This window comes from Clostridium sp. FP2 (genome assembly GCF_011065955.2).
GTDB lineage: Bacteria > Bacillota > Clostridia > Clostridiales > Clostridiaceae > Clostridium_AD > Clostridium_AD tagluense.
In genome coordinates, this window is sequence record NZ_JAAMNI020000001.1 from 173,015 (window position 1) to 230,685 (window position 57,671).

The following is a 57,671-nucleotide window of genomic DNA, read 5'->3' on the forward strand; positions in this document are numbered from 1 at the left end:
GAATGACTATTAAAGATATTGCTCCTTGGGAGTTATTACAAAAGAAAATGACATGGGAACAACTAAAATTTATACATAATAAAAGAGTTTTGGATTTTGGAAGTGGAAATGGTATGACAGCTAACCATTTTGCTATAGATAATGAGGTTATAGCAATTGAGCCAGATGTAAAGATGTTACAAGAAAGATTCATAGAAAATGATTATACACAAATAAAAGGAGACATGAAGGAACTTAAGAATTTTGAAGATGAATCATTTGATGTGATATTGTGTCATAATGTTTTTGAATATGCAGATGAAAGAGAAGAAATTATTAAAGAATTTTCAAGGATACTAAAAAGTAAGGGCTATCTTTCTGTTTTAAAGCATAATAAGGCTGGAAGAGTTATGCAGATGGTAGTGTTATTGAATAATTTTGAACATGCCAATGGATTATTAGAAGGTGAGAATGGACATGCACAACAGTTTGGTACTATTAATTACTATAAAGATACAGAAATATTAGAATGGTCAGATAAATTTAAAATAGAAAGAATTTTGGGTATGAGGACGTTTTGGGATTTACAGCAAAATCAGGAAATCCAAAAGGATAAGACATGGCAAGAGCAAATGTTGGGAATTGAATTGAGGGTAAGTGAAGTGGAAGAGTATAAAGCCATAGCACACTTTCATCATATAATTTTACAAAAAAAGTAATGGAAATTATGAGCAAAATCTTTAGTAAAGATTTTCCTTAAATAGTTCATAAATTGCAAAAATACGATATAAGTTGGGGGGAGATATTATGGCTGAACTGCGTTATCCGATTATAGAAGATAGTGAATCCTTCTTTAGAATACTTACAGAGGGGAAATTTGAATTTTATTATGCAACAATTCCTGAAAGTATAGAGTCAGAGAAAGAATGGATTAAGAGACGTGAATATAAAAGGGCAAATAATTTAGAATATAACTATTCAATAATATATAACAATAATGTAGTAGGTGGTTGCGAGATAAGAATATTTAAGGATAACCCACATATTGGGGAGTTAGGTTATTTTATAGATAGAAATTTTTCTAATAAAGGGATTGCTTCGGAGGTCGTGAAAAAGTTAGAGAAAATTGCATTTGATGAACTTGGATTAATGAGACTTGAAATTCATATGGACCCGCAAAATAGGGCAAGTGAAAAAGTTGCTATAAAAAATAACTTTGAAAAAGAAGGGTTATTAAAAAAGGCTATTAAGTTTCAAGATAGCTATTATGATAATCTGATGTATGCAAAAATTAAGTAAAATTTTAAGAGAGATTTTTAATAAGCAAAAATAAACTATTTAATTGAGAGGTAAAAACTATGATAGAAAAATTAGTAGATATAGGCACGAAAAAGTTAGAAGTTAGTATTCATGGTAATGGAATGCCCATAGTTGTTATTGAGACTGGAATGGGGTGTTCATGGTATGATTGGTGCGAAGTTATTTCTGAAATTAGTAAAAGAACAACGGTTTTAACATATAATAGGTCAGGATATGGGGAAAGTACACTTGGAAAAGAAGAACGCTCTACTAAGCAAATTGCTGAAGAGTTGAATAAATTACTTGAACTGGAAGGTATAATTTCTCCAATAATTTTGGTTGGACACTCATTTGGAGGGTTGTGTGTGCAACACTTTGCGAATTTATTTCCAGAAAAAGTTTTGGGTATGGTTTTAATTGATTCAAATTCTGTAGATGAATATAAAATGGACGAGCTTAGATATAAACTTGCAAGTTTTGAAAAGACATTCCCAAAAGATAAAATAATAGAGAATTGGAAAGAATTATCGCTAAAGAGCAAAGTACAACTAAAGAAACTGATTTTTCCGAAACTTTTGCCAGAACAGATGGCATTTACAGAAGATATACAGAAATGTATTTTAGAGTTTCAAATTAATCCAAATATGTACTCAGTTATGGCTTCAGAACTTTTATTAATGTCACAGAGCGGACATGAAATAAAAAATTGTTTTAAGCAATTAGATGTTCCACTAAAAGTATTGGGGAGAGATAAAATGTTAGGAGTTAAGTGGAATATTGATATGGGAATCCCAGAAAATGAGGCTATTGAGTTTGAAACCTTATGGCATAGTTTAGTGAAAGAAGAAGCAAAAAACTCTAAAAATGGAGCGTTTTTGGAGGTCAAAGATTCTAAGCATTCAATTTATCGTACTAATCCAAAAATTGTTATTAAATCAATAATCAATGTTATGGAGGAAATTGAATGAAAGTTCACAATTAGGTAGCGAATACCTTCAATTACTTCACATTCTTATTTTAAAACCTACTAAATCAATTGTGAGTTAATGGGCAATTGCAATTTATGGTTAATGAATTAATGTTTAAACATATTTGGGGGAATAATTAAATGTTATACAAAGAAGATATAATTAAAATACTTAAAGCTATAGACTTGCCTTTAAGTGAATATTGGATAACCTCTGGTGCAGGATTAGTAATTCATGGAGTTAAAGAAAGTACAAACGATATTGATTTAGGGTGTACAACTAATCTAATTGAACATTTTTTAAAAAAAGGTTGTAAGTATAGAATAGTGGAAGATAATTCAAGAATTATGGAGATAACAGATACTATAGAAATTCTTGAAAATTGGTTTGTTGATAAAATAGAGTTCATTGATGGATTACCCATAGGTAGTTTAGAAAGCATTAAAAAACAAAAGGCAGAATTAGGAAGAAAAAAGGATATTAGTGATATTAGAATTATAGATGAATATATAAAAAACAGAAAGTAGTATATATTATCTTATCTTATATCGTGGACAATCTAATACTAAAGGTGTATTAGTTAGAATAAAATTAGTTTTTTCAATTTATAATGGAGGAGGGGTTTCTTTTGGAAAGAAGATTAAGTCTTTTATTTGGTATAATTGGAGGGTTATTTCTTGTGTTTTTAAAAAATCTATCTATGGAACTTGGGACTATTATGGGATATGTTACGGACTTTTTGTTTACTATATTAGCACTTATAGGTATTATATTTATTATTTATTTTAGTTTCCTATTAATTATTGATACTTTGAAAACAATACATAAGAAATAAAGATAGATTGAAGGATATGCAAGTTATACTTTTTTTAATTTACTTAACAATTAGATATATTTGCGTATTCTTGCAAAGCAACTGGCAGTTGCCACATTTGTCATCACTGATTGGTAGAAGTGGTGGTATTTTTTATGTATCATTAAAATAGAGGTGATAGAAATGAAATTCCAAGATAAATTGCAAATATTAAGAAAAGAAAATGGAATGTCTCAGGAAAAGTTAGCAGAAAAAATCGGAATATCAAGACAAGCTGTTGCAAAGTGGGAAGTAGGTCATTCATATCCTGACTTTGATAAAATAATCATTCTGAGTGATTTATTTAGAATAAGTATTGATAAACTTATTAAGGATTATGACGATGAAAATTGCTCATATGAATTTACAAAACAATTGGATTATATAAATGAAAAAGAAATAGATTTCTTGTGTCGTGCTAAAAAATCTACTTATGCTGGTAAAGGAGCAGAAATTATTTCTTCCAGGCCAAATTCACATGATTTACAATATGAAGAAAATAATTTGAAGTATATTGACACCTACGTAGGCGGAGAAAAATTTATTGGAGAAGAGGCGGTGTGGCTGGATAATATCCCGTTTTGGGCAATGAATTATATCGGACGTATTATTGCTGAGGGCTTTTCAGGAGATTTTCTTAAAGAATGTTTATTATTAGTACCAGAAGAGTATCCATATAGGGGGCCATTGGTATACCAAAAGGGTGATTATAAGTACCATTGCATAGTAAATGGGGAATTTGAGTGGGTTAGTGGATATGAAGAAATATTCTATAATGATGTTAAAGTGTATGAATGTATTTTCCATGGTGGTAGTATTAAATAATATCAAATTATGAATATGGCAATGCTTTTGTAAGTCGTAAGGTAGAAGAGCTTAGGCTCTTCTTTGTATATTAGATTCAATAACATTTGATTTTACAAAATACTATAATCTATTTTAACAATTTCTGACATTACTTCTAAAATCAATTTAGTTCGTATTTTTCTATAATACTCAAAGACCTCTTCTTGACCGTTAAGCTGTTTTGTATCCGTTCTAAACAATGTATATTATAATTAACCCTTTCAGCTACCATCTCTATAGCGATTTTAACTAATTCTTATTTTGTATTATAAACGTTTCCATTATTGCCATAGTAATTTTCATATTCAAAATAATAACCACATTTAAATTATAAAAATATAACCCCTCAGCTTAGTTATTTAGATAAACAAGTAAGCAAGGGGTTATATCATTTACACTTGGCATAGTTTGTATGTTTTGAGAAATTGGAGTTCCTTTTGAACATACATTTATTCACACACACTCATAATGGAAAAGGTTTTGTACAGGGAGGCAGTCTGGTTTACTTTAAGTTTTATATATTTATTATACCATGCAATATATGAACTTTAATCAAGACAATAGTCACAAACACATTGATATGAACATTATTGGCAATAAAGAGATTTCTATGCTTTTGAAGGTACGAAAAATTAGAATTTGAAATAGCTGTAGGTATTATAATAATTTTACTTTATATAAGATGATAAGTCTGTTTACTATGAACAACTGCAACATAATTAGATGTAGAGTAAATAATTATCATATATCGAATTAATATATATATTAGAAATAAGTATTAATATTCCTTTTTTACATTATTAATGGTATAATTTGTTGATATTAAAATTGTTTGCCCAGGTCGGAGGTTCGAGTCCTTCACTCCCTATAATTTCAGCCATAAGTATTTGTGCTATTAAGCAACTTGGAGAAGCTACAATTAAAGTTACCGTTGGAAATTTAATTGGAACTATCAAGGAAAAATGCGGAAGGATGTGGTGTGTTATAAATATAATATTTTTAACTATAGCTCTATGTGGTATTTGCGGGGGAGTTAGCTCAGAGGTAGAGCATGTGATAAAGTTAAATCAGCATAGAGCCGAAATCAAAAGTTCAGTACCGTTATGGTGCTTTTTTAATTCAAATAAATATAATTGAATATATATTTGTGACTAAAAAATATTCAAATAGAAATTTAGAATTAGTATATTGTGTTTTTTCACATAGATATAGTATGAGGGGGATTAGAAATGGGGTTTATATACAAAACAGAAGAGTTTGAAAAATTATTTAATAAACAGCCAGTCATTGTAATGGACACAAATGTCCTTTTAGGGTTATATAGTTTTACACCAGAAACTATAAAAGATATTATTGGTTCATTCAGTAAGTGTATTAACTTATTTTGGCTACCCAATCAAGTATATTTAGAGTATAGAAGGCATTATGAACACATACGTAAACGTGAAATTAACCGTTTTCAATATTTGAAGGAGGAAATTTGTAATGAATTATCTGATACAATCGGAAAAGTATCAGTAAAATATGGTGCTTATAATAAATATAAGTTACCTGAGGTTGATGATAGTAGAATTAGACTTATAGAGAACATCAAAAATGTAATGAAAATTGCAAAGCAGGATTTAGAAAAACTTCAATCTGAGAATAGTGAACATGTATCATGTATAAGTGAACAGGAGGATATTGTACATAAATTTGTAACTAATATCAAGAAAAATAGTTCTACAGCTGGTTTTTCAATGTTAGAGCTAATGAATATTTATGAAGAAGGTGAAAAGAGGTATAAATATAAAATGCCACCTGGATTTACTGATATTAATAAACCAGATAAGGGAGAAGATTACTCTGATTTTGTAATGAGAAAATATGGAGATTTAATTATTTGGAAGGAAATACTTAGAAAAATCAAAGACGCAGACGTAAATCTTATATTTGTTGAAAATGAAGTTAAAGAGGACTGGTGGACTTTTAGTAAGAGTAGACCCAAGAGAATACCTTTAATGTTAGAAGAAGAATTTAATAAGGAAACAGGCTCTAATTCAGATTTTTATATGGTAACAGTTGATGAATTGATAAGTCATTTTGCAAATCATTTAAATATACAGCCGAACTCTATTTTAGAGGTGAACAAAAGGATGGAGTTTATAAGGGGGATGGAGGCTTACTTAACATCAAATCAATTTGATATAGTACAAAAGTATATTGGAGATAATTCGATTGAACAAATTACAGAAAATATTAATGATATTTTGATAGGTGAAGCAGTAGGAGTTGGAAGTATTTCAGAGGTGGAGGACATTGAAATCTTGGAAATCAAGGTAATAAAAAGTTCGTTTGATTATGACCAAAGTGAATGTAAAATAGTCTTTAATACTGAAATAATTGTGGAAAATAGCGTTGATGTAATTGTATCTTATGGAAGAGACGATAATATATCAAGTAATATTTCCACCACGGTTAATGTAGAAGCCTCTCTATATTTAAGTATTGATAATGAAAAGGAGCCTAAAAACGCTATAGAGTATGAAACAGTGAAGTTTCTTAATCTCAAAGTTAAGGATATTGAATGTAAGGAATACGATGGTTACTCTCATTTTACAGATGAAGATGATTACGATAAGAGGTCACTTTTTAAAAATACTTGCCCTGAGTGTGGAGAAGAATTTACTATTAATAATGATGGGGGAAATGGATTTTGCAGTGAATGTGCTTCGGAACATTAAAAGCAAATATAAAGCCTTTATAACAATATACTTAGTATACAATACTGGAATTAGTGTGTTTAAAGCTGGTGTATAATCTTGAATACAAATATAAAGTTGATAAAAAGGATGTGATATTATGACTATGGGACAAATTATGAAAATGCTTGAACGTACTTCTTCTCTCAATTTTTATTCAGTAACACTTAAAATGTTGAGAGACAATAACAATAATTCTGTGGATTTGCCAGAAAGTTACGAAGTGATAGAGAAGGTTAAAAGTATATGTGATAAAATTTCAATAACAAAAAAGAATTCAATATCTTCAAAACAAGCCTATTTACTTCTTGAATTTGTTGCTAACAATCTATCAGTTTATGGTGATACATCTAATGAAAAAAATGTAAAAAGCTTATATAATAGTTTATTATAAATACATTTATAATTGAATAGAAGTATTTTAGTAAAGGTATTTATAAAATATTACATAATGCTGGTATAAAAGTTGAATAGTGAGTAAGTATCGCAATTAAATTTAGAAGATAATATTAGGAACAAATTATTTATTAAAATAGTTTGTTCTTATTTTTTTATTCATTGATACTATTTGCAAATAAAATCTCTTAATAAACATATAAATATATAATGCGTTGATTATCTGCAACGGCCATATTACTGGATTTTTATTGTATATAGTTGCTATTAAATATATAATTTATATATGAAAATAAAAAATATTTGATAAGTGAGGTAATGCAGATAATCCTAATAGTATCTGCATTATTTATTAGATTTTTTGAATTTTACACAATGATAGAGAGGAAAGTAAGGAATTAGCAATAAAGCCAGTTGTTAAAATAGAGATTCTGAGAAAAGTATCGAACTTTACACAATGACATTTATGAGGCTATTATGTAAAATTGGTTCTTTTCAAGCAAAGTAAATAAGAGTCATTTAAGAATACTGTGATTAAGCATAGAAATTTTAGTTAATACGATTGGAGGTTGAATTTATGAACATGACGTACCCTTTGAAAGATAAAAAACAAATAGATATGGTAAAACTTTATTTGAAGAGTAAATCAATTCGTAATTTACTTTTATTTACAATTGGAATTTCCTCAGCCCTCAGAATTTCTGATATACTTTCGTTAAAAACTATACAGCTTTATGATTATGATAGTAAGAAGGCTAAGGATTTTATTGATGTAAAAGAAAAGAAAACAGGAAAAAGTAAGAGATTCGCTACTTCTCCAAATTTACAAAAATGTATTAAGGATTTTATAAAAGAGTATAAACCAGAACAAAATGAATATGTGTTTAGTAGTAGAAAAGGAACAAATAAACCAATTACAAGACAAAGAGCTGTTCAGGTTCTTACAGAGGCTCTGGATATGTGTGGGCTATCTTATATAAATTTTGGAAGTCATGGAATGCGAAAAACATTTGCCTACCATTGTTGGAAAAGCGGGACCGATATAACATATCTCATGAGGATTTTAAACCATTCCTCTCAAAAAGAGGTATTACGTTATATTTCAGTGGAACAAGAAGAGTTGGATGATATATATGTTAACCTAAATTTATAATGATTAGTAATAAAGAATTAAATAAGAAGAAAACACTATGGTAATCCACTTTTAAAAAAAAGAGGATTTTGACTATAGTGTTTTTTTATTTCTATATTTACCTTAGTAAAGGAGATTATTAATATGAGCAAAGAAATTGAGATAAGCAAGAAATACAAGAAACATATAAAAGAAGAAAGGGGATTAGGCGAAGGGAGAGATTATGTACCTTGGACTAAAATACATGAATTTTCTTCTAAGGGTAGAGCTACAAGAATCATGGGATTAACTACAAAGCGAATTCACCATTTTAATTCTGATAATCAACTTAGAGCGTTTCTAATATTTGAAGCAAGTGATTGTGTTATAGACATTCGTGAAACTTACCCACTTTTGGATTTAATGGAGGTTATAGATGACAAAGAGGATTTATCTTTAGATAAATTTAGAGACAAAGCTGGTGAACAGTTTGTAATAACTACTAATTTCTTATTAACAATAAAAGAAACAGATGGAATAATAAAATATATAGCAAGAGCTGTAAAGAATTGCACTGAGTTAAGTAAGAAGATAACTATAGAAAAACTTGAAATAGAGCGGAGATATTGGTTGGCGAAAAACGTAGATTTTAAAATCATAACTGACAAAGAGTTAAATCGTAATCTTTGCAAAAACCTTCAATGGATTAGAGAAACTATTTTAGATGGTCCAGAGTTAATGCCAAATAGAGAAGAACTTTCAGTTCAGATGTATTTTTACATGTTTAATAACAGAAACATTATTATAAAAGACTTATTTAAGGATTTTGAAGGAAGAAATGAACTTGATAGAGGAACTGCACTATACTTGTTCAGGTATTTGCTTGGTATAAAAAGAATTGCTGTAGATATGACAAAGATAATTGATTTTAATTGTAAAATTGAAGATTCAATAAAATTTTTAGAGGAGGTATAAAGTATGAATATATATGAAAATATGCTAATTAAGTATAATGAATTCACAGTTTCCAGGGTCTTATATGTGGATAGTGTGGATGAATTTTTAGTAGCTGTGGATATTAAAGAAGACAAATGGCCATATATGTGTTCTTTAGCGAAGATAATAGAAGATTTGAAGGAGAAAAGGTCAGAGGTAATAGAAGATACGTTTATTCGGTTAGTTAATGAAGATAATATAAGTACAGCAGAAAAAGAAAAAAGAGAATCTTCTTGGCAGGTAGTTAAGTTTGTATTATCAAAGGCGGAAGGTGTAGAGATTTACATTAGTAAATATAGAACACCTATTATAAAGGAAGCTACCAAATTGTTTGGGCTAAGCTATAATACAATAAAAAGTTATATGATTAAATATTGGCGTTACGGAAAAATTAAAAATGGGTTATTAGCAAGTTATAATAATTCGGGGGCTAAAGGAAAACAAAGGATGGCTGGTGCTATTAAAAGAGGACGACCTGCACTTGGGGGGAGCATGGGTATAAATATCAATGAGGATATTAAAAAGATGTTTATAAAAGGGTTAAATAAATATTATTATACTAATAAACAAAATAATTTAAAGACGGTTTATGAGTTAATAATAAGGGAAAATTTTGTACAAGAATATATTAAGGAAAAAGGAGAAAAAATACCAATATTAAAAAGCAGTTCAGAAATTCCGAAGTATGGACAATTCTACTACTGGTTTAATAAAATGAATAGTACAAAGAAAGAGATAACAAAGAGGTTTGGGGAAAGAATATATAATCAGCAATACAGAACTATTATAGGGAGTTCAACGCAAGAGGCAGAATTAGGACCTGGAGTCTTATGGCAAATAGATAGCACAATTTTTGATATGTATATTGTTTCTTCTTTAAATAGAAATAAAATCTTACTGAGACCAGTTCTTTTTTTATGCATAGATGTGTACTCGAGACTCATAGTTGGTGTTCACGTAACATTGGAATCATTTAACTCATATAGTGGAGCAATGTTAGCACTTATTAATGCAATGACAAGTAAAGTTGAATATTGCAAGAAACATGGAATTGAAGTAACAGATGAAGAGTTTCCGTACTGTACACCGCAAACTATTTTGACGGACCGAGGGGAATTGGTTAATAGCCAAATTGAAACAGCAATTCAAAACCTCGGTATTTCAATACAGCAGAGTCCCGCCTATAGGGCCGATTACAAGGGTATTATTGAACAAAGCTTCCGTTTGATGAATTTAAAGGTGAAGCCATTTACAGATGGGGTAGTGGTTAATGGTAAGAGCAAAATAGATAGGGGTGAGGGAGATTATCGCTTAAAGGCGAATCTTACATTAGAAGAACTAACAAAAGTTATTTTAAAATCCATAATATTTCACAATAACGCACATGTACTTTCAGAGGAGGTATCAAGGGAAATGTTATTTGAAGAAAGCATTGAAAAAGTTCCATTGAAAATATGGAATTATGGAGTGGAAAATAAAAAGGGACTTCTTCGCAAACTACCTGCTGATGTTATTAAGGTAAATTTGCTCCCCTCTGAGAAGGCTAAAGTAACTTCACGTGGAGTTTTATTTAGAAAATTGCTATACGCTTCGGATTATACATTAAAAGAGGGATGGTTTTCAAATGCAAGGATAAAAGGAACTTGGAGTGTACAAATATCTTATAATCCACTGGATTTAAGCACTATAAACTTTATTGAAGACGATGGAAAGACATTTCATACCCTTAGTTTGGTTGAGCATTTACAAAAGTACAGTAATAAAAGTGAATACGAACTTGAAGAATATTTTAATCAGGAAAAAGAACTAAATGAGAAAGCTAAAGAAAAGGAACTTTCAAATAAAATAAAGCTTTTTAATGAGATTGAAACTATTGTTGAGAATGCAAGGCGTGAAGCGGGAGATAATAAAGATAATACGTTATCTAATAGAAAAAGATTAAGTGGAATAAAAGATAATAATAGATCAGAAAAAGAATTATACAGAGAAAAATTAGTATTTACTAAAAGTGAAAGTAGTGTGGAAATAGTTGAGGAAGCTAATAAGAATATAGAGCATAAAGATATGGAACATGAAGATAATGATTTAGAAATCTTTGGGAATGTGCAAGAAGAATATTGGGATGATATTTATGAATAAGATATTTCTACCTAATGGGATTGAAGCTGTTGAAGCAGAGTACACTACATCTCCTATAGAAGAGTATAATAACAATCCCTTCATACAAAGCTTACCTCCACTAATAAATAAGGAGAGCATTGTCAGAAAACTAATATTAAATCAGCCCTTTAATATTGAAGATAGAAAACTTGATGGTTCAATAAGGGTGCATATGATAAAACGAATTTACAAAGTATTTCAGCCTCTACCTATTCATGTAAAAATATGGAATATGATTGATTCAATAATTAGACAGGGATATATCTCAAGGAACCCCTTCGATAAGGAGTATAAACAAATTATTAATGAAAATGGAAGTAAAATAAATAGAGGAGCATTTAATTTGAACAATAGTACGAGCTTTACAACTACGGCAAGTTGTGGATTACTTGCAGGATATAGTGGAATGGGAAAAACGACTACTGTTAATCGTTGTTTAAGATATATACCTCAAATAATTTGCCATAATTATTATAATAATACTCACTTTAATCAAACACAGCTTACATGGTTAAGACTTGAAGCTCCGACAAGTCTAAAATCTTTAGCACTCCAATTTTTTATGAAGATTGATTCTATATTAGGTACGGATAATCTAAAGCGGTATATATCAAAAAATTTATCTACTGACGCATTACTTTCTTTGATGGGGACTGTATCATGCAATATAGGATTGGGATTGATTATTATTGATGAATTTCAAAATTTGAATCGTAATGGAGTATCACAAATAATGAACTTTTTAGTTAGTTTAATCAATAGCTGTGGTGTGTCTTTATTATTTATTGGTACACCCGCTTGTTACGATATTTTTTCTAACGAGCTAAGGATAGCGAGAAGAATAACGGGCAATGGGGAGGTTATTTGGAATAATATGAATAACGACCAAGAATTTAAATTGCTATTAAAAGCTATTTGGAGGTATCAGTGGGTAAGAAAACCAGTGGAATTAACAGAAGAAATGATTGAGTTATTCTATGATTGCACTCAAGGTGTATTGGATTTGGTAGTGAAGCTTTTTGTTAATTCAATGAAAAGAGCGATTGAGACAGGAGCAGAACAAATAACAAAGGAAATAGTTATTAAGGTATGTGAAGAGGAATTTAAGTTTACTCAACCAATGATTCAGGCTATTAAATCGGGCAACGTATATAAAATGCAACAATACGAGGATATTAGAAGAATTGAAAATGTAAGTGGAATAGTTGATAATGCAAAGAAGAACTTAAAAGTAAATAAACAAGTGAATACTATTGCTAATATTATAGAGAAAGAAAATAATATAATTAAAAAGAGAACAAAAATTCAGGATTTAGATGAGGAAGATTTAAGAAGGGTGATAAGGAAAGGGTTTTCAGAAGGGAAAAGTGAATATGAAACTCTTAGAGAAAGTGGGTATATTGATAATATGGATTTTTTCAAAGTTGGTGAAGAGTTTTGATGAATTGCTTTCCAGTGTTATATAAAGACGAGTTATTCTACAGTATAGCGGCCAGATACAAAAGAATGTGTGGGATATTTAGTAAAAGAGCATTGTATAGAGATTTTTGTAATACCGAAGAAAGGCAGTTATTTATGTATTTGCCTTTACATATTAAAGCGTTAATATGTAATTTGCCATATGGTACAAGGATAACTGAAAGTTATATTATTAATAATCATACAATGTATCCATATGTAACAGCTTTTTTACCTGATGATAGGACAAAAATAATATATAATGAAATGTTAACAGGTTCAAGGAAGAACTTGCTTACTTATGTGTGTGCAAATTCTACTAACTCGAGGTTTGATAAACATTTAAAATATTGTAAACAATGTTATAACGAAGACTTAGATAAATTAGGAGAAAGCTACTGGCGAAGGATACATCAAGTACCTGGGGTATTATTTTGTGAAAAACATAAGAGTAAACTTGTTGAAAGTTATATACCAACGAATAATAATGTTAACGACTATTTCTGTGCCGATGATGTTATAGGGAGTAATTTAATTAACTTAAATGATGATAGAAGTTTATTCGATTTTTATGACCTTAATACTAAATACATTAAAGCTGTAGAATATCTATTGAATAATAAGGTGCAAAGAAAAGAGAATAGCTTTATTATAGATTTTTGCATTAATAAGTTAAGGGATAAAAAGTTAGCTTCTCGTAGTGGAGTTATATATATGAAGGATTTTCTAAAGGAATTTAAAGAATTTTATCCTGTAAATTACTTATGTAGTATGAGGAGCAATTATGATAATGATGATAAAAATAATTGGTTAAGGTTATTTATAAGAAAAGATAAAAAGAGCAAAAGTGTACTCAGACATATACTATTAATGCAGTTTTTAGATGTTGATATAAAAGATGTATTTGAAACTAAGGCTATTGAGCATACGAAAGCTGTAGTGGTAATGAATACACCAAGGTTAGATATTGAAGAAAGAAAAGAGCAATGGTTAAAGATAATAAAAGAGAATCCAGGAGCAACAAGGAGACAATTAAAAGATATAGGCAAGGGGATATATACATATATCTATAAATATCAAAAGGAATGGTATCATAAAGTTACTCCAATTTATGAAAATAGAAAACCAAAAGGAGAGATTGTAGATTGGAGAGAACGAGATAAGAAATGTTTGAAGATTGTAAGAAGAGCTGTTGGAGAGTTATTAAGTAAGTCAGGTAAACCTATTAGGTTAACTGAAAATAAAATTAGACAGGAGTGCGGTATAACCAGTTATTTTAAAAGTGAAAAACTTATAAAAACTCACGAGTATATAGATTCTGTGGTGGAGGATATTGAGACTTATAGAAGAAGGAAGATAGAATGGGCTATTGAAGAGATGAACGAGAAGGGAATTGGAATAAGTATTTATAAGGTTCGTCAGTATGCAGGATTTGGCGAGGTTAAGGATGAAGGGGTTAGGAAGATGGTTGGGGAAATGATTGAAGAATAATTTTTTTAGTCCTGAGGTAATAGCTATTATCTTAGGGCTTTTTTATTATATATAATACTGCTGTAAAATATAATATTTAATGGTATTATTAGTATGACAAATTTTAGTATTGAAGGGAGAGTTATGTGAAAATTAATAAACTATTTATTAAAGATTCGGCAATTCAGAGTAAGTCAAGTGATGATTTTTCGTATGAAGACTATGTAAATAACCTGAAAATGATTATTGAACATAATGAAGCACCATTTAATATTGCTATTATTGGAAAGTGGGGTGTAGGAAAAAGTTCAATAATTAATATGTTAAAAGAAGCGTTAGGTGGTAAACCAGAATTTAAAATTCAAGAGATTAATGCCTGGAAGTATGAAAATACTTCACTTAAAAAGGCTTTTTTAAAGGAGTTATATATAAATCTTAATGGTAAAGAGGATAAAGTTAAATATTTTAAAGAGCTTTTTCATACAAATATTGACTTGAAAGATAAGGAAGAAACAACATGGGAATTCATAAAAAAAAATACAATGAGAACTTTTGTATTTTTAGGATATTTTTTAATAGCAAGTACAACCTTATATATAATGTTGATGTTTTTTGATTTATTTAGTCTGTGGATTTCTTCCAATAATAATTTCAGTAAAACATGGAGCAAGTACATAGATGTTAAAAGTAAAATAAATGTATACGAAACAATCAAGTCATTTAAAGATAAAATTTTTATGCCTCTATTATTGATAGGTATAGGGGAAATCTCTAAATTAATAAGTGCATACAAATCAAAAAAAATAGTGAAATATGAAATTACTCCTCCTATTGAAAGTACAGATGAATATGAAGATAAGTTTAATGAAACATTAGATAAGTATAAGTTAAGTAACTCTAAATTTAAGAAATTAGTTATTGTTATAGATGATTTAGATAGGCTTAGTGCTAAAAAAATAGTTGACGCACTTGACGCTATCAAAGCTTTTGTAGAAAGAAGAGAATGTATTTTCATTGTGCCATTTGATGATACCATATTAAGAAAGGCTATAAATTCTAAAAAACTAAATGATACTAATTCATTTGATGGTGATTCATATTTAGATAAATTATTTCAATTTAAAATTATATTGCCACCATTAATTGATATGGATATGCAGGAATATGCCTATAAGCTTTGTAAAAATGAAATACCTGGAATATTCAATGAGTGTCCAAGCTTCAAAGTTATATTAGAGGAAGTTTTAATTCATCCATATGTTAATACGCCAAGACAAATAAAAAAGATAATAAATACTTTTGTAAGTAATATACTAATTGTTAAAAGTAGAGAAAATAAAAAATTAGAGGAGGGGCTTGTTACAGGTAAGACTGGATTAAAAGTATTAGCTAAAATATCGGTATTACAGACGGACTTTCCAGAGTTCTATAATCTATTATTGCAGGATAGAGGCTTAATGCAAAAATTCATGGATGAGTATTATTCTAACAAAGGTAAGATTGAATGTGATGAATTAGAAACTTACGGTATATATAATAAAGAATCTTTTAAAGCATTAGCAAGTTTTCTTATGAAAACGGAATATATAAATGCAGATAATTTATCCCCATTTATTTATTTAGGGCAGGATTCATTAGGATTAAGTGCAGGTGATGAAAAACAAAGGTCAATAAGAAAAGATTTATTAAGTGGTAATGAGGTGGGTATAATTGCTTACTCAAATAATAGTAAGCTATCTTTAGTAGATAGTAGTATTGTTATTCAGGGTATAAAAGAATCAAAGAGTATTGAGTTTCAACAGGCTTTAAAGGTGGCGTTGCAATTAGCAAAATATATATTAGAGGAAGTAAGTGTGGAGTTTGCTAATTTGGTATCAAATAGACTCAATTTAATTAGTGAATATGATATTGAATTCAGATATTGGCAAGTGGATTATGATAACTATTTATTAATTTATGAAAAAGCAACAGAAAAACGAGGCATAGAAAGAACGTTGCTAACCGTATTAAATAATGTATTAACTAAAAGTGACAATTGGAAACAAAAAAATGGAACGGAGTATGATGAAGATGCATTTAATAAATTAATACAAGAGATATTAAAAAAAAGTTTAGAGAAAAATACAATACTAAATGAAGAGGTAAGAGTGTATATTAAGGAATTCATTAATAATAAAGAATATCCGATTAGTTATATTATTGATATTTATAATAAGAATAGGGATTTAATGAAAGAGTATTTTAGTGATGATTTTTATAAAAAAATATGTGAGTATATAGGTTCTGAAGAAGATATTGATGATAGGAGAAGTGCAGACGAAGCTTTTCAAGAAATTGCGGTTACAATTAGAGAAGAGGATATTGAAAAATTTTCAGCTCCATTATCAATGATTATATGCAATGAAACTTATGCTACCCAGGTCTGTGAATTACTTTTACCAGTAGCAGGAGATATTTCAAATAAAAATGGGACAGACATTGTAAATGAGTTTATATCTTTAACATATTCAAAAAACATAATGAAAATCGTAGCAAATATAATAATAGATTTAGATTGGAATATTAAAAATCTTAATAACGATAATTTGAATGATTTTATTATTAAATGCTTTGAATTAGGATATTTTATGGAAGGTGAAAAATTACTAAATAATAAGATAGAACCTAATAATTATAAATTAATAGACAAAGCTATAAATATAATTAGTGATAAATGCTTTGTTGATGATGGTTATGATAATATTTTAAATAACATTAGTGATAATTTAACATTTGAGCAATTGAAACACATTACTGATATGATTAACACTAATTTGGCTCTTGTAGGTGGTGCAGTAAATAGTGATATATTTAACAGATGTATAATAATAATTAAATTACTATTGAAAAATAAATTAAGTCACAAATTACTTTCTGAAGTAGTGGAGAAGTTGATGATTTATTATAATGGCTCTTATAGTTATACACAAAGTTATCCGCTATGGTCAGAATCATTTACAGAAGTTATAGGCACAGTAAGGGATATTATTTCTGATTCAAAGTTAGAGGAATATGTAATGCTGTTAACAACATATGTATTTTCTTATAATCCTAACATAATGATTAAAGGGTTGTATAACCTTGGACAAAAGACTCCTTTAACATATGATAAGGAATCAATAAATAAAGTAATAATGTATGCAAATACTTTTGATACTAAGGTTATGGCGATTAAGTATTTGAGAAATATGAGAAGAAGTATCAATGAGGAAAATAGTAACCTAAAAGATTATTCAAATTTCCTTCTTCAAAATATAGATTTAGATAACAACAACATATTGGATGATTTTAATAGTACATTTAAATCAATAGATAAGGATACTATTTTTGAAATTGCTAAATATTTAAAGGATAATGTTACCTATAATAGAAGTCTTGCATTAGGCGTGATTGATAAATTTACAATTCAAGACAATAAAGAAAGTTGTATAAGGGATTTGTTGTTATTGGAGAATGATGGTAATTCAATAATTTTCGTAAAAGACATGATAGAGTTCAATAATATAGATAACTATAAAGAATTGTTAATGAATTTAATTAATGGCATTTCAGACGAAGATACAATTCTATATTTATTTAATTTGCTTAGATTAGTTAGTCATTATAAAGACAATTTTGATAAAAAATCAATTGCTAATATTATAAATCATATTTGGACCCAATTCGGGGATAATGAGATAATTAAACTATCACAAATGTTAGTAAATGAGTTTAGTGGCTTTAAGTTTAATAATGGTAAAAGTGTATTAAATGAAAAGATTGTAGAGGTATTTAAAAAATCAAATAATGAGGCTAAGAAAAGTGTATTAGAAATTACAAAGCTTTTTGACTTTAGTAAGACGTTTAAGGACGCTCTTAAAACAACTGATTTTTCTGATGATGAAAGGGCTTTGATAAAAGAAACTTTAAAATTCAGGTAAGCATTAGTCAATAAATTATACGATTTCTGGGGGTGAGATTAAAATGTCAGATAAATGTACTATAACATGGGAGGATATTAAAGATAGTGCAGATGGACTATTTAATATATGGGAAGGACACTACGAATTAAACTGGGCAAAAAAATCATGGAATGGTTTAGTTAAACAAGGACTCACAAATTATTCAAATGATATTGAGAGGCACATGGTTCTAATACGTTTGTTAGCACTTGCTAATATGTATGGTTTGTTCTGTGAAAAAGCATTTGAAGAGTCATTTGACCCTTATTATCCTGATTGGGTAGAGTTATTGCAGATTAACCCAATACGCATAGGACAGCTTATTGACAAGAACTTTGAAGAAGAATATTATATGGATACTGATGATTTAATGAATTCATCAATTGAGAATTTAATTTGCGATTGTAAGTATAGGGTTTTTAATGCTTTATGCAAGGAGTTTGGCAATGAAAGCATTTTGTTTGTTGCATTATGGGTTACGGTAGAACATGATATAACAGAGGTTGAAAGCAACAATGATAATTCCAAAAGTAATATTGATGAAGAATTAAATGAAGAAAAAGGATATGAGGAGCGTATTGAGGATTGGGCAGAGTACATTTTAAATGAGGGTATTTACGATAAATTTGAAGCTTACGGATGGGTTTCAGAAGGGATGTTGTAATAAATTAATGCAATTAATATTAAGATATTCTTAATTGTACTATGTCACATTAAAAAAAAGACCTGCTCCACCAAATAAAGTCCTGACAAAATTAAAATAAAGTTTTGCTAAAAAGCTAATCGGCCACACTCGATTAGTTTTTTCCGCTTTTACCCCTACCTTTCCCTTGAAAAAATCCTCGATAAAAACCCCAACTAAAGTTCCCTTGAAACCATCCCGAAAGGGATAATGATAGGTTCGATAGCATGACATAAACCCACACAAGCAGAGGCTTACATAGCATTTAGGAACAGAGTCGTGAACCTATAATAAGAAAGAGAATGAGATATAAAGATGGAAGTAAAGATGGACTCCTACGGAGAGTTTTGGGTGAAATAATGGTGGAAAAAAGAGAGAAAAAAGAGCGTGAAAAGGAATTAGAGTGAAAGATGAAGATGAATTGAGTGGTTTCAAGGGTTAAGGGTGATTTGGTGGACGAAAAAAGCAAGACTTTATTAGAATTTTAATATAGATTTGCTTCGTGAATTATTTTTGAGAGAGAAAAAAGTGGTCTGAGAAGCAGAACTTTATTAAATTGGGTGACGATGGAATGCGGGATTGAGGGGGGTGCGGAGGCAGGACTCTATTCAAATCTAACAATTGTCACATTAAAAAAGGGGGCTGCCCTTCAAAAAAAGATTTGATTAAATTAAAATAATATTTATTGGATTTTATACAGGGTTTACGTTTAAGGATATAACGGGAGATAGATAAGATTCCAGAAATAGTAGTTGATAATAGAATATATGGGTCAGGGTATGAACAAATTTACTATCAGTGGCAAAGCAAACACGTGGAGAATTAAGGTTCTAATTTTCAAAATAAATGAATAACTTATCTCCAATAAGAAACATTATCTTCAAGTTTATTAAATATAGAACGAACGGCTTTTGACCAATTTTTATCTTCAGAGTATTTTCTATTAACCCAAGTAAAGGCTTCAATGTTATTAGGCTTATTTTTGCACAAATTCACTATGGTTCTTGCAGCAATGCTAGCAGCATCTTGGATATTAGTATTATATTTTTTCCAACTAAAAAACACATTAAAGGGATTATTGGCAATTTTATAGGCGTTTTTATTGTCTTTTGGTACAAAGGATTGTTCTTGGCCTGTAATGGCGAACATAACAAGTGGATTTAAATTAAAATCTTTGCTTACAGATAATATTGCTGAAAAATAAGGTTCTTCAACTAAAAGAGAGTTTTTTGATTTTAGAAATTCCTTTAATTCTGTTATATTAACATTCTTGTACATTAAATAATCTGGAAGATGAGCATTAACAACTGGATTTTCCTTAGGGTTAATAATGTTTGAGCTAATGCTGGCCTTTTTTGTATAATAGCTTTCAAGGAGAGCAGATTCATTTAATGCATAGAGATCATCTTCATAATTATTGGCCTCTACTTTTTTTGGAAAATTTGTATTCAAATGTTCAATATATCCACGACTTAGAGTAGGGGATTGTTTATCTGTTGGCAGTAAAGCAGAGGCATAAGATAGTTTATTTGATAGTACCTTTTTATATGAGGGGATAGTAGCTATAGTCTTGGGATTTTCCTTTTCGAAATGAGTAAGAGTTGTACTATTTAAGTCTGTAAAATTTTTAGTAAATACTATGCAAATCACACTATAAATAATTGTAATTAATAGAAGATTCCAACTAGTAGGACTTTTTTTAATACTCATATTTTCACACCTGCTTTTATTTTTGTGATATCTCCATGTAAATCATGAAGATACATAATTATATTGAAAATATCTCCAAAAAAATAAAAAATATACATAAAAATAATAATTTTTAAATTCATTGCTGTTAGTATGGTATTTATATCATTGCTTAATTTAAGTAGAAGAGTGGTTATAAATGGTAAAGTTTATTGTATGGATACATTTTTTAAAATCCATTAATAGTGATATAATTTTTAATATGATATTGTAAACTACAGTTTAAGGGGTGGAAATTATGAAAGTGTCTCAAATAATGACTCCAGGTCCTACGGAGGTAAGAGAAAACGTCAGAATGGCAAGAGCGTTAGCTACAACTAACCCAGATTTAGATTTAGAGTTTTATGAATTTTACAAAGAAACCTGTGAGAAAATAGGCCTGTTTTTAAAAACTAATAATCAAGTTAGAATACTAAGTGGTGAGGGGATTTTAGGCCTTGAAGCAGCTTGTGCATCCCTAACTGAGACTCATGATAGGGTACTCGTAATTGATAATGGAATCTTTGGAGAAGGATTTGCGGATTTTGTTAAGATGTACGGTGGAGAAGCGGTCGTTTTTAAAGGTAATAGAAAACGTAAGATAGATATAATAGAACTAGAAAAATTTTTAGAAAAGGATCATGATTTTAAATATGCTACTGTAGTACATTGTGATACTCCTTCAGGAGTTTTAAATGATATAGATAAAATATGCCCTTTGTTAAAGAAAAATGGCATATTAACTGTGGTAGATAGTGTAGCTGCAATGGGTGGAGAAGATATAAGAGTAGATGAATGGAAAATAGATGTAGTACTCGGCGCATCCCAGAAGTGTGTTTCGGCTCCAGTAGGGCTAACTTTTCTAAGTATAAGTGAAGATGCATTTAAATTAATGCAGCAGAGAGAAAAGCCTATAGCTGCTTACTATTGCAATTTACTTGTATGGAAGGATTATTACGAAAATAAATGGTTTCCATATACGCCACCAATAAGTGATATTGTTGGACTAAGGCAGGCAATTGATAATATATTAGAAGATAAAGGGGTAATTGAAAGACATAATTCTATTGGCAAAGCTACAAGAAAAGCGGTAATGGAGGCAGGGCTTAATTTATATATTGAAGAGGGATATTCCAATACTGTAACGGTTATAGAAATACCTGAGGGCATAGATGATAAAGAATTATTAAAGCATATGATTAAGGAATTTAATGTGTTTATAGCTGGTTCCTTCGGTTATCTACAAGGGAAAGTAATAAGAATAGGTCATATGGGTGAAAATGCGAAAGTGAATAAAATGGTCTATACTCTATTAGCATTACAAAACTCATTAAAGGTGTTAGGTTTTCAATGTAAAAAAGACATGGTTGAGGTTTTTTTAAATGAGATATAATTTAATAGTTTGGGGTTAAAGGAGTATGAGCGGTAAGTATATATGTAGAATAAAATTTAAGTCGGTGATAAGTCATCGACTTTTTTATTTTGCTTCATATATATAGATGAAATAATAATATAGAAAGCTAAGTGGATGAAGTTCATGCAATTAGCAAAAAAAATATATATAAATCAATGAGGGATAAAAAAACAGTTTAAATGTTACTAAGTAAATAGGCCTTATGAACTATAAAGGAGTAATAGTAAGGCGATTTCAGTATTCCTTTGATTAAATAGAGTATACTATCCCTAGTGTATCAGTATCAAAGAAACTGCATAATTAGTAGTATTATAAAGAATATTATATATAGTTGTCGTATTTCAAGAGTTAGCATAAATGCCTTATATGTGTATATGATAGAATAATCCTTGTAGTCACGAAAGAGTGGCTCAGAAAGTTAGATGTTAATTACAATTTAATAAATTTTTATATGAAAATTAATTTTAAAAAGTTATTGACAAAACAAGCAATACCAAGTAAAATAGTAGAAGTCGTCACATGATGACAAAGCAAATTGGTCTTTGAAAATTAAACAGAGAAATAGGTAAAATAGCGAAATAATATTTCGTTAGACCAGTTAATTACTTTAGATAAAAAAGTAATTTTAGTCGTAAGACTAAAAAGTATGTAATGAGCTTGCTAACCAGCTTAACAGTTGGCGCAGATTATTCATTTCAAATAAAAAGTGTAAACTTTTAAATTGAGAGTTTGATCCTGGCTCAGGACGAACGCTGGCGGCGTGCCTAACACATGCAAGTCGAGCGATGAAACCCTTCGGGGTGGATTAGCGGCGGACGGGTGAGTAACACGTGGGTAACCTGCCTCAAAGAGGGGAATAGCCTCCCGAAAGGGAGATTAATACCGCATAATATGTTTTGATCGCATGATTGAGACATCAAAGGATTTTTCTTCGGAAAATTCCACTTTGAGATGGACCCGCGGCGCATTAGCTAGTTGGTGAGGTAACGGCCCACCAAGGCAACGATGCGTAGCCGACCTGAGAGGGTGATCGGCCACATTGGAACTGAGACACGGTCCAGACTCCTACGGGAGGCAGCAGTGGGGAATATTGCGCAATGGGGGAAACCCTGACGCAGCAACGCCGCGTGAATGATGAAGGCCTTCGGGTTGTAAAGTTCTGTCTTCTGGGACGATAATGACGGTACCAGAGGAGGAAGCCACGGCTAACTACGTGCCAGCAGCCGCGGTAATACGTAGGTGGCAAGCGTTGTCCGGATTTACTGGGCGTAAAGGATGCGTAGGCGGACATTTAAGTCAGATGTGAAATACCCGAGCTTAACTTGGGTGCTGCATTTGAAACTGGGTGTCTAGAGTGCAGGAGAGGTAAGTGGAATTCCTAGTGTAGCGGTGAAATGCGTAGAGATTAGGAAGAACACCAGTGGCGAAGGCGACTTACTGGACTGTAACTGACGCTGAGGCATGAAAGCGTGGGGAGCAAACAGGATTAGATACCCTGGTAGTCCACGCCGTAAACGATGAATACTAGGTGTCGGGGGTCGAACCTCGGTGCCGCAGTTAACACAATAAGTATTCCGCCTGGGGAGTACGATCGCAAGATTAAAACTCAAAGGAATTGACGGGGGCCCGCACAAGCAGCGGAGCATGTGGTTTAATTCGAAGCAACGCGAAGAACCTTACCTAGACTTGACATCCCCTGCATAACCCAGAGATGGGCGAAGTCCTTCGGGACAGGGTGACAGGTGGTGCATGGTTGTCGTCAGCTCGTGTCGTGAGATGTTGGGTTAAGTCCCGCAACGAGCGCAACCCTTATCATTAGTTGCTACCATTTAGTTGAGCACTCTAGTGAGACTGCCCGGGTTAACCGGGAGGAAGGTGGGGATGACGTCAAATCATCATGCCCCTTATGTCTAGGGCTACACACGTGCTACAATGGTGAGTACAAAGAGATGCAAGACCGCAAGGTGGAGCCAAACTCAAAAACTCATCCCAGTTCGGATTGTAGGCTGCAACTCGCCTACATGAAGCCGGAGTTGCTAGTAATCGCGAATCAGCATGTCGCGGTGAATACGTTCCCGGGCCTTGTACACACCGCCCGTCACACCATGAGAGTTGGTAACACCCGAAGTCCGTGAGGTAACCGTAAGGAGCCAGCGGCCGAAGGTGGGATTGATGATTGGGGTGAAGTCGTAACAAGGTAGCCGTAGGAGAACCTGCGGCTGGATCACCTCCTTTCTAGGGAGTAGATGCAAAGACTTCGGTCAATGCAACAAGAAGAATTTAATTATTCTTCAAAATGTCTACTGTAATTACTCGTAACCTATTCTCTGTTTAATTTTGAGAGACTAATTTTAGTTAACTCTTTGGAGTTAACTAAAAATTTAATCTTTCTAAAAATGTTCTTTGAAAATTGCACAGTGAAATTAAAGTTGTTTTAATAAGTTAAAGCCACGTAAGTGGTGTATAGATGAATTTAATACAATTTCGCAAAATGAATTAAAACGTTTATGTAAATAGACGAAATTATCTACGCAAGTAGATAAAGATAAAGGTTAAGCTACAAAGGGCGCATGGCGAATGCCTTGGCACTAGGAGCCGAAGAAGGACGCGTTAAGCTGCGATAAGCTTTGGGTAGGCGCAAATAGCCAGTGATCCAAAGATTTCCGAATGGGGGAACCCACATAGTAACAACTATGTACTGCATACTGAATAAATAGGTATGCAGAGGTAGACCCGGGGAACTGAAACATCTAAGTACCCGGAGGAAGAGAAAGAAACATCGATTTCCTAAGTAGCGGCGAGCGAAAGGGAAAGAGCCCAAACCTAGGTCTTTGACCTAGGGGTTGAGGATAGATCATAAATACTGCAATTCCTTAATTGAAGATAGCTGGAAAGCTGCTCCGCAGAAGGTAATAGGCCTGTAAATGAAAAGGAAAAACAGTCAGATCTAATCCAGAGTACCACGAGACACGTGAAACCTTGTGGGAAGCAGGGAGGACCACCTCCCAAGGCTAAATACTACCTAGTGACCGATAGTGAAGAAGTACCGTGAGGGAAAGGTGAAAAGAACCCCGGAAGGGGAGTGAAATAGAACCTGAAACCGTGTGCCTACAACCGGTCGGAGCACTTTTTATGTGTGACGGCGTGCTTTTTGTAGAACGAGCCAACGAGTTACGATATGTAGCAAGGTTAAGTACTTAAGGTACGGAGCCGAAGGGAAACCAAGTCTGAATAGGGCGCTATAGTTGCATGTCGTAGACCCGAAACCGGGTGACCTATCCATGGCCAGGATGAAGCGGAAGTAAAATTCCGTGGAGGTCCGAACCACGTTGGTGTTGAAAAACCATGGGATGAGCTGTGGATAGCGGAGAAATTCCAATCGAACTCGGAGATAGCTGGTTCTCCTCGAAATAGCTTTAGGGCTAGCGTCGATTAATTGAGTAATGGAGGTAGAGCACTGAATGGGCTAGGGGCTGACAACAGTTACTGAACCCTATCAAACTCCGAATGCCATATACTTTTATTTCGGCAGTCAGACTGCGAATGATAAGATCCGTAGTCAAAAGGGAAACAGCCCAGACCATCAGCTAAGGTCCCAAAGTGTAAGTTAAGTGGAAAAGGATGTGGGATTTCTAAGACAACTAGGATGTTGGCTCAGAAGCAGCCACTCATTCAAAGAGTGCGTAATAGCTCACTAGTCAAGAGATCCTGCGCCGAAGATGTCCGGGGCTAAAACTTACCACCGAAGCTATGGGTGTACACTATGTGTACGCGGTAGAGGAGCTTTCTGTACTGGCTGAAGTCATACCGTAAGGAGTGGTGGACGGTACAGAAGTGAGAATGTTGGCATAAGTAGCGAGAGTTAAGTGAGAATCTTAACGGTCGAAAACCTAAGGTTTCCTGAGGAAGGCTCGTCCTCTCAGGGTTAGTCGGGACCTAAGCCGAGGCCGAAAGGCGTAGGTGATGGACAATCGGTTGATATTCCGATACCACCAATGGACGTTATTAGAAATGGGATGACGCAGGAGGATAAGATGTGCACACTATTGGATGTGTGTCTAAGCATTTAGGCGGAGCAAGCAGGCAAATCCGTTTGCTCTTAACGCTGAGATGTTATGGGGAAGGGAATTTATTCCTGAAGTATCTGATTCCACGCTGCCAAGAAAAGTCTCTATCGAGGATATTGGTGCCCGTACCGCAAACCGACACAGGTAGGTGAGGAGAGAATCCTAAGACCATCGGAAGAATTGCTGTTAAGGAACTCGGCAAATTGACCCCGTAACTTCGGGAGAAGGGGTGCCTACGAAAGTAGGTCGCAGAGAATAGGCCCAAGCAACTGTTTAGCAAAAACACAGGTCTCTGCTAAAGCGAAAGCTGATGTATAGGGGCTGACGCCTGCCCGGTGCTGGAAGGTTAAGGGGATTACTTAGCGCAAGCGAAGGTATGAACTTAAGCCCCAGTAAACGGCGGCCGTAACTATAACGGTCCTAAGGTAGCGAAATTCCTTGTCGGGTAAGTTCCGACCCGCACGAATGGCGTAATGATTTGGGCACTGTCTCAACAGCACATCCGGCGAAATTGTAGTGCCAGTGAAGATGCTGGCTACCCGCGATTGGACGGAAAGACCCCGTAGAGCTTTACTGTAGCTTAGCATTGAATTTCGGTATTGTCTGTACAGGATAGGTGGGAGACTGAGAAACATGGGCGTCAGCCTGTGTGGAGTCATCCTTGGGATACCACCCTGACAGTACTGAGGTTCTAACTGGAGGCCATGAATCTGGTCACAGGACATTGTTAGGTGGGCAGTTTGACTGGGGCGGTCGCCTCCAAAAAAGTAACGGAGGCGCTCAAAGGTTCCCTCAGCGCGGTTGGAAATCGCGCGAAGAGTGCAAAGGCAGAAGGGAGCCTGACTGCGACACCTACAAGTGGAGCAGGGACGAAAGTCGGACTTAGTGATCCGGTGGTACCTCGTGGGAGGGCCATCGCTCAACGGATAAAAGCTACCTCGGGGATAACAGGCTGATCTCCCCCAAGAGTCCACATCGACGGGGAGGTTTGGCACCTCGATGTCGGCTCGTCGCATCCTGGGGCTGAAGTAGGTCCCAAGGGTTGGGCTGTTCGCCCATTAAAGCGGCACGCGAGCTGGGTTCAGAACGTCGTGAGACAGTTCGGTCCCTATCCGTCGCGGGCGTAGGAAATTTGAAGGGAGCTGTCCTTAGTACGAGAGGACCGGGATGGACAAACCTCTGGTGCACCAGTTGTCACGCCAGTGGCATCGCTGGGTAGCTATGTTTGGAAGGGATAAACGCTGAAAGCATCTAAGCGTGAAGCCCACCCTGAGATGAGATTTCCCATAACTCGCACGTAAGTGCGGTGTTAGTAAGACTCCTGGAAGAACACCAGGTTGATAGGTTAGAGGTGTAAGCATGGTAACATGTTCAGCTGACTAATACTAATAAGTCGAGGGCTTGACCTTAATATATATAAAGCGTAAGCTTCAAGCGAAAGCGAGAAGATAATTTCACTGTGCAATTTTGAGAGAATATAATTTTCTCAATCTGGTGATTATGGCATGAAGGTAACACCCCTTCCCATACCGAACAGGTCGGTTAAGCTTCAATGCGCCAATGGTACTGCAGGGGTAACTTTGTGGGAGAGTAGGTCGTCGCCAGGTAAACAAAAAACCACTAAGTCTAACTTAGTGGTTTTTATTTTGCGTAAATATATAGGAATAAAACTACCTAAATAGAATTTTATGTATTACATAGATATTCATAAATGTTATATTAAGGATTTAATTTCTATAAATGGATCTATTTATAAACTTTTTCTCTAGTAAGTCTACATTTAATATGCCGCTTTGCGAGTTCTGAGTTTTTTATGTATCAGACACCAGCCTATTGAAAATATAATATTCAAAAGAGTATATAGTTAAATTGGAGTACTAGATATTGCTTGTAAACGTACTTCTAAAAGACCATATCCTAGTAACAATAAAAGATATTGCTAACTATGAACCTAATGGCATAAGGCTTATCAGAGATAGCAAAATCACATCAACTTATATTATATAGATTATAAGAAACATTTAATCTATGCTATTATGTGGGATAAATAAGATTATGCTATTTGATAGGTATGTGGTATCATCAATGCAAGCTACATGAGTTACATCAATATTGAAAATACTTATCCATGCGTATCAGAGTGCGGAATACTGAATTATTAAGACCTACATGTAGTAATATGAAGATAATTTACCTAGAATATATGTGAGCTGAAATTATGATATTATTTATGTGATACAATACTCCTTGTCGTCACGAAGTAGTGGCACAGTAAGTTAAATGTTAATTACTATTTAATATGTTTTCAAATGAAAATTATTTTTAAAAAGTTGTTGACAAAACAAGAAAAACCTAGTATTATAGTAGAAGTCGTCACATGATGACAAAGCAAATTGGTCTTTGAAAATTAAACAGAGAAATAGGTAAAATAACGAAATAATATTTCGTTAGACCAGTTAATTACTTTAGATAAAAAAGTAATTTTAGTCGTAAGACTAAAAAGTATGTAATGAGCTTGCTAACCAGCTTAACAGTTGGCGCAGATTATTCATTTCAAATAAAAAGTGTAAACTTTTAAATTGAGAGTTTGATCCTGGCTCAGGACGAACGCTGGCGGCGTGCCTAACACATGCAAGTCGAGCGATGAAACCCTTCGGGGTGGATTAGCGGCGGACGGGTGAGTAACACGTGGGTAACCTGCCTCAAAGAGGGGAATAGCCTCCCGAAAGGGAGATTAATACCGCATAATATGTTTTGATCGCATGATCGAGACATCAAAGGATTTTTCTTCGGAAAATTCCACTTTGAGATGGACCCGCGGCGCATTAGCTAGTTGGTGAGGTAACGGCCCACCAAGGCAACGATGCGTAGCCGACCTGAGAGGGTGATCGGCCACATTGGAACTGAGACACGGTCCAGACTCCTACGGGAGGCAGCAGTGGGGAATATTGCGCAATGGGGGAAACCCTGACGCAGCAACGCCGCGTGAATGATGAAGGCCTTCGGGTTGTAAAGTTCTGTCTTCTGGGACGATAATGACGGTACCAGAGGAGGAAGCCACGGCTAACTACGTGCCAGCAGCCGCGGTAATACGTAGGTGGCAAGCGTTGTCCGGATTTACTGGGCGTAAAGGATGCGTAGGCGGACATTTAAGTCAGATGTGAAATACCCGAGCTTAACTTGGGTGCTGCATTTGAAACTGGGTGTCTAGAGTGCAGGAGAGGTAAGTGGAATTCCTAGTGTAGCGGTGAAATGCGTAGAGATTAGGAAGAACACCAGTGGCGAAGGCGACTTACTGGACTGTAACTGACGCTGAGGCATGAAAGCGTGGGGAGCAAACAGGATTAGATACCCTGGTAGTCCACGCCGTAAACGATGAATACTAGGTGTCGGGGGTCGAACCTCGGTGCCGCAGTTAACACAATAAGTATTCCGCCTGGGGAGTACGATCGCAAGATTAAAACTCAAAGGAATTGACGGGGGCCCGCACAAGCAGCGGAGCATGTGGTTTAATTCGAAGCAACGCGAAGAACCTTACCTAGACTTGACATCCCCTGCATAACCCAGAGATGGGCGAAGTCCTTCGGGACAGGGTGACAGGTGGTGCATGGTTGTCGTCAGCTCGTGTCGTGAGATGTTGGGTTAAGTCCCGCAACGAGCGCAACCCTTATCATTAGTTGCTACCATTTAGTTGAGCACTCTAGTGAGACTGCCCGGGTTAACCGGGAGGAAGGTGGGGATGACGTCAAATCATCATGCCCCTTATGTCTAGGGCTACACACGTGCTACAATGGTGAGTACAAAGAGATGCAAGACCGCAAGGTGGAGCCAAACTCAAAAACTCATCCCAGTTCGGATTGTAGGCTGCAACTCGCCTACATGAAGCCGGAGTTGCTAGTAATCGCGAATCAGCATGTCGCGGTGAATACGTTCCCGGGCCTTGTACACACCGCCCGTCACACCATGAGAGTTGGTAACACCCGAAGTCCGTGAGGTAACCGTAAGGAGCCAGCGGCCGAAGGTGGGATTGATGATTGGGGTGAAGTCGTAACAAGGTAGCCGTAGGAGAACCTGCGGCTGGATCACCTCCTTTCTAGGGAGTAGATGCAAAGACTTCGGTCGATGCAACAAGAAGAATTTAATTATTCTTCAAAAATGTCTACTGTAATTACTCGTAACCTATTCTCTGTTTAATTTTGAGAGACTAATTTTAGTTAACTCTTTGGAGTTGACTAATAGATAGTTTTTCTAAAAATGTTCTTTGAAAATTGCACAGTGAAATTAAAGTTGTTTTAATAAGTTAAAGCCATGTAAATGGTGTATAGATGAATTTAATACAATTTCGCAAAATGAATTAAAACGTTTATGTAAATAGACGAAATTATCTACGCAAGTAGATAAAGATAAAGGTTAAGCTACAAAGGGCGCATGGCGAATGCCTTGGCACTAGGAGCCGAAGAAGGACGCGTTAAGCTGCGATAAGCTTTGGGTAGGCGCAAATAGCCAGTGATCCAAAGATTTCCGAATGGGGGAACCCACATAGTAACAACTATGTACTGCATACTGAATAAATAGGTATGCAGAGGTAGACCCGGGGAACTGAAACATCTAAGTACCCGGAGGAAGAGAAAGAAACATCGATTTCCTAAGTAGCGGCGAGCGAAAGGGAAAGAGCCCAAACCTAGGTCTTTGACCTAGGGGTTGAGGATAGATCATAAATACTGCAATTCCTTAATTGAAGATAGCTGGAAAGCTGCTCCGCAGAAGGTAATAGGCCTGTAAATGAAAAGGAAAAACAGTCAGATCTAATCCAGAGTACCACGAGACACGTGAAACCTTGTGGGAAGCAGGGAGGACCACCTCCCAAGGCTAAATACTACCTAGTGACCGATAGTGAAGAAGTACCGTGAGGGAAAGGTGAAAAGAACCCCGGAAGGGGAGTGAAATAGAACCTGAAACCGTGTGCCTACAACCGGTCGGAGCACTTTTTATGTGTGACGGCGTGCTTTTTGTAGAACGAGCCAACGAGTTACGATATGTAGCAAGGTTAAGTACTTAAGGTACGGAGCCGAAGGGAAACCAAGTCTGAATAGGGCGCTATAGTTGCATGTCGTAGACCCGAAACCGGGTGACCTATCCATGGCCAGGATGAAGCGGAAGTAAAATTCCGTGGAGGTCCGAACCACGTTGGTGTTGAAAAACCATGGGATGAGCTGTGGATAGCGGAGAAATTCCAATCGAACTCGGAGATAGCTGGTTCTCCTCGAAATAGCTTTAGGGCTAGCGTCGATTAATTGAGTAATGGAGGTAGAGCACTGAATGGGCTAGGGGCTGACAACAGTTACTGAACCCTATCAAACTCCGAATGCCATATACTTTTATTTCGGCAGTCAGACTGCGAATGATAAGATCCGTAGTCAAAAGGGAAACAGCCCAGACCATCAGCTAAGGTCCCAAAGTGTAAGTTAAGTGGAAAAGGATGTGGGATTTCTAAGACAACTAGGATGTTGGCTCAGAAGCAGCCACTCATTCAAAGAGTGCGTAATAGCTCACTAGTCAAGAGATCCTGCGCCGAAGATGTCCGGGGCTAAAACTTACCACCGAAGCTATGGGTGTACACTATGTGTACGCGGTAGAGGAGCTTTCTGTACTGGCTGAAGTCATACCGTAAGGAGTGGTGGACGGTACAGAAGTGAGAATGTTGGCATAAGTAGCGAGAGTTAAGTGAGAATCTTAACGGTCGAAAACCTAAGGTTTCCTGAGGAAGGCTCGTCCTCTCAGGGTTAGTCGGGACCTAAGCCGAGGCCGAAAGGCGTAGGTGATGGACAATCGGTTGATATTCCGATACCACCAATGGACGTTATTAGAAATGGGATGACGCAGGAGGATAAGATGTGCACACTATTGGATGTGTGTCTAAGCATTTAGGCGGAGCAAGCAGGCAAATCCGTTTGCTCTTAACGCTGAGATGTTATGGGGAAGGGAATTTATTCCTGAAGTATCTGATTCCACGCTGCCAAGAAAAGTCTCTATCGAGGATATTGGTGCCCGTACCGCAAACCGACACAGGTAGGTGAGGAGAGAATCCTAAGACCATCGGAAGAATTGCTGTTAAGGAACTCGGCAAATTGACCCCGTAACTTCGGGAGAAGGGGTGCCTACGAAAGTAGGTCGCAGAGAATAGGCCCAAGCAACTGTTTAGCAAAAACACAGGTCTCTGCTAAAGCGAAAGCTGATGTATAGGGGCTGACGCCTGCCCGGTGCTGGAAGGTTAAGGGGATTACTTAGCGCAAGCGAAGGTATGAACTTAAGCCCCAGTAAACGGCGGCCGTAACTATAACGGTCCTAAGGTAGCGAAATTCCTTGTCGGGTAAGTTCCGACCCGCACGAATGGCGTAATGATTTGGGCACTGTCTCAACAGCACATCCGGCGAAATTGTAGTGCCAGTGAAGATGCTGGCTACCCGCGATTGGACGGAAAGACCCCGTAGAGCTTTACTGTAGCTTAGCATTGAATTTCGGTATTGTCTGTACAGGATAGGTGGGAGACTGAGAAACATGGGCGTCAGCCTGTGTGGAGTCATCCTTGGGATACCACCCTGACAGTACTGAGGTTCTAACTGGAGGCCATGAATCTGGTCACAGGACATTGTTAGGTGGGCAGTTTGACTGGGGCGGTCGCCTCCAAAAAAGTAACGGAGGCGCTCAAAGGTTCCCTCAGCGCGGTTGGAAATCGCGCGAAGAGTGCAAAGGCAGAAGGGAGCCTGACTGCGACACCTACAAGTGGAGCAGGGACGAAAGTCGGACTTAGTGATCCGGTGGTACCTCGTGGGAGGGCCATCGCTCAACGGATAAAAGCTACCTCGGGGATAACAGGCTGATCTCCCCCAAGAGTCCACATCGACGGGGAGGTTTGGCACCTCGATGTCGGCTCGTCGCATCCTGGGGCTGAAGTAGGTCCCAAGGGTTGGGCTGTTCGCCCATTAAAGCGGCACGCGAGCTGGGTTCAGAACGTCGTGAGACAGTTCGGTCCCTATCCGTCGCGGGCGTAGGAAATTTGAAGGGAGCTGTCCTTAGTACGAGAGGACCGGGATGGACAAACCTCTGGTGCACCAGTTGTCACGCCAGTGGCATCGCTGGGTAGCTATGTTTGGAAGGGATAAACGCTGAAAGCATCTAAGCGTGAAGCCCACCCTGAGATGAGATTTCCCATAACTCGCACGTAAGTGCGGTGTTAGTAAGACTCCTGGAAGAACACCAGGTTGATAGGTTAGAGGTGTAAGCATGGTAACATGTTCAGCTGACTAATACTAATAAGTCGAGGGCTTGACCTTAATATATATAAAGCGAAAATTTCACTGTGCAATTTTGAGAGAATATATATTTTCTCAATCTGGTGATTATGGCATGAAGGTAACACCCCTTCCCATACCGAACAGGTCGGTTAAGCTTCAATGCGCCAATGGTACTGCAGGGGTAACTTTGTGGGAGAGTAGGTCGTCGCCAGGTAACATGGTTTACTAGCTCAGTTGGTAGAGCACATGACTTTTAATCATGGTGTCCGGGGTTCGATTCCCCGGTAAGCCACCAAAAAAAGCACTTCTTTATGAAGTGCTTTTTTTATTCTTGATATTTAGGTAAATTTCGAGAATTTTGAAGTAATATAGCTTGGTCAAATTAAATTCTATATTAAATATATTTATATTTAAATAAATTACACTTATTGATTTTGTTTTTAACTAATTTTATGTTATCATATTAATAAAAATATATAATTTTAAAGGAGAGTAATTATGGAGAATAAAGTTTTAGCTATAGTAAATGGAAGTGAAATCACTGAAAAAGATATAGAAAGATCATTATTAAGGTTTCCAAATGAAACACGAGAGCACTACAAAACAGAAGAAGGTAAAAAACAATTCTTAGAGCAGATAATAAATTTTGAATTAATATATAATTATGCTCTTGATAATGATATGAAAAAGGATCCAGAGTATATAGAACAAGTAAAGTTGATAGAAAAGGATATTTTAATACAAATAGGTGTAAAAAATATAATGGCTGATGTAGATATAACTGAAGAAGAAATTCAAAAATACTATGAAACTAATAGTGAAATGTTTAAAAGTGAAGAGACTGCATCAGCTAAACATATATTAGTAGATACCTTGGAGCAAACGCAAGAAATTAAATTAGAAATAGCTAATGGAATGTCTTTTGAAGAAGCTGCTCAAAAATATTCTAAATGTCCATCAGCAGCTCAAGGTGGAAGTTTAGGTAGTTTTACTAGAGGTAGAATGGTTCCTGAATTTGAAAAGGCGGCCTTTGAATTACAAGTTGGGGAAATAAGTGAGCCTGTTAAAACTCAATTCGGATATCATTTAATACAATTAGATGAGAAAAGTTTACAAGATGTAAAATCTTTGGAAGAATCTAGGAATGTGATTGTAAAAAATATTTTACATCAAAAACAAAATGAGAAATATATAAGTTCTGTAACGGAATTAAAAAACAAATATGCTGTAGAATTAAAATAAAAGTATATATTATTTTTAATATAAAAACCAATGTTATTACTAATATTGGTTTTTATTAATACTATAGAGAAATATTTGTAGTATTTAAATTTAAAGGATTATAGAAAAGTGTTGACAAATTAAAAGATGCCTAGTATAATAGTAGAAGTCGTCACATGATGATAAAATAAATTGGTCTTTGAAAATTAAACAGAGAAATAGGTAAAATAGCGAAATAATATTTCGCTTGACCAGTTAATTACTTTAGATAAAAAAGTAATTTTAGTCGTAAGACTAAAAAGTATGTAATGAGCTTGCTAACCAGCTTAACAGTTGGCGCAGATTATTCATTTCAAATAAAAAGTGTAAACTTTTAAATTGAGAGTTTGATCCTGGCTCAGGACGAACGCTGGCGGCGTGCCTAACACATGCAAGTCGAGCGATGAAACCCTTCGGGGTGGATTAGCGGCGGACGGGTGAGTAACACGTGGGTAACCTGCCTCAAAGAGGGGAATAGCCTCCCGAAAGGGAGATTAATACCGCATAATATGTTTTGGTCGCATGACCTTTACATCAAAGGATTTTTCTTTTAGAGAATTCCACTTTGAGATGGACCCGCGGCGCATTAGCTAGTTGGTGAGGTAACGGCCCACCAAGGCAACGATGCGTAGCCGACCTGAGAGGGTGATCGGCCACATTGGAACTGAGACACGGTCCAGACTCCTACGGGAGGCAGCAGTGGGGAATATTGCGCAATGGGGGAAACCCTGACGCAGCAACGCCGCGTGAATGATGAAGGCCTTCGGGTTGTAAAGTTCTGTCTTCTGGGACGATAATGACGGTACCAGAGGAGGAAGCCACGGCTAACTACGTGCCAGCAGCCGCGGTAATACGTAGGTGGCAAGCGTTGTCCGGATTTACTGGGCGTAAAGGATGCGTAGGCGGACATTTAAGTCAGATGTGAAATACCCGAGCTTAACTTGGGTGCTGCATTTGAAACTGGGTGTCTAGAGTGCAGGAGAGGTAAGTGGAATTCCTAGTGTAGCGGTGAAATGCGTAGAGATTAGGAAGAACACCAGTGGCGAAGGCGACTTACTGGACTGTAACTGACGCTGAGGCATGAAAGCGTGGGGAGCAAACAGGATTAGATACCCTGGTAGTCCACGCCGTAAACGATGAATACTAGGTGTCGGGGGTCGAACCTCGGTGCCGCAGTTAACACAATAAGTATTCCGCCTGGGGAGTACGATCGCAAGATTAAAACTCAAAGGAATTGACGGGGGCCCGCACAAGCAGCGGAGCATGTGGTTTAATTCGAAGCAACGCGAAGAACCTTACCTAGACTTGACATCCCCTGCATAACCCAGAGATGGGCGAAGTCCTTCGGGACAGGGTGACAGGTGGTGCATGGTTGTCGTCAGCTCGTGTCGTGAGATGTTGGGTTAAGTCCCGCAACGAGCGCAACCCTTATCATTAGTTGCTACCATTTAGTTGAGCACTCTAGTGAGACTGCCCGGGTTAACCGGGAGGAAGGTGGGGATGACGTCAAATCATCATGCCCCTTATGTCTAGGGCTACACACGTGCTACAATGGTGAGTACAAAGAGATGCAAGACCGCAAGGTGGAGCCAAACTCAAAAACTCATCCCAGTTCGGATTGTAGGCTGCAACTCGCCTACATGAAGCCGGAGTTGCTAGTAATCGCGAATCAGCATGTCGCGGTGAATACGTTCCCGGGCCTTGTACACACCGCCCGTCACACCATGAGAGTTGGTAACACCCGAAGTCCGTGAGGTAACCGTAAGGAGCCAGCGGCCGAAGGTGGGATTGATGATTGGGGTGAAGTCGTAACAAGGTAGCCGTAGGAGAACCTGCGGCTGGATCACCTCCTTTCTAGGGAGTAGATGCAAAGACTTCGGTCAATGCAACAAGAAGAATTTAATTATTCTTCAAAATGTCTACTGTAATTACTCGTAACCTATTCTCTGTTTAATTTTGAGAGACTAATTTTAGTTAACTCTTTGGAGTTGACTAATAGATAGTTTTTCTAAAAATGTTCTTTGAAAATTGCACAGTGAAATTAAAGTTGTTTTAATAAGTTAAACCCATGTAAATGGTGTATAGATGAATTTAATACAATTTCGCAAAATGAATTAAAACGTTTATGTAAATAGACGAAATTATCTACGTAAGTAGATAAAGATAAAGGTTAAGCTACAAAGGGCGCATGGCGAATGCCTTGGCACTAGGAGCCGAAGAAGGACGCGTTAAGCTGCGATAAGCTTTGGGTAGGCGCAAATAGCCAGTGATCCAAAGATTTCCGAATGGGGGAACCCACATAGTAACAACTATGTACTGCATACTGAATAAATAGGTATGCAGAGGTAGACCCGGGGAACTGAAACATCTAAGTACCCGGAGGAAGAGAAAGAAACATCGATTTCCTAAGTAGCGGCGAGCGAAAGGGAAAGAGCCCAAACCTAGGTCTTTGACCTAGGGGTTGAGGATAGATCATAAATACTGCAATTCCTTAATTGAAGATAGCTGGAAAGCTGCTCCGCAGAAGGTAATAGGCCTGTAAATGAAAAGGAAAAACAGTCAGATCTAATCCAGAGTACCACGAGACACGTGAAACCTTGTGGGAAGCAGGGAGGACCACCTCCCAAGGCTAAATACTACCTAGTGACCGATAGTGAAGAAGTACCGTGAGGGAAAGGTGAAAAGAACCCCGGAAGGGGAGTGAAATAGAACCTGAAACCGTGTGCCTACAACCGGTCGGAGCACTTTTTATGTGTGACGGCGTGCTTTTTGTAGAACGAGCCAACGAGTTACGATATGTAGCAAGGTTAAGTACTTAAGGTACGGAGCCGAAGGGAAACCAAGTCTGAATAGGGCGCTATAGTTGCATGTCGTAGACCCGAAACCGGGTGACCTATCCATGGCCAGGATGAAGCGGAAGTAAAATTCCGTGGAGGTCCGAACCACGTTGGTGTTGAAAAACCATGGGATGAGCTGTGGATAGCGGAGAAATTCCAATCGAACTCGGAGATAGCTGGTTCTCCTCGAAATAGCTTTAGGGCTAGCGTCGATTAATTGAGTAATGGAGGTAGAGCACTGAATGGGCTAGGGGCTGACAACAGTTACTGAACCCTATCAAACTCCGAATGCCATATACTTTTATTTCGGCAGTCAGACTGCGAATGATAAGATCCGTAGTCAAAAGGGAAACAGCCCAGACCATCAGCTAAGGTCCCAAAGTGTAAGTTAAGTGGAAAAGGATGTGGGATTTCTAAGACAACTAGGATGTTGGCTCAGAAGCAGCCACTCATTCAAAGAGTGCGTAATAGCTCACTAGTCAAGAGATCCTGCGCCGAAGATGTCCGGGGCTAAAACTTACCACCGAAGCTATGGGTGTACACTATGTGTACGCGGTAGAGGAGCTTTCTGTACTGGCTGAAGTCATACCGTAAGGAGTGGTGGACGGTACAGAAGTGAGAATGTTGGCATAAGTAGCGAGAGTTAAGTGAGAATCTTAACGGTCGAAAACCTAAGGTTTCCTGAGGAAGGCTCGTCCTCTCAGGGTTAGTCGGGACCTAAGCCGAGGCCGAAAGGCGTAGGTGATGGACAATCGGTTGATATTCCGATACCACCAATGGACGTTATTAGAAATGGGATGACGCAGGAGGATAAGATGTGCACACTATTGGATGTGTGTCTAAGCATTTAGGCGGAGCAAGCAGGCAAATCCGTTTGCTCTTAACGCTGAGATGTTATGGGGAAGGGAATTTATTCCTGAAGTATCTGATTCCACGCTGCCAAGAAAAGTCTCTATCGAGGATATTGGTGCCCGTACCGCAAACCGACACAGGTAGGTGAGGAGAGAATCCTAAGACCATCGGAAGAATTGCTGTTAAGGAACTCGGCAAATTGACCCCGTAACTTCGGGAGAAGGGGTGCCTACGAAAGTAGGTCGCAGAGAATAGGCCCAAGCAACTGTTTAGCAAAAACACAGGTCTCTGCTAAAGCGAAAGCTGATGTATAGGGGCTGACGCCTGCCCGGTGCTGGAAGGTTAAGGGGATTACTTAGCGCAAGCGAAGGTATGAACTTAAGCCCCAGTAAACGGCGGCCGTAACTATAACGGTCCTAAGGTAGCGAAATTCCTTGTCGGGTAAGTTCCGACCCGCACGAATGGCGTAATGATTTGGGCACTGTCTCAACAGCACATCCGGCGAAATTGTAGTGCCAGTGAAGATGCTGGCTACCCGCGATTGGACGGAAAGACCCCGTAGAGCTTTACTGTAGCTTAGCATTGAATTTCGGTATTGTCTGTACAGGATAGGTGGGAGACTGAGAAACATGGGCGTCAGCCTGTGTGGAGTCATCCTTGGGATACCACCCTGACAGTACTGAGGTTCTAACTGGAGGCCATGAATCTGGTCACAGGACATTGTTAGGTGGGCAGTTTGACTGGGGCGGTCGCCTCCAAAAAAGTAACGGAGGCGCTCAAAGGTTCCCTCAGCGCGGTTGGAAATCGCGCGAAGAGTGCAAAGGCAGAAGGGAGCCTGACTGCGACACCTACAAGTGGAGCAGGGACGAAAGTCGGACTTAGTGATCCGGTGGTACCTCGTGGGAGGGCCATCGCTCAACGGATAAAAGCTACCTCGGGGATAACAGGCTGATCTCCCCCAAGAGTCCACATCGACGGGGAGGTTTGGCACCTCGATGTCGGCTCGTCGCATCCTGGGGCTGAAGTAGGTCCCAAGGGTTGGGCTGTTCGCCCATTAAAGCGGCACGCGAGCTGGGTTCAGAACGTCGTGAGACAGTTCGGTCCCTATCCGTCGCGGGCGTAGGAAATTTGAAGGGAGCTGTCCTTAGTACGAGAGGACCGGGATGGACAAACCTCTGGTGCACCAGTTGTCACGCCAGTGGCATCGCTGGGTAGCTATGTTTGGAAGGGATAAACGCTGAAAGCATCTAAGCGTGAAGCCCACCCTGAGATGAGATTTCCCATAACTCGTGCGTAAGCACGGTGTTAGTAAGACTCCTGGAAGAACACCAGGTTGATAGGTTAGAGGTGTAAGCATGGTAACATGTTCAGCTGACTAATACTAATAAGTCGAGGGCTTGACCTTAATATATATAAAGCGAGAATTTCACTGTGCAATTTTGAGAGAATATAATTTTCTCAATCTGGTGATTATGGCATGAAGGTAACACCCCTTCCCATACCGAACAGGTCGGTTAAGCTTCAATGCGCCAATGGTACTGCAGGGGTAACTTTGTGGGAGAGTAGGTCGTCGCCAGGTAAAAAATGGATCTTTAGCTCAGCTGGTTAGAGCTACCGGCTCATAACCGGTCGGTCCGGGGTTCGAGTCCCTGAAGGTCCACCAAAAGACAGTTCTATTAGAACTGTCTTTTTATTTTCGTTATGTATTGTAGTTTAAAAACTATATGCTATGTAAGTTGTAGTAATACATTTTTTTATTAACATAAATCATGCGAATATTTGGGGATAATGTGGATACATTTTGTATAAATTATAATAAAATATACTTTTAATATAAATATACTTACAAAAGCCTAACTGTAAAGTTAGGTTTTATATTTACCCACATATATTAAAGAAGGGTTGGCATAATTATTTATGTCAATTTTTTTTATTTAAAAGTGTTTTATTTTAAATAACATTAAAATTATTAAGATTTTTCATATAGATTCTAAATAATTAAAGAATAAGATAAAGCATTAACATGTATTGTATGAAGTAAAAATTAATAATAATTGCTTTTATAAAGGAAAGTTAACAAGAAACATATGGACACTTATTCAGGCGTGTCAGTATAGTTAATTATTAGTATTTTTGAGTAATATAGAGTAAATAAACACTAATGTCATTATATAAACATTAGTTTAAATACAAAACTATATTCTTATGATAAGATATTCCTTGTCGTTACGAATAATTAACGATAAAGACAAATTGGTCTTTGAAAATTAAACAGAGAAATAGGTAAAATAGCGAAATAATATTTCGTTAGACCAGTTAATTACTTTAGATAAAAAAGTAATTTTAGTCGTAAGACTAAAAAGTATGTAATGAGCTTGCTAACCAGCTTAACAGTTGGCGCAGATTATTCATTTCAAATAAAAAGTGTAAACTTTTAAATTGAGAGTTTGATCCTGGCTCAGGACGAACGCTGGCGGCGTGCCTAACACATGCAAGTCGAGCGATGAAACCCTTCGGGGTGGATTAGCGGCGGACGGGTGAGTAACACGTGGGTAACCTGCCTCAAAGAGGGGAATAGCCTCCCGAAAGGGAGATTAATACCGCATAATATGTTTTGGTCGCATGACCTTTACATCAAAGGATTTTTCTTTTAGAGAATTCCACTTTGAGATGGACCCGCGGCGCATTAGCTAGTTGGTGAGGTAACGGCCCACCAAGGCAACGATGCGTAGCCGACCTGAGAGGGTGATCGGCCACATTGGAACTGAGACACGGTCCAGACTCCTACGGGAGGCAGCAGTGGGGAATATTGCGCAATGGGGGAAACCCTGACGCAGCAACGCCGCGTGAATGATGAAGGCCTTCGGGTTGTAAAGTTCTGTCTTCTGGGACGATAATGACGGTACCAGAGGAGGAAGCCACGGCTAACTACGTGCCAGCAGCCGCGGTAATACGTAGGTGGCAAGCGTTGTCCGGATTTACTGGGCGTAAAGGATGCGTAGGCGGACATTTAAGTCAGATGTGAAATACCCGAGCTTAACTTGGGTGCTGCATTTGAAACTGGGTGTCTAGAGTGCAGGAGAGGTAAGTGGAATTCCTAGTGTAGCGGTGAAATGCGTAGAGATTAGGAAGAACACCAGTGGCGAAGGCGACTTACTGGACTGTAACTGACGCTGAGGCATGAAAGCGTGGGGAGCAAACAGGATTAGATACCCTGGTAGTCCACGCCGTAAACGATGAATACTAGGTGTCGGGGGTCGAACCTCGGTGCCGCAGTTAACACAATAAGTATTCCGCCTGGGGAGTACGATCGCAAGATTAAAACTCAAAGGAATTGACGGGGGCCCGCACAAGCAGCGGAGCATGTGGTTTAATTCGAAGCAACGCGAAGAACCTTACCTAGACTTGACATCCCCTGCATAACCCAGAGATGGGCGAAGTCCTTCGGGACAGGGTGACAGGTGGTGCATGGTTGTCGTCAGCTCGTGTCGTGAGATGTTGGGTTAAGTCCCGCAACGAGCGCAACCCTTATCATTAGTTGCTACCATTTAGTTGAGCACTCTAGTGAGACTGCCCGGGTTAACCGGGAGGAAGGTGGGGATGACGTCAAATCATCATGCCCCTTATGTCTAGGGCTACACACGTGCTACAATGGTGAGTACAAAGAGATGCAAGACCGCAAGGTGGAGCCAAACTCAAAAACTCATCCCAGTTCGGATTGTAGGCTGCAACTCGCCTACATGAAGCCGGAGTTGCTAGTAATCGCGAATCAGCATGTCGCGGTGAATACGTTCCCGGGCCTTGTACACACCGCCCGTCACACCATGAGAGTTGGTAACACCCGAAGTCCGTGAGGTAACCGTAAGGAGCCAGCGGCCGAAGGTGGGATTGATGATTGGGGTGAAGTCGTAACAAGGTAGCCGTAGGAGAACCTGCGGCTGGATCACCTCCTTTCTAGGGAGTAGATGCAAAGACTTCGGTCAATGCAACAAGAAGAATTTAATTATTCTTCAAAATGTCTACTGTAATTACTCGTAACCTATTCTCTGTTTAATTTTGAGAGACTAATTTTAGTTAACTCTTAGGCGTTAACTAATAAATAGTTTTTCTAAAATGAAATTCCAAAAATGGGGGTATAGCTCAGCTGGGAGAGCACCTGCCTTGCACGCAGGGGGTCAAGGGTTCGATTCCCTTTACCTCCACCATTAATGGGTCTATAGCTCAGCTGGTTAGAGCGCTGCTCTGATAAGGCAGAAGTCGATGGTTCGAGTCCATTTAGACCCACCATTTATGTTCTTTGAAAATTGCATAGTGAAATTAAAGTTGTTTAAAAGATTTAAAGCCATGTAAATGGTGTATAGATGAATTTAATACAATTTCGCAAAATGAATTAAAACGTTTATGTAAATAAACGAAATTATCTACGCAAGTAGATAAAGATAAAGGTTAAGCTACAAAGGGCGCATGGCGAATGCCTTGGCACTAGGAGCCGAAGAAGGACGCGTTAAGCTGCGATAAGCTTTGGGTAGGCGCAAATAGCCAGTGATCCAAAGATTTCCGAATGGGGGAACCCACATAGTAACAACTATGTACTGCATACTGAATAAATAGGTATGCAGAGGTAGACCCGGGGAACTGAAACATCTAAGTACCCGGAGGAAGAGAAAGAAACATCGATTTCCTAAGTAGCGGCGAGCGAAAGGGAAAGAGCCCAAACCTAGGTCTTTGACCTAGGGGTTGAGGATAGATCATAAATACTGCAATTCCTTAATTGAAGATAGCTGGAAAGCTGCTCCGCAGAAGGTAATAGGCCTGTAAATGAAAAGGAAAAACAGTCAGATCTAATCCAGAGTACCACGAGACACGTGAAACCTTGTGGGAAGCAGGGAGGACCACCTCCCAAGGCTAAATACTACCTAGTGACCGATAGTGAAGAAGTACCGTGAGGGAAAGGTGAAAAGAACCCCGGAAGGGGAGTGAAATAGAACCTGAAACCGTGTGCCTACAACCGGTCGGAGCACTTTTTATGTGTGACGGCGTGCTTTTTGTAGAACGAGCCAACGAGTTACGATATGTAGCAAGGTTAAGTACTTAAGGTACGGAGCCGAAGGGAAACCAAGTCTGAATAGGGCGCTATAGTTGCATGTCGTAGACCCGAAACCGGGTGACCTATCCATGGCCAGGATGAAGCGGAAGTAAAATTCCGTGGAGGTCCGAACCACGTTGGTGTTGAAAAACCATGGGATGAGCTGTGGATAGCGGAGAAATTCCAATCGAACTCGGAGATAGCTGGTTCTCCTCGAAATAGCTTTAGGGCTAGCGTCGATTAATTGAGTAATGGAGGTAGAGCACTGAATGGGCTAGGGGCTGACAACAGTTACTGAACCCTATCAAACTCCGAATGCCATATACTTTTATTTCGGCAGTCAGACTGCGAATGATAAGATCCGTAGTCAAAAGGGAAACAGCCCAGACCATCAGCTAAGGTCCCAAAGTGTAAGTTAAGTGGAAAAGGATGTGGGATTTCTAAGACAACTAGGATGTTGGCTCAGAAGCAGCCACTCATTCAAAGAGTGCGTAATAGCTCACTAGTCAAGAGATCCTGCGCCGAAGATGTCCGGGGCTAAAACTTACCACCGAAGCTATGGGTGTACACTATGTGTACGCGGTAGAGGAGCTTTCTGTACTGGCTGAAGTCATACCGTAAGGAGTGGTGGACGGTACAGAAGTGAGAATGTTGGCATAAGTAGCGAGAGTTAAGTGAGAATCTTAACGGTCGAAAACCTAAGGTTTCCTGAGGAAGGCTCGTCCTCTCAGGGTTAGTCGGGACCTAAGCCGAGGCCGAAAGGCGTAGGTGATGGACAATCGGTTGATATTCCGATACCACCAATGGACGTTATTAGAAATGGGATGACGCAGGAGGATAAGATGTGCACACTATTGGATGTGTGTCTAAGCATTTAGGCGGAGCAAGCAGGCAAATCCGTTTGCTCTTAACGCTGAGATGTTATGGGGAAGGGAATTTATTCCTGAAGTATCTGATTCCACGCTGCCAAGAAAAGTCTCTATCGAGGATATTGGTGCCCGTACCGCAAACCGACACAGGTAGGTGAGGAGAGAATCCTAAGACCATCGGAAGAATTGCTGTTAAGGAACTCGGCAAATTGACCCCGTAACTTCGGGAGAAGGGGTGCCTACGAAAGTAGGTCGCAGAGAATAGGCCCAAGCAACTGTTTAGCAAAAACACAGGTCTCTGCTAAAGCGAAAGCTGATGTATAGGGGCTGACGCCTGCCCGGTGCTGGAAGGTTAAGGGGATTACTTAGCGCAAGCGAAGGTATGAACTTAAGCCCCAGTAAACGGCGGCCGTAACTATAACGGTCCTAAGGTAGCGAAATTCCTTGTCGGGTAAGTTCCGACCCGCACGAATGGCGTAATGATTTGGGCACTGTCTCAACAGCACATCCGGCGAAATTGTAGTGCCAGTGAAGATGCTGGCTACCCGCGATTGGACGGAAAGACCCCGTAGAGCTTTACTGTAGCTTAGCATTGAATTTCGGTATTGTCTGTACAGGATAGGTGGGAGACTGAGAAACATGGGCGTCAGCCTGTGTGGAGTCATCCTTGGGATACCACCCTGACAGTACTGAGGTTCTAACTGGAGGCCATGAATCTGGTCACAGGACATTGTTAGGTGGGCAGTTTGACTGGGGCGGTCGCCTCCAAAAAAGTAACGGAGGCGCTCAAAGGTTCCCTCAGCGCGGTTGGAAATCGCGCGAAGAGTGCAAAGGCAGAAGGGAGCCTGACTGCGACACCTACAAGTGGAGCAGGGACGAAAGTCGGACTTAGTGATCCGGTGGTACCTCGTGGGAGGGCCATCGCTCAACGGATAAAAGCTACCTCGGGGATAACAGGCTGATCTCCCCCAAGAGTCCACATCGACGGGGAGGTTTGGCACCTCGATGTCGGCTCGTCGCATCCTGGGGCTGAAGTAGGTCCCAAGGGTTGGGCTGTTCGCCCATTAAAGCGGCACGCGAGCTGGGTTCAGAACGTCGTGAGACAGTTCGGTCCCTATCCGTCGCGGGCGTAGGAAATTTGAAGGGAGCTGTCCTTAGTACGAGAGGACCGGGATGGACAAACCTCTGGTGCACCAGTTGTCACGCCAGTGGCATCGCTGGGTAGCTATGTTTGGAAGGGATAAACGCTGAAAGCATCTAAGCGTGAAGCCCACCCTGAGATGAGATTTCCCATAACTCGTGCGTAAGCACGGTGTTAGTAAGACTCCTGGAAGAACACCAGGTTGATAGGTTAGAGGTGTAAGCATGGTAACATGTTCAGCTGACTAATACTAATAAGTCGAGGGCTTGACCTTAATATATATAAAGCGAGAATTTCACTGTGCAATTTTGAGAGAATATAATTTTCTCAATCTGGTGATTATGGCATGAAGGTAACACCCCTTCCCATACCGAACAGGTCGGTTAAGCTTCAATGCGCTAATGGTACTGCAGGGGTGACCTTGTGGGAGAGTAAGTCGTCGCCAGGTAACAAAAAACCACTAAGTCTAACTTAGTGGTTTTTATTTTGGTATGCCTTAAATTTGTTGACGTATGTCAACAGAATGAAAACATTAAATAATATATTTAGTAAGCTTATTTATAACCCCCATATGTAGAAATACATATTGGGTAATTTTTATGTTAAGAAATTATTTTTATTAAAGATGTGACTAATATTATTGAGTTATCAGCAGTTACAGGAATTAATTTAATATATAGTTAGTATTGCAGTCAGTTATAACCAAACTATTAAAAGGAAACTAAATTTAGGTAAAACCAATAATCAAAAGCTGATTTTGGGTAAATAGTAATATTATACGTATAGTATTTTAGATAAGAAGAGATACTTATTTAGTGGTGAAAGAATAAGGTGACTTAATTTATTAGTTTGAAAGTTAAAGCAAACTTATTTATAAAAAAGAAATCAACCTCTCTACAGATGCGTTGGTTTCTTTTATGACATTATGCAGAGGAAGGTAAAATTTTGTACAAAAAGTTTAAATTCAACGTTTTGATTATAAAAATATAGTATACTAATCCTAGTGTATCACTATAGAATAAAGTTAATAATTAGTAGTAACATAGAGAATAGTGAATATAATTGTCGTATTTCAAGAGTTAGCATAAATGCCTTATATGTGTATATGATAGAATATTCCTTGTAGTCACGAAAGAGTGGCTCAGAAAGTTAGATGTTAATTACAATTTAATAAATTTTTATATGAAAATTAATTTTAAAAAGTTATTGACAAAACAAGCAATACCAAGTAAAATAGTAGAAGTCGTCACATGATGACAAAGCAAATTGGTCTTTGAAAATTAAACAGAGAAATAGGTAAAATAGCGAAATAATATTTCGTTAGACCAGTTAATTACTTTAGATAAAAAAGTAATTTTAGTCGTAAGACTAAAAAGTATGTAATGAGCTTGCTAACCAGCTTAACAGTTGGCGCAGATTATTCATTTCAAATAAAAAGTGTAAACTTTTAAATTGAGAGTTTGATCCTGGCTCAGGACGAACGCTGGCGGCGTGCCTAACACATGCAAGTCGAGCGATGAAACCCTTCGGGGTGGATTAGCGGCGGACGGGTGAGTAACACGTGGGTAACCTGCCTCAAAGAGGGGAATAGCCTCCCGAAAGGGAGATTAATACCGCATAATATGTTTTGGTCGCATGACCTTTACATCAAAGGATTTTTCTTTTAGAGAATTCCACTTTGAGATGGACCCGCGGCGCATTAGCTAGTTGGTGAGGTAACGGCCCACCAAGGCAACGATGCGTAGCCGACCTGAGAGGGTGATCGGCCACATTGGAACTGAGACACGGTCCAGACTCCTACGGGAGGCAGCAGTGGGGAATATTGCGCAATGGGGGAAACCCTGACGCAGCAACGCCGCGTGAATGATGAAGGCCTTCGGGTTGTAAAGTTCTGTCTTCTGGGACGATAATGACGGTACCAGAGGAGGAAGCCACGGCTAACTACGTGCCAGCAGCCGCGGTAATACGTAGGTGGCAAGCGTTGTCCGGATTTACTGGGCGTAAAGGATGCGTAGGCGGACATTTAAGTCAGATGTGAAATACCCGAGCTTAACTTGGGTGCTGCATTTGAAACTGGGTGTCTAGAGTGCAGGAGAGGTAAGTGGAATTCCTAGTGTAGCGGTGAAATGCGTAGAGATTAGGAAGAACACCAGTGGCGAAGGCGACTTACTGGACTGTAACTGACGCTGAGGCATGAAAGCGTGGGGAGCAAACAGGATTAGATACCCTGGTAGTCCACGCCGTAAACGATGAATACTAGGTGTCGGGGGTCGAACCTCGGTGCCGCAGTTAACACAATAAGTATTCCGCCTGGGGAGTACGATCGCAAGATTAAAACTCAAAGGAATTGACGGGGGCCCGCACAAGCAGCGGAGCATGTGGTTTAATTCGAAGCAACGCGAAGAACCTTACCTAGACTTGACATCCCCTGCATAACCCAGAGATGGGCGAAGTCCTTCGGGACAGGGTGACAGGTGGTGCATGGTTGTCGTCAGCTCGTGTCGTGAGATGTTGGGTTAAGTCCCGCAACGAGCGCAACCCTTATCATTAGTTGCTACCATTTAGTTGAGCACTCTAGTGAGACTGCCCGGGTTAACCGGGAGGAAGGTGGGGATGACGTCAAATCATCATGCCCCTTATGTCTAGGGCTACACACGTGCTACAATGGTGAGTACAAAGAGATGCAAGACCGCAAGGTGGAGCCAAACTCAAAAACTCATCCCAGTTCGGATTGTAGGCTGCAACTCGCCTACATGAAGCCGGAGTTGCTAGTAATCGCGAATCAGCATGTCGCGGTGAATACGTTCCCGGGCCTTGTACACACCGCCCGTCACACCATGAGAGTTGGTAACACCCGAAGTCCGTGAGGTAACCGTAAGGAGCCAGCGGCCGAAGGTGGGATTGATGATTGGGGTGAAGTCGTAACAAGGTAGCCGTAGGAGAACCTGCGGCTGGATCACCTCCTTTCTAGGGAGTAGATGCAAAGACTTCGGTCAATGCAACAAGAAGAATTTAATTATTCTTCAAAATGTCTACTGTAATTACTCGTAACCTATTCTCTGTTTAATTTTGAGAGACTAATTTTAGTTAACTCTTTGGAGTTGACTAATAGATAGTTTTTCTAAAAATGTTCTTTGAAAATTGCACAGTGAAATTAAAGTTGTTTTAATAAGTTAAACCCATGTAAATGGTGTATAGATGAATTTAATACAATTTCGCAAAATGAATTAAAACGTTTATGTAAATAGACGAAATTATCTACGTAAGTAGATAAAGATAAAGGTTAAGCTACAAAGGGCGCATGGCGAATGCCTTGGCACTAGGAGCCGAAGAAGGACGCGTTAAGCTGCGATAAGCTTTGGGTAGGCGCAAATAGCCAGTGATCCAAAGATTTCCGAATGGGGGAACCCACATAGTAACAACTATGTACTGCATACTGAATAAATAGGTATGCAGAGGTAGACCCGGGGAACTGAAACATCTAAGTACCCGGAGGAAGAGAAAGAAACATCGATTTCCTAAGTAGCGGCGAGCGAAAGGGAAAGAGCCCAAACCTAGGTCTTTGACCTAGGGGTTGAGGATAGATCATAAATACTGCAATTCCTTAATTGAAGATAGCTGGAAAGCTGCTCCGCAGAAGGTAATAGGCCTGTAAATGAAAAGGAAAAACAGTCAGATCTAATCCAGAGTACCACGAGACACGTGAAACCTTGTGGGAAGCAGGGAGGACCACCTCCCAAGGCTAAATACTACCTAGTGACCGATAGTGAAGAAGTACCGTGAGGGAAAGGTGAAAAGAACCCCGGAAGGGGAGTGAAATAGAACCTGAAACCGTGTGCCTACAACCGGTCGGAGCACTTTTTATGTGTGACGGCGTGCTTTTTGTAGAACGAGCCAACGAGTTACGATATGTAGCAAGGTTAAGTACTTAAGGTACGGAGCCGAAGGGAAACCAAGTCTGAATAGGGCGCTATAGTTGCATGTCGTAGACCCGAAACCGGGTGACCTATCCATGGCCAGGATGAAGCGGAAGTAAAATTCCGTGGAGGTCCGAACCACGTTGGTGTTGAAAAACCATGGGATGAGCTGTGGATAGCGGAGAAATTCCAATCGAACTCGGAGATAGCTGGTTCTCCTCGAAATAGCTTTAGGGCTAGCGTCGATTAATTGAGTAATGGAGGTAGAGCACTGAATGGGCTAGGGGCTGACAACAGTTACTGAACCCTATCAAACTCCGAATGCCATATACTTTTATTTCGGCAGTCAGACTGCGAATGATAAGATCCGTAGTCAAAAGGGAAACAGCCCAGACCATCAGCTAAGGTCCCAAAGTGTAAGTTAAGTGGAAAAGGATGTGGGATTTCTAAGACAACTAGGATGTTGGCTCAGAAGCAGCCACTCATTCAAAGAGTGCGTAATAGCTCACTAGTCAAGAGATCCTGCGCCGAAGATGTCCGGGGCTAAAACTTACCACCGAAGCTATGGGTGTACACTATGTGTACGCGGTAGAGGAGCTTTCTGTACTGGCTGAAGTCATACCGTAAGGAGTGGTGGACGGTACAGAAGTGAGAATGTTGGCATAAGTAGCGAGAGTTAAGTGAGAATCTTAACGGTCGAAAACCTAAGGTTTCCTGAGGAAGGCTCGTCCTCTCAGGGTTAGTCGGGACCTAAGCCGAGGCCGAAAGGCGTAGGTGATGGACAATCGGTTGATATTCCGATACCACCAATGGACGTTATTAGAAATGGGATGACGCAGGAGGATAAGATGTGCACACTATTGGATGTGTGTCTAAGCATTTAGGCGGAGCAAGCAGGCAAATCCGTTTGCTCTTAACGCTGAGATGTTATGGGGAAGGGAATTTATTCCTGAAGTATCTGATTCCACGCTGCCAAGAAAAGTCTCTATCGAGGATATTGGTGCCCGTACCGCAAACCGACACAGGTAGGTGAGGAGAGAATCCTAAGACCATCGGAAGAATTGCTGTTAAGGAACTCGGCAAATTGACCCCGTAACTTCGGGAGAAGGGGTGCCTACGAAAGTAGGTCGCAGAGAATAGGCCCAAGCAACTGTTTAGCAAAAACACAGGTCTCTGCTAAAGCGAAAGCTGATGTATAGGGGCTGACGCCTGCCCGGTGCTGGAAGGTTAAGGGGATTACTTAGCGCAAGCGAAGGTATGAACTTAAGCCCCAGTAAACGGCGGCCGTAACTATAACGGTCCTAAGGTAGCGAAATTCCTTGTCGGGTAAGTTCCGACCCGCACGAATGGCGTAATGATTTGGGCACTGTCTCAACAGCACATCCGGCGAAATTGTAGTGCCAGTGAAGATGCTGGCTACCCGCGATTGGACGGAAAGACCCCGTAGAGCTTTACTGTAGCTTAGCATTGAATTTCGGTATTGTCTGTACAGGATAGGTGGGAGACTGAGAAACATGGGCGTCAGCCTGTGTGGAGTCATCCTTGGGATACCACCCTGACAGTACTGAGGTTCTAACTGGAGGCCATGAATCTGGTCACAGGACATTGTTAGGTGGGCAGTTTGACTGGGGCGGTCGCCTCCAAAAAAGTAACGGAGGCGCTCAAAGGTTCCCTCAGCGCGGTTGGAAATCGCGCGAAGAGTGCAAAGGCAGAAGGGAGCCTGACTGCGACACCTACAAGTGGAGCAGGGACGAAAGTCGGACTTAGTGATCCGGTGGTACCTCGTGGGAGGGCCATCGCTCAACGGATAAAAGCTACCTCGGGGATAACAGGCTGATCTCCCCCAAGAGTCCACATCGACGGGGAGGTTTGGCACCTCGATGTCGGCTCGTCGCATCCTGGGGCTGAAGTAGGTCCCAAGGGTTGGGCTGTTCGCCCATTAAAGCGGCACGCGAGCTGGGTTCAGAACGTCGTGAGACAGTTCGGTCCCTATCCGTCGCGGGCGTAGGAAATTTGAAGGGAGCTGTCCTTAGTACGAGAGGACCGGGATGGACAAACCTCTGGTGCACCAGTTGTCACGCCAGTGGCATCGCTGGGTAGCTATGTTTGGAAGGGATAAACGCTGAAAGCATCTAAGCGTGAAGCCCACCCTGAGATGAGATTTCCCATAACTCGCACGTAAGTGCGGTGTTAGTAAGACTCCTGGAAGAACACCAGGTTGATAGGTTAGAGGTGTAAGCATGGTAACATGTTCAGCTGACTAATACTAATAAGTCGAGGGCTTGACCTTAATATATATAAAGCGAGAATTTCACTGTGCAATTTTGAGAGAATATAATTTTCTCAATCTGGTGATTATGGCATGAAGGTAACACCCGTTCCCATACCGAACACGAAGGTTAAGCTTCAATGCGCTAATGGTACTGCAGGGGTGACCTTGTGGGAGAGTAAGTCGTCGCCAGGTAACAAAAAACCACTAAGTCTAACTTAGTGGTTTTTATTTTGCGTTAAGAGTATAAATTAAAATTTGTATACAGTACTTAAAACTTTTCCTATACTGTCATGAATAACTAGGGTTGCTTGATTATCATAAGGGGTGGAGGATTTGTTGATAAGAATTAAGTTATTTCCTTTAAAATATTTTATCAAATTTGCAGCAGGGTATACCACAAGAGAAGTGCCCCCCACAATTAAGGTATCAGCAATACTTATTGCTTTAATAGAACGTTCTAATATATTCATATCTAAATTTTCTTCATAAAGAACTACATCAGGTTTAATAATTCCACCACAACTATCACACCTAGGAATTATGGTTTTACTATTTAATATATAAGTTGAATCAAAAAAATGATTGCATTGCATACAGTAATTTCTATGTACAGACCCATGAAGTTCATATACATTTTTAGAGCCTGCCATTTGATGTAAACCATCAATGTTTTGGGTGATTATAGCTTTTAATTTATTTTTTTCTTCCAGTTTAGCCAATGTAATATGTGCATCATTAGGTATTACATCTAAAAAAATCATATTAGATTTGTAAAATTGAAAAAAATCCTCAGTATTATTTATAAAAAAGGAATGACTTAAAATAACTTCAGGAGGAAATTTTAAATCAGTTTTTATACTATACAAACCATTTTTGGAACGAAAATCAGGAATACAACTTTCTGTAGATACCCCTGCACCTCCAAAAAAAACCATATTAGTAGCATTTTTTATAATTGTTTTTAATAGTTCATAACTCATAATATCAGCTCCTTTATTACAGTATAACAGTTAAAGAGATATTTAGTAGTTATTAACAAGAAAGTATAGTATAATAAAAATTTTAAATTAGGTACAAGAAACTATATACTTATCCTAGTGTATCAATAGGAGATATGGGTAGGATTAATTATGAATAGTGGAGAAAAATAAAGATAAATTCACTATACGAACTATAACTTCATTATACAATAAGTTTGTTATGGTAAGATACTACTTGTCGTCACATGATGACAAAACAAGTTGGTCTTTGAAAATTAAACAGAGAAATAGGTAAAATAGCGAAATAATATTTCGTTAGACCAGTTAATTACTTTAGATAAAAAAGTAATTTTAGTCGTAAGACTAAAAAGTATGTAATGAGCTTGCTAACCAGCTTAACAGTTGGCGCAGATTATTCATTTCAAATAAAAAGTGTAAACTTTTAAATTGAGAGTTTGATCCTGGCTCAGGACGAACGCTGGCGGCGTGCCTAACACATGCAAGTCGAGCGATGAAACCCTTCGGGGTGGATTAGCGGCGGACGGGTGAGTAACACGTGGGTAACCTGCCTCAAAGAGGGGAATAGCCTCCCGAAAGGGAGATTAATACCGCATAATATGTTTTGATCGCATGATTGAAACATCAAAGGATTTTTCTTCGGAAAATTCCACTTTGAGATGGACCCGCGGCGCATTAGCTAGTTGGTGAGGTAACGGCCCACCAAGGCAACGATGCGTAGCCGACCTGAGAGGGTGATCGGCCACATTGGAACTGAGACACGGTCCAGACTCCTACGGGAGGCAGCAGTGGGGAATATTGCGCAATGGGGGAAACCCTGACGCAGCAACGCCGCGTGAATGATGAAGGCCTTCGGGTTGTAAAGTTCTGTCTTCTGGGACGATAATGACGGTACCAGAGGAGGAAGCCACGGCTAACTACGTGCCAGCAGCCGCGGTAATACGTAGGTGGCAAGCGTTGTCCGGATTTACTGGGCGTAAAGGATGCGTAGGCGGACATTTAAGTCAGATGTGAAATACCCGAGCTTAACTTGGGTGCTGCATTTGAAACTGGGTGTCTAGAGTGCAGGAGAGGTAAGTGGAATTCCTAGTGTAGCGGTGAAATGCGTAGAGATTAGGAAGAACACCAGTGGCGAAGGCGACTTACTGGACTGTAACTGACGCTGAGGCATGAAAGCGTGGGGAGCAAACAGGATTAGATACCCTGGTAGTCCACGCCGTAAACGATGAATACTAGGTGTCGGGGGTCGAACCTCGGTGCCGCAGTTAACACAATAAGTATTCCGCCTGGGGAGTACGATCGCAAGATTAAAACTCAAAGGAATTGACGGGGGCCCGCACAAGCAGCGGAGCATGTGGTTTAATTCGAAGCAACGCGAAGAACCTTACCTAGACTTGACATCCCCTGCATAACCCAGAGATGGGCGAAGTCCTTCGGGACAGGGTGACAGGTGGTGCATGGTTGTCGTCAGCTCGTGTCGTGAGATGTTGGGTTAAGTCCCGCAACGAGCGCAACCCTTATCATTAGTTGCTACCATTTAGTTGAGCACTCTAGTGAGACTGCCCGGGTTAACCGGGAGGAAGGTGGGGATGACGTCAAATCATCATGCCCCTTATGTCTAGGGCTACACACGTGCTACAATGGTGAGTACAAAGAGATGCAAGACCGCAAGGTGGAGCCAAACTCAAAAACTCATCCCAGTTCGGATTGTAGGCTGCAACTCGCCTACATGAAGCCGGAGTTGCTAGTAATCGCGAATCAGCATGTCGCGGTGAATACGTTCCCGGGCCTTGTACACACCGCCCGTCACACCATGAGAGTTGGTAACACCCGAAGTCCGTGAGGTAACCGTAAGGAGCCAGCGGCCGAAGGTGGGATTGATGATTGGGGTGAAGTCGTAACAAGGTAGCCGTAGGAGAACCTGCGGCTGGATCACCTCCTTTCTAGGGAGTAGATGCAAAGACTTCGGTCAATGCAACAAGAAGAATTTAATTATTCTTCAAAATGTCTACTGTAATTACTCGTAACCTATTCTCTGTTTAATTTTGAGAGACTAATTTTAGTTAACTCTTTGGAGTTGACTAATAGATAGTTTTTCTAAAAATGTTCTTTGAAAATTGCACAGTGAAATTAAAGTTGTTTTAATAAGTTAAACCCATGTAAATGGTGTATAGATGAATTTAATACAATTTCGCAAAATGAATTAAAACGTTTATGTAAATAGACGAAATTATCTACGTAAGTAGATAAAGATAAAGGTTAAGCTACAAAGGGCGCATGGCGAATGCCTTGGCACTAGGAGCCGAAGAAGGACGCGTTAAGCTGCGATAAGCTTTGGGTAGGCGCAAATAGCCAGTGATCCAAAGATTTCCGAATGGGGGAACCCACATAGTAACAACTATGTACTGCATACTGAATAAATAGGTATGCAGAGGTAGACCCGGGGAACTGAAACATCTAAGTACCCGGAGGAAGAGAAAGAAACATCGATTTCCTAAGTAGCGGCGAGCGAAAGGGAAAGAGCCCAAACCTAGGTCTTTGACCTAGGGGTTGAGGATAGATCATAAATACTGCAATTCCTTAATTGAAGATAGCTGGAAAGCTGCTCCGCAGAAGGTAATAGGCCTGTAAATGAAAAGGAAAAACAGTCAGATCTAATCCAGAGTACCACGAGACACGTGAAACCTTGTGGGAAGCAGGGAGGACCACCTCCCAAGGCTAAATACTACCTAGTGACCGATAGTGAAGAAGTACCGTGAGGGAAAGGTGAAAAGAACCCCGGAAGGGGAGTGAAATAGAACCTGAAACCGTGTGCCTACAACCGGTCGGAGCACTTTTTATGTGTGACGGCGTGCTTTTTGTAGAACGAGCCAACGAGTTACGATATGTAGCAAGGTTAAGTACTTAAGGTACGGAGCCGAAGGGAAACCAAGTCTGAATAGGGCGCTATAGTTGCATGTCGTAGACCCGAAACCGGGTGACCTATCCATGGCCAGGATGAAGCGGAAGTAAAATTCCGTGGAGGTCCGAACCACGTTGGTGTTGAAAAACCATGGGATGAGCTGTGGATAGCGGAGAAATTCCAATCGAACTCGGAGATAGCTGGTTCTCCTCGAAATAGCTTTAGGGCTAGCGTCGATTAATTGAGTAATGGAGGTAGAGCACTGAATGGGCTAGGGGCTGACAACAGTTACTGAACCCTATCAAACTCCGAATGCCATATACTTTTATTTCGGCAGTCAGACTGCGAATGATAAGATCCGTAGTCAAAAGGGAAACAGCCCAGACCATCAGCTAAGGTCCCAAAGTGTAAGTTAAGTGGAAAAGGATGTGGGATTTCTAAGACAACTAGGATGTTGGCTCAGAAGCAGCCACTCATTCAAAGAGTGCGTAATAGCTCACTAGTCAAGAGATCCTGCGCCGAAGATGTCCGGGGCTAAAACTTACCACCGAAGCTATGGGTGTACACTATGTGTACGCGGTAGAGGAGCTTTCTGTACTGGCTGAAGTCATACCGTAAGGAGTGGTGGACGGTACAGAAGTGAGAATGTTGGCATAAGTAGCGAGAGTTAAGTGAGAATCTTAACGGTCGAAAACCTAAGGTTTCCTGAGGAAGGCTCGTCCTCTCAGGGTTAGTCGGGACCTAAGCCGAGGCCGAAAGGCGTAGGTGATGGACAATCGGTTGATATTCCGATACCACCAATGGACGTTATTAGAAATGGGATGACGCAGGAGGATAAGATGTGCACACTATTGGATGTGTGTCTAAGCATTTAGGCGGAGCAAGCAGGCAAATCCGTTTGCTCTTAACGCTGAGATGTTATGGGGAAGGGAATTTATTCCTGAAGTATCTGATTCCACGCTGCCAAGAAAAGTCTCTATCGAGGATATTGGTGCCCGTACCGCAAACCGACACAGGTAGGTGAGGAGAGAATCCTAAGACCATCGGAAGAATTGCTGTTAAGGAACTCGGCAAATTGACCCCGTAACTTCGGGAGAAGGGGTGCCTACGAAAGTAGGTCGCAGAGAATAGGCCCAAGCAACTGTTTAGCAAAAACACAGGTCTCTGCTAAAGCGAAAGCTGATGTATAGGGGCTGACGCCTGCCCGGTGCTGGAAGGTTAAGGGGATTACTTAGCGCAAGCGAAGGTATGAACTTAAGCCCCAGTAAACGGCGGCCGTAACTATAACGGTCCTAAGGTAGCGAAATTCCTTGTCGGGTAAGTTCCGACCCGCACGAATGGCGTAATGATTTGGGCACTGTCTCAACAGCACATCCGGCGAAATTGTAGTGCCAGTGAAGATGCTGGCTACCCGCGATTGGACGGAAAGACCCCGTAGAGCTTTACTGTAGCTTAGCATTGAATTTCGGTATTGTCTGTACAGGATAGGTGGGAGACTGAGAAACATGGGCGTCAGCCTGTGTGGAGTCATCCTTGGGATACCACCCTGACAGTACTGAGGTTCTAACTGGAGGCCATGAATCTGGTCACAGGACATTGTTAGGTGGGCAGTTTGACTGGGGCGGTCGCCTCCAAAAAAGTAACGGAGGCGCTCAAAGGTTCCCTCAGCGCGGTTGGAAATCGCGCGAAGAGTGCAAAGGCAGAAGGGAGCCTGACTGCGACACCTACAAGTGGAGCAGGGACGAAAGTCGGACTTAGTGATCCGGTGGTACCTCGTGGGAGGGCCATCGCTCAACGGATAAAAGCTACCTCGGGGATAACAGGCTGATCTCCCCCAAGAGTCCACATCGACGGGGAGGTTTGGCACCTCGATGTCGGCTCGTCGCATCCTGGGGCTGAAGTAGGTCCCAAGGGTTGGGCTGTTCGCCCATTAAAGCGGCACGCGAGCTGGGTTCAGAACGTCGTGAGACAGTTCGGTCCCTATCCGTCGCGGGCGTAGGAAATTTGAAGGGAGCTGTCCTTAGTACGAGAGGACCGGGATGGACAAACCTCTGGTGCACCAGTTGTCACGCCAGTGGCATCGCTGGGTAGCTA

22 protein-coding genes, 4 tRNA genes and 17 rRNA genes (1 of these 43 cut by a window edge) are annotated in these 57,671 nt (G+C 39.1%); 40 read left to right on the forward strand and 3 right to left on the reverse strand.

All coding sequences use genetic code 11. The features are described from left to right. Positions 1–2: 2 nt before the first annotated feature. From G9F71_RS00905 to G9F71_RS00930, 6 genes are all read left to right on the forward strand, one after another. Positions 3–698, forward strand: a complete 696-nt coding sequence (locus G9F71_RS00905; RefSeq protein ID WP_164951681.1) for a class I SAM-dependent methyltransferase — start codon at positions 3–5, stop codon at positions 696–698. Positions 699–786: 88 nt separating this feature from the next. Further along, positions 787–1,278: a GNAT family N-acetyltransferase gene (locus G9F71_RS00910; RefSeq protein ID WP_164951682.1), complete on the forward strand. Its 492-nt coding sequence runs from the start codon at positions 787–789 to the stop codon at positions 1,276–1,278. 59 nt (positions 1,279–1,337) lie between these two features. Continuing rightward, positions 1,338–2,246, forward strand: a complete 909-nt coding sequence (locus tag G9F71_RS00915) for an alpha/beta fold hydrolase (RefSeq protein ID WP_164951683.1) — start codon at positions 1,338–1,340, stop codon at positions 2,244–2,246. 140 nt (positions 2,247–2,386) lie between these two features. After that, on the forward strand, positions 2,387–2,773 hold the full coding sequence (locus tag G9F71_RS00920; protein WP_164951684.1) for a hypothetical protein: 387 nt from the start codon (positions 2,387–2,389) through the stop codon (positions 2,771–2,773). 101 nt (positions 2,774–2,874) lie between these two features. Continuing rightward, complete coding sequence (locus tag G9F71_RS00925; protein WP_164951685.1) at positions 2,875–3,081, forward strand: hypothetical protein; 207 nt, start codon at positions 2,875–2,877, stop codon at positions 3,079–3,081. A 162-nt stretch (positions 3,082–3,243) separates the two neighbouring features. Then, positions 3,244–3,924: a DUF5680 domain-containing protein gene (locus G9F71_RS00930; RefSeq protein WP_164951686.1), complete on the forward strand. Its 681-nt coding sequence runs from the start codon at positions 3,244–3,246 to the stop codon at positions 3,922–3,924. Positions 3,925–4,016: 92 nt separating this feature from the next. Here the strand turns inward: G9F71_RS00930 and G9F71_RS27110 are convergent, their stop codons facing one another. Further along, positions 4,017–4,145: a hypothetical protein gene (locus G9F71_RS27110; protein WP_263488074.1), complete on the reverse strand. Its 129-nt coding sequence runs from the start codon at positions 4,143–4,145 to the stop codon at positions 4,017–4,019. A 613-nt stretch (positions 4,146–4,758) separates the two neighbouring features. Between G9F71_RS27110 and G9F71_RS00935 the strand changes: the two genes are divergently transcribed. The 10 genes from G9F71_RS00935 (at position 4,759) to G9F71_RS00980 (ending at position 18,921) form a co-directional block, all read left to right on the forward strand. Continuing rightward, positions 4,759–5,082: a hypothetical protein gene (locus G9F71_RS00935; RefSeq protein ID WP_164951687.1), complete on the forward strand. Its 324-nt coding sequence runs from the start codon at positions 4,759–4,761 to the stop codon at positions 5,080–5,082. Between the two features lie 92 nt (positions 5,083–5,174). Continuing rightward, positions 5,175–6,668 (forward strand): PIN-like domain-containing protein, encoded by a 1,494-nt coding sequence (locus G9F71_RS00940; RefSeq protein WP_164951688.1) that lies wholly within the window; start codon positions 5,175–5,177, stop codon positions 6,666–6,668. 118 nt (positions 6,669–6,786) lie between these two features. Further along, complete coding sequence (locus G9F71_RS00945) at positions 6,787–7,080, forward strand: hypothetical protein (protein WP_164951689.1); 294 nt, start codon at positions 6,787–6,789, stop codon at positions 7,078–7,080. Between the two features lie 579 nt (positions 7,081–7,659). Next, positions 7,660–8,235: a tyrosine-type recombinase/integrase gene (locus G9F71_RS00950; RefSeq protein ID WP_164951690.1), complete on the forward strand. Its 576-nt coding sequence runs from the start codon at positions 7,660–7,662 to the stop codon at positions 8,233–8,235. 123 nt (positions 8,236–8,358) lie between these two features. After that, on the forward strand, positions 8,359–9,168 hold the full coding sequence (locus tag G9F71_RS00955) for a TnsA endonuclease N-terminal domain-containing protein (protein WP_164951691.1): 810 nt from the start codon (positions 8,359–8,361) through the stop codon (positions 9,166–9,168). Between the two features lie 3 nt (positions 9,169–9,171). Beyond that, positions 9,172–11,328: a Mu transposase C-terminal domain-containing protein gene (locus G9F71_RS00960; protein ID WP_164951692.1), complete on the forward strand. Its 2,157-nt coding sequence runs from the start codon at positions 9,172–9,174 to the stop codon at positions 11,326–11,328. After that, complete coding sequence (locus G9F71_RS00965) at positions 11,321–12,790, forward strand: ATP-binding protein (protein ID WP_164951693.1); 1,470 nt, start codon at positions 11,321–11,323, stop codon at positions 12,788–12,790. The genes G9F71_RS00960 and G9F71_RS00965 overlap by 8 nt, the downstream gene beginning before the upstream one ends. 14 nt (positions 12,791–12,804) lie before the next feature. Beyond that, complete coding sequence (locus G9F71_RS00970) at positions 12,805–14,298, forward strand: TnsD family Tn7-like transposition protein (protein WP_164951694.1); 1,494 nt, start codon at positions 12,805–12,807, stop codon at positions 14,296–14,298. 125 nt (positions 14,299–14,423) lie between these two features. Beyond that, positions 14,424–18,236, forward strand: a complete 3,813-nt coding sequence (locus G9F71_RS00975) for a P-loop NTPase fold protein (protein ID WP_164951695.1) — start codon at positions 14,424–14,426, stop codon at positions 18,234–18,236. A 43-nt stretch (positions 18,237–18,279) separates the two neighbouring features. Then, positions 18,280–18,921: a hypothetical protein gene (locus G9F71_RS00980; protein ID WP_164951696.1), complete on the forward strand. Its 642-nt coding sequence runs from the start codon at positions 18,280–18,282 to the stop codon at positions 18,919–18,921. Between the two features lie 873 nt (positions 18,922–19,794). Here the strand turns inward: G9F71_RS00980 and G9F71_RS00985 are convergent. Further along, a complete protein-coding gene (locus tag G9F71_RS00985; protein WP_164952546.1) occupies positions 19,795–20,649 on the reverse strand; it encodes a hypothetical protein in 855 nt (284 codons plus the stop codon). Between the two features lie 277 nt (positions 20,650–20,926). Between G9F71_RS00985 and G9F71_RS00990 the strand changes: the two genes are divergently transcribed. The 22 genes from G9F71_RS00990 to rrf (G9F71_RS01090) all read left to right on the forward strand — a co-directional run bounded on the left by G9F71_RS00990 (position 20,927) and on the right by rrf (G9F71_RS01090) (position 51,869). Further along, positions 20,927–22,060, forward strand: coding sequence for a pyridoxal-phosphate-dependent aminotransferase family protein (locus tag G9F71_RS00990; protein WP_164952547.1), 1,134 nt, complete (start codon positions 20,927–20,929; stop codon positions 22,058–22,060). A 738-nt stretch (positions 22,061–22,798) separates the two neighbouring features. Further along, positions 22,799–24,316, forward strand: a 16S ribosomal RNA gene (locus G9F71_RS00995). Positions 24,317–24,631: 315 nt separating this feature from the next. Further along, positions 24,632–27,557, forward strand: a 23S ribosomal RNA gene (locus G9F71_RS01000). An 81-nt stretch (positions 27,558–27,638) separates the two neighbouring features. Continuing rightward, positions 27,639–27,755 (forward strand): 5S ribosomal RNA (gene rrf, locus G9F71_RS01005). A gap of 277 nt (positions 27,756–28,032) precedes the next feature. Next, positions 28,033–28,155 (forward strand): hypothetical protein, encoded by a 123-nt coding sequence (locus tag G9F71_RS27115; protein WP_258881228.1) that lies wholly within the window; start codon positions 28,033–28,035, stop codon positions 28,153–28,155. A gap of 568 nt (positions 28,156–28,723) precedes the next feature. Then, positions 28,724–30,241 (forward strand): 16S ribosomal RNA (locus G9F71_RS01010). Between the two features lie 315 nt (positions 30,242–30,556). Beyond that, positions 30,557–33,482, forward strand: a 23S ribosomal RNA gene (locus G9F71_RS01015). 58 nt (positions 33,483–33,540) lie between these two features. Then, positions 33,541–33,657 (forward strand): 5S ribosomal RNA (gene rrf, locus G9F71_RS01020). Between the two features lie 5 nt (positions 33,658–33,662). Then, positions 33,663–33,738 (forward strand) — tRNA-Lys (locus tag G9F71_RS01025). 203 nt (positions 33,739–33,941) lie between these two features. Continuing rightward, complete coding sequence (locus G9F71_RS01030; RefSeq protein WP_164948116.1) at positions 33,942–34,685, forward strand: peptidylprolyl isomerase; 744 nt, start codon at positions 33,942–33,944, stop codon at positions 34,683–34,685. Between the two features lie 353 nt (positions 34,686–35,038). After that, a 16S ribosomal RNA gene (locus G9F71_RS01035) occupies positions 35,039–36,557 on the forward strand. A 314-nt stretch (positions 36,558–36,871) separates the two neighbouring features. Further along, positions 36,872–39,797: ribosomal RNA gene (locus tag G9F71_RS01040) — 23S ribosomal RNA — on the forward strand. 57 nt (positions 39,798–39,854) lie between these two features. Beyond that, a 5S ribosomal RNA gene (gene rrf, locus G9F71_RS01045) occupies positions 39,855–39,971 on the forward strand. A 7-nt stretch (positions 39,972–39,978) separates the two neighbouring features. Further along, positions 39,979–40,055: transfer RNA gene (locus tag G9F71_RS01050), tRNA-Ile, on the forward strand. Between the two features lie 772 nt (positions 40,056–40,827). Next, positions 40,828–42,346, forward strand: a 16S ribosomal RNA gene (locus tag G9F71_RS01055). A gap of 175 nt (positions 42,347–42,521) precedes the next feature. Continuing rightward, positions 42,522–42,597 (forward strand) — tRNA-Ala (locus G9F71_RS01060). A 5-nt stretch (positions 42,598–42,602) separates the two neighbouring features. Then, positions 42,603–42,679, forward strand: a tRNA-Ile gene (locus G9F71_RS01065). A 157-nt stretch (positions 42,680–42,836) separates the two neighbouring features. Next, positions 42,837–45,762, forward strand: a 23S ribosomal RNA gene (locus G9F71_RS01070). Between the two features lie 57 nt (positions 45,763–45,819). After that, positions 45,820–45,936 (forward strand): 5S ribosomal RNA (gene rrf, locus G9F71_RS01075). Between the two features lie 1,000 nt (positions 45,937–46,936). Continuing rightward, a 16S ribosomal RNA gene (locus G9F71_RS01080) occupies positions 46,937–48,455 on the forward strand. 314 nt (positions 48,456–48,769) lie between these two features. Continuing rightward, positions 48,770–51,695: ribosomal RNA gene (locus tag G9F71_RS01085) — 23S ribosomal RNA — on the forward strand. Between the two features lie 57 nt (positions 51,696–51,752). Next, positions 51,753–51,869, forward strand: a 5S ribosomal RNA gene (rrf, locus tag G9F71_RS01090). Positions 51,870–51,925: 56 nt separating this feature from the next. Here rrf (G9F71_RS01090) and G9F71_RS01095 read toward each other — a convergent pair. Then, positions 51,926–52,657: an NAD-dependent protein deacylase gene (locus G9F71_RS01095; RefSeq protein ID WP_164952554.1), complete on the reverse strand. Its 732-nt coding sequence runs from the start codon at positions 52,655–52,657 to the stop codon at positions 51,926–51,928. A 443-nt stretch (positions 52,658–53,100) separates the two neighbouring features. Between G9F71_RS01095 and G9F71_RS01100 the strand changes: the two genes are divergently transcribed. After that, a 16S ribosomal RNA gene (locus G9F71_RS01100) occupies positions 53,101–54,618 on the forward strand. A gap of 314 nt (positions 54,619–54,932) precedes the next feature. Further along, positions 54,933–57,671: ribosomal RNA gene (locus G9F71_RS01105) — 23S ribosomal RNA — on the forward strand (it continues 187 nt past the right edge of the window). Together the 16S, 23S and 5S rRNA genes with 4 tRNA genes alongside form the textbook arrangement of a ribosomal RNA operon.

Bases quoted from the DNA above. Each gene is read 5' to 3' on its own strand.
- G9F71_RS00905 (WP_164951681.1), top strand. From the start codon at position 3: ATGACTATTAAAGATATTGCTCCTTGGGAGTTATTACAAAAGAAAATG.
- G9F71_RS00910 (WP_164951682.1), top strand. From the start codon at position 787: ATGGCTGAACTGCGTTATCCGATTATAGAAGATAGTGAATCCTTCTTT.
- G9F71_RS00915 (WP_164951683.1), top strand. From the start codon at position 1,338: ATGATAGAAAAATTAGTAGATATAGGCACGAAAAAGTTAGAAGTTAGT.
- G9F71_RS00920 (WP_164951684.1), top strand. From the start codon at position 2,387: ATGTTATACAAAGAAGATATAATTAAAATACTTAAAGCTATAGACTTG.
- G9F71_RS00930 (WP_164951686.1), top strand. From the start codon at position 3,244: ATGAAATTCCAAGATAAATTGCAAATATTAAGAAAAGAAAATGGAATG.
- G9F71_RS00940 (WP_164951688.1), top strand. From the start codon at position 5,175: ATGGGGTTTATATACAAAACAGAAGAGTTTGAAAAATTATTTAATAAA.
- G9F71_RS00945 (WP_164951689.1), top strand. From the start codon at position 6,787: ATGACTATGGGACAAATTATGAAAATGCTTGAACGTACTTCTTCTCTC.
- G9F71_RS00950 (WP_164951690.1), top strand. From the start codon at position 7,660: ATGAACATGACGTACCCTTTGAAAGATAAAAAACAAATAGATATGGTA.
- G9F71_RS00955 (WP_164951691.1), top strand. From the start codon at position 8,359: ATGAGCAAAGAAATTGAGATAAGCAAGAAATACAAGAAACATATAAAA.
- G9F71_RS00960 (WP_164951692.1), top strand. From the start codon at position 9,172: ATGAATATATATGAAAATATGCTAATTAAGTATAATGAATTCACAGTT.
- G9F71_RS00965 (WP_164951693.1), top strand. From the start codon at position 11,321: ATGAATAAGATATTTCTACCTAATGGGATTGAAGCTGTTGAAGCAGAG.
- G9F71_RS00980 (WP_164951696.1), top strand. From the start codon at position 18,280: ATGTCAGATAAATGTACTATAACATGGGAGGATATTAAAGATAGTGCA.
- G9F71_RS00985 (WP_164952546.1), bottom strand. From the start codon at position 20,649: ATGAGTATTAAAAAAAGTCCTACTAGTTGGAATCTTCTATTAATTACA.
- G9F71_RS00990 (WP_164952547.1), top strand. From the start codon at position 20,927: ATGAAAGTGTCTCAAATAATGACTCCAGGTCCTACGGAGGTAAGAGAA.
- G9F71_RS01030 (WP_164948116.1), top strand. From the start codon at position 33,942: ATGGAGAATAAAGTTTTAGCTATAGTAAATGGAAGTGAAATCACTGAA.
- G9F71_RS01095 (WP_164952554.1), bottom strand. From the start codon at position 52,657: ATGAGTTATGAACTATTAAAAACAATTATAAAAAATGCTACTAATATG.